Origin of the sequence: Brevibacillus dissolubilis, from assembly GCF_006170445.1 — a bacterium.
In the GTDB taxonomy this organism is placed as follows: domain Bacteria; phylum Bacillota; class Bacilli; order Brevibacillales; family Brevibacillaceae; genus Brevibacillus_B; species Brevibacillus_B dissolubilis.
In genome coordinates, this window is the sequence record NZ_VCNA01000002.1 from 1 (window position 1) to 57,671 (window position 57,671).

General features: G+C 51.3%; 31 protein-coding genes and 1 pseudogene (1 of these 32 running past the window's edge). 3 read left to right on the forward strand and 29 right to left on the reverse strand.

Annotated features, from left to right (window positions below; genetic code table 11):
* Positions 1 to 199: 199 nt before the first annotated feature.
* From FGI41_RS02680 to FGI41_RS02735, 12 genes and pseudogenes are all read right to left on the reverse strand, one after another.
* Positions 200 to 1,480, reverse strand: a complete 1,281-nt coding sequence (locus FGI41_RS02680) for an MFS transporter (protein WP_139488384.1) — start codon at positions 1,478 to 1,480, stop codon at positions 200 to 202.
* Between the two features lie 12 nt (positions 1,481 to 1,492).
* Positions 1,493 to 3,286: a type I polyketide synthase gene (locus FGI41_RS02685; RefSeq protein WP_139488386.1), complete on the reverse strand. Its 1,794-nt coding sequence runs from the start codon at positions 3,284 to 3,286 to the stop codon at positions 1,493 to 1,495.
* 3 nt (positions 3,287 to 3,289) lie between these two features.
* Positions 3,290 to 10,060 (reverse strand): non-ribosomal peptide synthetase, encoded by a 6,771-nt coding sequence (locus tag FGI41_RS02690; RefSeq protein ID WP_368656566.1) that lies wholly within the window; start codon positions 10,058 to 10,060, stop codon positions 3,290 to 3,292.
* A pseudogene (locus FGI41_RS02695) lies at positions 10,037 to 17,923 on the reverse strand (non-ribosomal peptide synthetase); the annotation flags it as partial. The pseudogene FGI41_RS02695 and the gene FGI41_RS02690, both read right to left, overlap by 24 nt.
* A 101-nt stretch (positions 17,924 to 18,024) precedes the next feature.
* Positions 18,025 to 19,014, reverse strand: a complete 990-nt coding sequence (locus tag FGI41_RS02700; protein WP_139488393.1) for a helix-turn-helix transcriptional regulator — start codon at positions 19,012 to 19,014, stop codon at positions 18,025 to 18,027.
* Positions 19,015 to 19,287: 273 nt separating this feature from the next.
* Positions 19,288 to 23,082 carry an AAA family ATPase gene (locus tag FGI41_RS02705; RefSeq protein ID WP_176560093.1) on the reverse strand — a complete coding sequence of 1,265 codons (3,795 nt, stop codon included), beginning with the start codon at positions 23,080 to 23,082 and terminating at the stop codon, positions 19,288 to 19,290.
* 35 nt (positions 23,083 to 23,117) lie between these two features.
* Positions 23,118 to 23,786 carry a DUF1643 domain-containing protein gene (locus FGI41_RS02710; protein WP_255298288.1) on the reverse strand — a complete coding sequence of 223 codons (669 nt, stop codon included), beginning with the start codon at positions 23,784 to 23,786 and terminating at the stop codon, positions 23,118 to 23,120.
* A gap of 175 nt (positions 23,787 to 23,961) precedes the next feature.
* On the reverse strand, positions 23,962 to 25,050 hold the full coding sequence (locus tag FGI41_RS02715; RefSeq protein ID WP_139488397.1) for an NAD(P)/FAD-dependent oxidoreductase: 1,089 nt from the start codon (positions 25,048 to 25,050) through the stop codon (positions 23,962 to 23,964).
* Between the two features lie 3 nt (positions 25,051 to 25,053).
* A complete protein-coding gene (locus FGI41_RS02720; protein WP_139488399.1) occupies positions 25,054 to 27,900 on the reverse strand; it encodes a LodA/GoxA family CTQ-dependent oxidase in 2,847 nt (948 codons plus the stop codon).
* A 137-nt stretch (positions 27,901 to 28,037) separates the two neighbouring features.
* Entirely contained in the window at positions 28,038 to 29,891 is a 1,854-nt protein-coding gene (locus FGI41_RS02725; RefSeq protein ID WP_139488400.1) for a serine hydrolase, read from the reverse strand.
* Between the two features lie 55 nt (positions 29,892 to 29,946).
* Positions 29,947 to 31,212 (reverse strand): copper amine oxidase N-terminal domain-containing protein, encoded by a 1,266-nt coding sequence (locus FGI41_RS02730; RefSeq protein WP_139488402.1) that lies wholly within the window; start codon positions 31,210 to 31,212, stop codon positions 29,947 to 29,949.
* Positions 31,213 to 31,400: 188 nt separating this feature from the next.
* Positions 31,401 to 32,123, reverse strand: coding sequence for a rhamnogalacturonan acetylesterase (locus tag FGI41_RS02735; protein WP_139489019.1), 723 nt, complete (start codon positions 32,121 to 32,123; stop codon positions 31,401 to 31,403).
* A 170-nt stretch (positions 32,124 to 32,293) separates the two neighbouring features.
* Here FGI41_RS02735 and FGI41_RS02740 point away from each other — a divergent pair, with 170 nt between their 5' ends.
* On the forward strand, positions 32,294 to 32,623 hold the full coding sequence (locus FGI41_RS02740) for a DUF3147 family protein (protein ID WP_139488404.1): 330 nt from the start codon (positions 32,294 to 32,296) through the stop codon (positions 32,621 to 32,623).
* 74 nt (positions 32,624 to 32,697) lie between these two features.
* Here FGI41_RS02740 and abnA read toward each other — a convergent pair whose 3' ends face one another.
* The 13 genes from abnA to FGI41_RS02805 form a co-directional block, all read right to left on the reverse strand.
* Positions 32,698 to 33,627 (reverse strand): arabinan endo-1,5-alpha-L-arabinosidase AbnA, encoded by a 930-nt coding sequence (gene abnA, locus FGI41_RS02745; RefSeq protein ID WP_255298338.1) that lies wholly within the window; start codon positions 33,625 to 33,627, stop codon positions 32,698 to 32,700.
* Between the two features lie 110 nt (positions 33,628 to 33,737).
* Complete coding sequence (locus FGI41_RS02750; protein ID WP_139489020.1) at positions 33,738 to 34,376, reverse strand: bifunctional 2-keto-4-hydroxyglutarate aldolase/2-keto-3-deoxy-6-phosphogluconate aldolase; 639 nt, start codon at positions 34,374 to 34,376, stop codon at positions 33,738 to 33,740.
* A gap of 26 nt (positions 34,377 to 34,402) precedes the next feature.
* Positions 34,403 to 35,356, reverse strand: coding sequence for a sugar kinase (locus tag FGI41_RS02755; protein ID WP_139488408.1), 954 nt, complete (start codon positions 35,354 to 35,356; stop codon positions 34,403 to 34,405).
* A gap of 121 nt (positions 35,357 to 35,477) precedes the next feature.
* Positions 35,478 to 36,782, reverse strand: a complete 1,305-nt coding sequence (locus FGI41_RS02760; protein ID WP_139489021.1) for a pectate lyase family protein — start codon at positions 36,780 to 36,782, stop codon at positions 35,478 to 35,480.
* A 15-nt stretch (positions 36,783 to 36,797) separates the two neighbouring features.
* The gene (kduD, locus tag FGI41_RS02765) at positions 36,798 to 37,562 is read right to left on the reverse strand and encodes a 2-dehydro-3-deoxy-D-gluconate 5-dehydrogenase KduD (protein WP_139488410.1); all 765 of its coding nucleotides are present in this window, start codon (positions 37,560 to 37,562) and stop codon (positions 36,798 to 36,800) included.
* A gap of 15 nt (positions 37,563 to 37,577) precedes the next feature.
* A complete protein-coding gene (gene kduI, locus FGI41_RS02770) occupies positions 37,578 to 38,408 on the reverse strand; it encodes a 5-dehydro-4-deoxy-D-glucuronate isomerase (RefSeq protein ID WP_139488412.1) in 831 nt (276 codons plus the stop codon).
* 14 nt (positions 38,409 to 38,422) lie between these two features.
* Positions 38,423 to 38,746, reverse strand: a complete 324-nt coding sequence (locus FGI41_RS02775; protein WP_139488414.1) for a cupin domain-containing protein — start codon at positions 38,744 to 38,746, stop codon at positions 38,423 to 38,425.
* 21 nt (positions 38,747 to 38,767) lie between these two features.
* Entirely contained in the window at positions 38,768 to 39,922 is a 1,155-nt protein-coding gene (locus tag FGI41_RS02780) for an oligogalacturonate lyase family protein (RefSeq protein ID WP_218015215.1), read from the reverse strand.
* Between the two features lie 17 nt (positions 39,923 to 39,939).
* On the reverse strand, positions 39,940 to 41,286 hold the full coding sequence (locus FGI41_RS02785) for an ABC transporter substrate-binding protein (protein ID WP_139488418.1): 1,347 nt from the start codon (positions 41,284 to 41,286) through the stop codon (positions 39,940 to 39,942).
* 51 nt (positions 41,287 to 41,337) lie between these two features.
* The gene (locus tag FGI41_RS02790; RefSeq protein ID WP_139488419.1) at positions 41,338 to 42,171 is read right to left on the reverse strand and encodes a carbohydrate ABC transporter permease; all 834 of its coding nucleotides are present in this window, start codon (positions 42,169 to 42,171) and stop codon (positions 41,338 to 41,340) included.
* The gene (locus FGI41_RS02795; protein WP_139488421.1) at positions 42,168 to 43,127 is read right to left on the reverse strand and encodes a carbohydrate ABC transporter permease; all 960 of its coding nucleotides are present in this window, start codon (positions 43,125 to 43,127) and stop codon (positions 42,168 to 42,170) included. Before FGI41_RS02795 ends, FGI41_RS02790 begins: the two co-directional genes overlap by 4 nt.
* 102 nt (positions 43,128 to 43,229) lie before the next feature.
* Positions 43,230 to 44,843: a response regulator gene (locus FGI41_RS02800; RefSeq protein WP_139488423.1), complete on the reverse strand. Its 1,614-nt coding sequence runs from the start codon at positions 44,841 to 44,843 to the stop codon at positions 43,230 to 43,232.
* A 15-nt stretch (positions 44,844 to 44,858) separates the two neighbouring features.
* Entirely contained in the window at positions 44,859 to 46,625 is a 1,767-nt protein-coding gene (locus FGI41_RS02805; protein WP_139488424.1) for a sensor histidine kinase, read from the reverse strand.
* A gap of 403 nt (positions 46,626 to 47,028) precedes the next feature.
* Here FGI41_RS02805 and FGI41_RS02810 point away from each other — a divergent pair, with 403 nt between their 5' ends.
* Positions 47,029 to 48,891: a patatin-like phospholipase family protein gene (locus tag FGI41_RS02810; protein WP_139488426.1), complete on the forward strand. Its 1,863-nt coding sequence runs from the start codon at positions 47,029 to 47,031 to the stop codon at positions 48,889 to 48,891.
* Between the two features lie 100 nt (positions 48,892 to 48,991).
* Here the strand turns inward: FGI41_RS02810 and FGI41_RS02815 are convergent, their stop codons facing one another.
* Entirely contained in the window at positions 48,992 to 50,926 is a 1,935-nt protein-coding gene (locus FGI41_RS02815; protein WP_139488428.1) for a LysM peptidoglycan-binding domain-containing protein, read from the reverse strand.
* A 13-nt stretch (positions 50,927 to 50,939) separates the two neighbouring features.
* Positions 50,940 to 51,860 (reverse strand): N-acetylmuramoyl-L-alanine amidase, encoded by a 921-nt coding sequence (locus tag FGI41_RS02820; protein WP_176560094.1) that lies wholly within the window; start codon positions 51,858 to 51,860, stop codon positions 50,940 to 50,942.
* A gap of 238 nt (positions 51,861 to 52,098) precedes the next feature.
* Here FGI41_RS02820 and FGI41_RS24725 point away from each other — a divergent pair, with 238 nt between their 5' ends.
* The gene (locus tag FGI41_RS24725) at positions 52,099 to 52,785 is read left to right on the forward strand and encodes a hypothetical protein (protein ID WP_176560095.1); all 687 of its coding nucleotides are present in this window, start codon (positions 52,099 to 52,101) and stop codon (positions 52,783 to 52,785) included.
* 102 nt (positions 52,786 to 52,887) lie between these two features.
* Here FGI41_RS24725 and FGI41_RS02830 read toward each other — a convergent pair whose 3' ends face one another.
* Complete coding sequence (locus FGI41_RS02830; RefSeq protein ID WP_139488433.1) at positions 52,888 to 54,276, reverse strand: MFS transporter; 1,389 nt, start codon at positions 54,274 to 54,276, stop codon at positions 52,888 to 52,890.
* A gap of 35 nt (positions 54,277 to 54,311) precedes the next feature.
* Positions 54,312 to 57,671, reverse strand: the 3' portion of a protein-coding gene (locus FGI41_RS02835; RefSeq protein ID WP_176560096.1) for a non-ribosomal peptide synthase/polyketide synthase. Its footprint extends 18,954 nt past the window's final position; 3,360 of the gene's 22,314 nt are visible here — the last part of the coding sequence; its start codon lies off the right edge, out of view — the gene reads right to left on this strand; the stop codon is at positions 54,312 to 54,314.

A 57,671-nucleotide genomic window follows, 5' to 3' on the forward strand; every position in this document is an offset into this window, starting at 1 on the left:
ATCGACATGCAGCCGTATGGCTTCACGTTTAATCGATTCTGGATAGCTTTGAAACTTCTGTCCTTTTACTGCCATAAAAAATGCACCCCCTAAAGTTCATCGGTTAAACCAGGGGGTTTTTCCAATGTCTACTTTAAGGGGTGCACTTCATTACCGCAAAGTCAGGGGCTTCCCCTATCAACTATGAATAATCACCCTATCAAGATGCTACTGCTTTTTCCCCTTCCTTCACCCCTGCCATCGAAACTCTCAGATAAATACTCAAACTCACAATGACAATCGAAGAGATCAATACAGGAAGATAACTGCTGTGTTTAAACTGGTCAAACAGCACCCCGAAGATCATCTGTCCCAGCGGAGCCGTCGCTGTCGCCAGCGTGACGACGAGTGACATCACGCGGCCAAGCAGCTCACCAGGCGTATTCTGCTGAACCATGGTACCGATCACGATGTTGAACACAGCACCGATTGCAAAAATCGAGAATCCGCACGCAGTGAAGAACCAGAACGGTACGATGCTGCTCGAAAACATGCCAGTGAACAGCGGATTAATCGATGCTGACGCAAGGAACAGGAAAATTCCGCTAAGACCGATGATCGAGAAGAAAATCCGCGCCCGATCCATGTTTTTGGTGAATTTTCCGATGAGGAACGGTGCCATCAGGCTGCCTGCCAAGACCAGACCTTCGCAAAGCCCGTACATTTGGTCAGACACCTGCAGGGTGATTTTGGTGATATACGCAATCCCTACGGTAAAAATCGGCCCAAGGAACAGGTTGACCACGAGCAGGGCCAAGAGGGTTTTCCAGAGAAGCTGGTCATTGCGGACGAAGCGGAAGCCCTGCCCGAGATCGGAAGCAAAGGTCTTGAAGATGTTGCCGGAATGCTGGCGTTTGACAAATTCGATAACAATACACATGCTGAGAATTCCGGCGAGCAGGAAGCTGAGTCCGTTGATTAATAGGATCACGTTCATACCCATCATGCTGTAGATAAGCCCGGCAAGTACAGGGCCGCTCAGGTTGGAGGTGGTCGTGATCAGGGTGTTGAGCGCGTTGGCTTCCATCAGTTGTTCTTTGGGCACCAGAGACGGAACCATGGCACGTACGGTTGGCTGATACACGGTTGTAAAGATAGCCAGCAGCATGACACTTACATAGATGGCTGGCATATTCAGACTGTCATTGGCAGATAAGAGCAGCATCACCCCGACGACGATGGCACTCAGGACATCCAGCACAATCATGATAGTGCGGCGGTTGAAGCGGTCGGCGATCACACCTGCAACTGGGCCAAGCAGGATGCTTGGGATCAGGGACATCGCGAGCACCGAGGCGAAAATCGTACCCGAGCCGGTCAGTCCCAGTACATATAGGGAAAGCGCGAATCGTTGGATCGTGCTGCCTAAGAGTGAGATGATCTGTCCGATCGTCAGAAAGGCAAAACTTCGATTTTGAAACAGTGGCATGTATTTATTCATGGGACTCCCCTTCTATCCGTTCACCGGCTCTGCTTTTTTTGGTTCGACAAAACACTTTTTCCGTTCAAATGGGTAGGTCGGCAGGGCGAGGCGGTGGCGCTGTTCGCCTGCATGCAGCTCTGTACGTTCAACCGGAGTACCAGAGAGCCAGTGTTGTCCCCACTTGATCAGCAGTTCACGTTCGTCTGCTTCTGCACCGTGTTCGTTTTGCAGGCGGGCCAGCAGGTTTTTATCCTCCTCTGCGGATGCAACGGCAGCGGTGTCATAGTTGGCGACTCCTGTAAAGACATGGAGCGGGTCGCGCTCACGCAAGGCTTGGGCCGCCTGTTCATGGGAGTTGCAGATGACGAAGCGGCGGTAACGGAACTGGGCACGTCCTATGAGTAACGTATAGGCGATATCGGCTAATTGGACGTCAGGATGATTGCTCACATATTCGGCAAGCTGATCGGTCGCCGCTTCCAATGCAGATGGGGTCTTCGCGGAGAGGACGAGGAGCTGCCATTCCTTGGAGTCGCCGGATTCTGGGCGCTGTGGTGCTTCCTCGATGATCGCGTGGACATTGGTTCCGCCGATCCCCAGAGAGGTCACACCGGCACGGCGCGGTACCCCCTCTGTTCTTTTCCAATCCGTCAGCTTGGTATTGACATAGAATGGAGAGTTGGCAAAGTCGATCTGCGGATGCGGTTTTTCATAGCCCAGTGTCGGTGGAATCTGTTCGTGTGTCAGAGACAAGACGGTTTTCATCAGGCTGAGGATGCCTGTAGCTGCTGCGGTATGACCAATGCTTGGCTTGATCGAGCCGATCGGGCAAAAGCCGACCTGATCGGTGGTCTCACGGAATGCCTGGGTCAGTGCGGAGATCTCCATGGCGTCTCCTAGCGGTGTACCCATCCCGTGTGTTTCTACATAAGAGATGGTGTCTGCCGGAATATCTGCGAGCGTGATGGCATCAGAGATGACGTCTGCCTGAGCGTCCATGCTGACTACATGGAAGTTCATTTTGCGTGAACCGTCATTGTTGATGGCGGTTGCCTTGACCACGGCATGGATGGTATCGCCATCCGCAATGGCATCTTCGAGTCGCTTCAGCAGGACGACCCCTACTCCGTTGGCTGGCACGGTACCGCCCGCTCTCTCGTCAAACGGGTGGCATTCTCCATCTGGGGAGTAGACCCCCTCTGGATAGTAGTCATAGCCCACTCCATTTTGCACCCCGACCGATACACCGCCAGCGAGAGCCATATCGGTATCGTACGTCAGCAACCCTTGGCATGCGAGGTGGAAAGCGACGAATGAAGCGGAACATGCGGACTGCGTGGTGAAGCTCGGGCCGTTCAGATTGAATTCATAGGAGACGCGGGTTGCCAGAAAGTTGGTTTCATTCGTGACAACGGCTTCCCGGAAGTCTATGAAGGTGAGTTTCGTCGGATCGATATTTTTCATCAAATAGGGCCAATAGTAATTGCCGTTGATTCCGCCATAGACACCTGTGCGCTTGCCAGAGGTCACGATGTCGTATCCCGCGTGTTCAAAAGCCTGCCAGCAGCACTCCATGAAAATGCGCTGCTGCGGGTCGATCAGCTCAGCCAGCTGTGGTGAAAACCCGAAGAACTCGGCGTCAAAATATTCGGGATCAATCATCAGCCCTTTTGCATAGACATGCCCAGGCTTACGCTCCCCTTCGACGGGAGGGAAAGAGGAAATCTGGGAGATTCCCTCTTTCAGATTGGTCCAAAACTCGTCTAAGCTGTTCGCGCCGGGAAAACGTCCGGCCATCCCGATGATTGCAATCTCGTTGCTCATCTATTATCTCCTCCTGTTGTTGCGCAGTCCTTTTTGGTTTTGAATCGCATCTCGTTTTCGTCTGGCCAGCTCTTGGGTCTGTGCCATGTCTTTTACCGTAGGTTTGTTCTGTTGATCGGTCTGCAGATAAGCGGACAGCTCCTCGATGGTCGTATAGCGGAACAGCTCGACCAGCGGGAATTCGCGTTCCAGCTCTTTTTTCACTTGCTGGTGGACGGTCATCAGCGAAAGCGAATTGCCTCCGACATCGAAGAAGCTGTTGGTCACCCCGACCTCGTGCAGACCGAGGACGGATTTCCAGATGGATGCGATCTTGTGCTCCATGTCGTTGCGCGGTGCGATCTGGTTGCCGAGGGCTGCCATCTGATTGCCTTCTGGTGCAGGCAGCTTTTTGCGGTCCACTTTTCCGTTGGAGGTAAGCGGCATCGCGTCGAGCTGCATGAAGTGAGACGGGATCATGTAGGTCGGCAGGTTGATGGACAGGTATTGGCGCAGATCGCTGATGCTGAGTGTGGCAGACGCTGTGAAGTAGGCGCACAGGTAGTCTTGGCCCAGCTCGTTTTTGCGTGCGATGACGATGGTCTCGTGGATCTCTGGATGGCTGAGCAGCTGTGTCTCAATCTCGCCGATTTCGATGCGGAAGCCGCGGATCTTCACCTGATGGTCGATTCGGCCTTGGTACTCCATCTCACCGTTGGGCAGCATCCGTGCGAGGTCACCGGAGCGATAGAGTCGTTCACTTGGGTTGTACGGGTTCACGATGAAGCGTTCGCTGGTTAGCTCTTCCCGGTTGAGGTAGCCTCGTGCCACACCCAGACCGCCGACATACATCTCGCCTACGACACCGAGTGGGACTAATTTTTGCTGTGGGTCAAAAATGTAGGTGGTCAGCGTCGGAATCGGTGTACCGATGTTGGACAGGTTGGTATCCATCTCCTGTGCCGTGATTTCCTTGTACGTCACGTGAACGGTGGTCTCGGTGATGCCGTACATGTTGATCAGCTTAGCCGCCGGGTATTTGGCATGGAACGGCTTGAGCCTGATCGGATGGAGCGCCTCCCCGCCGAAGATGATGCAGCGGATGGACAGGTCTGCCGTCTGGATCTGCTCTTCGATATGAAGCAGCGAATAGAACGCGGTCGGAGTCTGGTTGAGGATCGTGACCCGTTGTTTTCGCAGCAGTTGGGCGAATTCTTCCGGGTTTTGTGCCGTTTCTTTTGGTACGATGACCAGCTTGCCGCCATACAGGAACGCGCCGTACATCTCCCAGACCGAGAAGTCGAAGCAGAAGGAATGGAACATCGTCCATACGTCATTTTCGTTGAAATCAAACAGGCTCTGGTCGTTGATCATCAGGCGGACGACGTTGCGGTGTTCGATCATGACGCCTTTTGGTTTACCCGTCGTGCCGGATGTGTAGATGATGTAGGCCATGTCGTCAGGTGTGTTGACAGACGGCAGGTCGCTGCAATCGCCTGTGTAGATCGAATCGTCGTGAAGCTCGATCACTTCTCCGTCAAAAGGAACCGTGCCGATCCACTTGTCATTGGTTAACAATAGCTTGGCCCCGCTGTCTTCGAGCATGAAGGCTTTGCGGTCTTCCGGGTATTCCGGATCAATCGGCACGTACACCCCGCCTGCCTTGATGATCGCGATGATGCCGACGAGCATATCGAGGGAGCGCTCGATGAGTAAGCCGACGAAATCGTTCGGTAGTATGCCTTTGCTCCGGATGAGTCGGGCGAGTTGGTTTGCTTTTTCGTTCAGTTGGCGGTAAGTCAGGCTCTCTTCGCCGCATACCACTGCCGTGTTGTCAGGATGCAGACGGGCCTGTTCTTCAAAGAGTTGATGGATCGTCACATCGCTTGGATAGCCGGCATCGGTCTGGTTGAAGGTGACGAGCAGCTGATGCTTCTCCGCATCGGTCAGGATATCGACGTCAGCGAGGAGGATGTCCGGATTGCCCGCGACCGCCCGCAGAACCTGTGTGAGATGACCAGCGAAGCGTTGCATGGTTTCCCGTGCGAACAGCTTGGTGGCATAGGTGACATAGAAGCTGAGCTGCTTGTCAGAATCCATCGCGGTGACATGAAGATCGAACTTCGCCGCTCTCTGGTCGATGTCAAACGGCATCACGGTTGCACCGTCGAGCGTGAGCGTGCCATCTACGGCATTTTGCACAGCGAACATGACATCAAAAATCGGGTTGCGAGTCAGATCGCGCTGGAGATTCAATCTGCCGACCAGCTCTTCAAATGGATAGTCCTGATGCTCAAAGGCGTTCAGCGACGTTTCTTTGATCTCTTGCAGGAAGTGGGCAAACGTCTTCTGGCTCTCTGGATAACCGCGCAGGACAAGTGTGTTGACAAACATCCCCACCACTTGCTGCAGCTCTGCATGAGAACGGCCTGCGATCGGACTGCCGACGAGGATATCCTCTTGGCGGCTGTACTTGGAGAGCAACACTTGCAGGGCCGCTAGCAGAACCATGTAGATGGTCGTCCCTGTCTGCGTAGCGAGAGATCGGAGCGCCTGGGTCAGCTCGCTGTCTGCGGCAAAGGTGAGCAAATCACCATCGAAGCTTTGCACAGATGGTCTTGGGTAATCCGTCGGCATCTGCAGCACGGGCAACTCGCCGTCTAGTACCTGCATCCAGAAGGCTTCCTGGCGTTGCATCTGGTCGGTGTGGTACTGAGCTTCTTGCCAGGCGGTGAAATCTTTGTACTGGATGCGAGGTTCTGACCGCTCATCTTTGTTCGCATCTGCCTGTGCTTTTTCATATTGCTCATGGTCGCTGTAGATCGCGGAGAGCTCATCCAGCAGGATCTGCGTGGAAACGCCGTCTGAGATGAGATGGTGCATGTCCAGCATCAAAAGATGGCGGTTCTCTCCATAGATGACCAAGTCGGCGCGCATCAGCGGTGCCTGATCGATGGCAAATGGCTGGACGAACTGCTTGGCGGTCTGTTCAAGCTCATCCTCTGCCGCATGGCTGTATCCGAGTGTGAAAGCCAGAGGTTCATGAATCCGCTGAACCGGCTTGTTATCGATCCATTCAAACGATGTACGCAAGCTTTCATGACGATCCACCAGCGTCTGGAATGCCTGCTCCAGTCTGGCTGGTTCGAGGCTTCCATCGATTTTCCAGAACACAGGCATGTTGTAGTTGGTAGATGCCTCAATCATCTGACCGACGATGAGCAGACGCTTCTGCGCGGAAGAGACGGGGTAGGTGTCTCGCTTCTCTGCCAGCGGGATGCTCTCGTAATATACCGCCGTCGTCGCCGCTGCCTCTGACTCCGCCAGTTCCGCGAGAAGCGGGGCCAGCTCTGCGATGGTCTGGTGTTGGAAAATGGCGCGGATCGACAGCTGCACGTTCCACTGCTGATGGATGCGGGTGACGAGGACGGTGGCTTTGAGCGAATGTCCGCCCAGATCGAAAAAGTTGTCGTAGATGCCTGCACGCCCGATGCCGAGTACGTCTTGCCAGATGGCAGCCAGCACGGCTTCGGTCTCGTTGCGCGGTGCGGTGTACTCCACTCCGGTGTGCAATTGGTTGCTTGGTGCGGGCAGGCGCTTTTTGTCGATCTTGTTGTTGACCGTCAGCGGCATGCGCGCAAGCTGTACCAGATAGCTTGGGATCATGTAGGCGGGCAGCGTCTGTTTGAGATGCTGACGCAGTTCGCTTGCACCAAGTTCGCGTGTGGCTGTCAGATAGGCACACAGTTCGGTTTGACCTGTTGCGTCTGTATAGGGGATGACGATGGTTTCGTGTACCGCTTCGTGGGTCAGGAGCGTTGCCTCGATCTCCCCTGTCTCGATGCGGTGGCCGTGGATTTTCACCTGATCGTCGATACGGCTGATGTATTCCAGATTGCCATCAGGGAGCCACTTGACGATGTCGCCTGTCCGATACATGCGTTCACCTGGAATGAACGGATTCAGGACGAATTTTTCTTCGGTTAATTCGGGCCGGTTGAGATAGCCGAGCGCTAGTCCTGCGCCGCTGATGCACAATTCACCCGGCAGGCCGACTGGTTGCAGTTGGTTGGATGTATTGACCACATACACTTGTACGTTATCAATCGGGCCGCCCATCGGTACGAGCGAATCTTCGCGCTCTTCTGCCACCCAGCCTGTCGCCATGACAGATGCTTCGGTTGGGCCATAGCCGTTGACATAGGTTCGCTTTTTCCACGTATCTACGGTGGACTTGTCTGGTGCGGAGCCGCCTGTGAGCATGAAGCGCATGGATGGAATCCGGTCTGCTTTTACATTGACTAAAAAAACTGGTGACAGGATCGCGGCGGTCAGCTGATGACGGTCGACAAACTCTTCAAAACGGGACGGATCTTGTGCTGTTTCTTTGGTCATCAGATACATGGATGCGCCGTTCAACAGGCAGACGAAGATCTCCATGACCGCTGCGTCAAAGGCGAAGCTGGCAAACTGTGGCATGCGGTCCTGCTCGGTCAGACCATAGGCGGTATGGACAAAATGCTGCAGGTTGACGATGCCGTGGTGTGGGAGCATCACGCCTTTTGGACGGCCTGTCGTGCCCGAGGTGTAGATCACGTAGGCGAGATTGTCTGGCTGGATCGGGATGTTGAGATCGCTTGCGTCTGCGTGATAGACGGCAGTGTCATTGAGATCAAGAATCTCTCCGGCGAATGGCAGGTGGCTGTTGCTGTTGCTTTCGTCGTTCGTCTCAAGCATCACCTCAAGCAGATGGGTCTGTGTCAGCAGGAACTTCGCCTGACTGTCCTCCAGCATGTAGGACTTGCGCTCTTGCGGATACACCGGATCGATTGGCATGTAGGCGGCCCCGGCTTTTAGCACCGCGAGAATCGCGATGATCATCTCCAGTGAACGTTCGGTCATGATGGCAACGATGTCTTGCGGCTGTACCCCTTTTGCCACGAGAGTGCGGGCAAGCTGGTTCGCTTTTTCATTCAGCTCCGGGTACGTCAGCTCCGTTCCCTCGAAGTGAAGAGCCAGATGGTGTGCAGGCAGCATCTGTACGCGTTCTTCAAAGAGTTGTGGCATGGTTTTGCCGCTTGGATATGGGGCGCTGGTCTGATTGTGCTGCGCGAGCTGTTGTTTTTCTTGCGCCGTCACCATGTCGATCTCGGACAAGCCAATCTGCGGGTTGTCCACAATCTGACAAAGGATCTGCTTGAAGTGCCCAGCAAGTCGCTCCATGGTATCGCGACGGAACAGTCCCATACTGTAGGCAAAAGAGCCAGCAATCCCGTGACGGCTCTCCGTCAGCGTCAAGGTCAGGTCGAACTTCGCCACCTTGTAGTCAAACGAGTACGGCTTCGCCACCGCAGTCCCGAATGCAGGCGTCCCATCCTCTGCGTCATGCAGGGCGAACATCACGTCAAACAACGGATTGCGGCTGATATCGCGTCTGACCTCCAGCGTCTCCAGCAGCTGCTCGAATGGATAGTCTTGGTTCTCAAAAGCCTGTAGAGCACGCTCCTTGATCTCGGCCAAAAATCCAGTGAAGTTCTTATCCCATGCCGGATTGCCACGCATGACCACTGTGTTGACAAACATACCCACTACCGTATGCAGGTCAGCGTGTGGACGGCCTGCTGCCGGACTGCCGATCAGGATGTCGTCTTGACCGCTGTATTTGGCTAACAGCACGTGAAGGGAAGCCAGCAGAACCATGTACATCGTAGATCCGGTCTGAGCGGCCAGCTCTCGTAAGCCTTGTGCCAGCCCCTCTTCCATGACAAAAGGAATCCGGTCTCCTTCAAAAGACTGTACAGGCGGTCTCGGGTAATCGGTCGGCAGCTGTAGGACAGGAAGCTCGCCGCCAAGGGTGTGCTGCCAGTATGCTTTTTGCTCCAGCATGTAGTCGGTCTGGATCAGGTCTTCTTGCCATACGGCGTACTCCTTGTACTGGATGCGGAGGGGCGGCAGTTCTTTTCCTTCATATAAGGATGTCAGTTCTTGGAACAGGAGATTAAGCGATACGCCGTCCGTAATGATATGGTGCATATCGAGCATGAGCAGGTGTCGGGTCACTCCGTCTGTGAGGAGTTGAGCGCGGAAAAGTGGAGCTTGGCTCAGGTCGAATAGCTGGATGAAGGCTTGGACGGCTTGGTCGAACAAACCATCGCGTGGCTCCACCTGTCTTATCTCCATCTCAAAATCGACGGTTGCTTCGATGCGTTGCAACGGCTCCCCGTCTTTCCAGACAAAAGAGGTACGCAAGCTTTCATGACGGGTGACAAGTGTATGCAGAGCCTGTTCCAGACGGGTCGGATCAATAGCTCCTTCGATCTCCCACATGATTGGCATGTTGTAGTTGATGCCGTTCTCCTCCATCTGGTGGAGCAGAAGCATGCGTTTTTGTGCTGCAGAGACTGGGTAGAGATCGCGTGGCTCTGTCAGTGGGATTGCTGCATAGTCCGTGGTTCCAGCAGGCTTGGAAGTGGGCAACGCTCCCTCTCCCCCGATTTCCGCCAACATCGCCGCCTGCTCTGCAACAGTCGCATTCTCGAACACCGAACGGATCGACAGCAGAATCCCCAGCTCTTTATGAATCCGCGACACCAGCACCGTTGCTTTGAGTGAGTGCCCGCCTGCCATAAAGAAGTTGTCATGAATACCTACCCGGCTGAGTCCCAGCACCTGCTGCCAGATCTCGGCCAATTTGGCTTCCTGCTCATTGCGCGGTGCGGTGTAGGTCATGCCTGTGTCCATCGTTGGGTCTGGTTTGGGCAGGGCGCGCTTGTCCACTTTTCCATTGGTGGTCATCGGGAGCTGATCGAGCATGACGAAGTAAGACGGGATCATATAATGCGGCAGGTCTTGTGCCAGATGTGCCTTGATGTCTGCGATGCTCACCTGCTCGTCGGCGACGATGTAGGCACACAGAACCTTTTCACCGCTTGCTTCATCGGCGTGGGTAATCACGACGGCATCTTTGATCGTCGGGTACTGATTCAGCTTGGCCTCGACCTCACCCAGCTCGATGCGGAAACCACGGATTTTGACCTGTGAATCCATGCGCTCCAGATATTCGATGTTGCCGTCGGGCAGCCATCTGACCAGGTCGCCGGAGCGGTACATGACTTGTCCCGGACGGAATGGATTGGGGACGAACTTGCCACGGGTCAGCTCTGCTTGGTTCAGATAGCCGCGTGCGACACCATCTCCCCCGATGCACAGCTCTCCGGGAACACCGACAGGCTGGAGACGGTTGAGTGGATCGAGGACATACAGCTCGGTATTCGTGATCGGTTTGCCGATCGGGACGCTTGTCGCATGGGCAAGCAGTTCGTTGATCGAATAGGTCGCGGCAAAAACGGTCGTTTCGGTCGGGCCTTATCCGTTCGCCAATTTGCCAGGGCCGATGCGGTCGAGCGCTTTGCGGATGTGCGGTAGGGAGAGACGTTCGCCACCGACCAGCACTTTTTTGACATGCTGGAGGCAATCCACGTCGTGTTCGACCAGTGCGTTGAACAGAACCACGGTGCTGAAGAAATGATGAATCTCCTCGTCGCGGATGACCTGTGCCAGCTTAGGGATGTCGAGGACGGTTTCTTTTGCGATCAAAACCAGCTTCGCCCCATTGAGCAGTGCCCCGTATGTGTCAAAGGTACAGCCGTCAAAAGCGTAGTTGGACAGCTGCAGGAACGTACTTTCCGGACTGATCTCGATATAATTGGTCTCTTTTACCACCCGGCTGATGTTGGCATGGGTGTTGAGGATGCCTTTTGGCTTGCCGGTGGTACCGGATGTATAGATGATGTAACAGATGTCATCGGATGTGCTCAGGGCACCGAGATTGGTCGTCTCCTGCTCGGCAACCGCTTCATCACGAACGGTGATCACGGGAAGGTGGCCAGCAACAGTACCGATCCACTCAGGCTGTGTCACGAGGAGGACGGCTTGGGAATCTTCGAGCATGTATTCGATCCGATCCGCAGGGAACTCAGGGTCGATCGGCAGATACGCCGCCCCTGCCTTCAGGATGCCGAGGATGGCGATCTGCATCTCGAAGGAACGCTCGACCATCAGCCCAACCACATCCTGCTGCTTCACGCCTTGGCTGATGAGATAGTAGGCCATCTGGTTCGCGCGGGCGTTCAGCTCTCCATAGGTCATCGTCATACCGTCGAAGCTCATCGCGATCCGATCGGGATGATTCTCCACCTGTTCCTCGAAAAGCTGGTGGAGGGTCTTCTCTTTGGGACAGTTGGTTTTACTCTGGTTGAACTCTACGAGCAGTTGGTGCGTTTCAGAATCTGTCAGCATGTTGATGTGACCAAGCAGCATGTCAGGGTGTTCGGTGACGGCTTGTACGATCTGCTGGAAGTGGCCTGTGAGTCGCTCCACGGTTTCCCGTGCGAACAGCTTGGTCGCGTAGTCGATGGTCAGTTGGATGGTGTCAGCCTTTTGCTCGGCGGTCAGGGTCAGGTCGAACTTGGCGACATGATAGCCAGTCTCATACGGCCCAACGACAACTCCGTCCAACTCAGGCAGCTCCCGTCCGGTGTTTTGCATCGTAAACATCACGTCGAACAGTGGATGACGGCTCACGTCACGCGCGATGTTGAGCTTTTCCACCACTTTTTCAAATGGATACTCCTGATGCTCGAACGCAGACAGAGTGGTTTCCTTGATCTCCTCCAAAAACGCGCGGAACGGCTTCTCCGCCGTCGGTTGACCGCGCAGCACCAGCGTGTTGACGAACATTCCGACAATCGGCTCCAGATCGGCATGCGGTCTGCCTGCAATCGGGCTCCCCACCAGAATATCTTCCTGTCCGCTGTAGCGGGAGAGCAGCACTTGGAACACAGCGAGCAGCACCATATAGGCAGAGGTGCCAGTCTGGACGGCCAGTTGCTCCAGCTTGTGAGTCAATTCGTGATCGAGTTCGAGCGAAACGATCTCCCCTTCAAAACTCTGCACAGGTGGTCGTAAGAAGTCTGTCGCAAGCTCCAGCACCGGCAATTCACCTGACAAGGTGTCAAGCCAATAAGCTTCTTGTTTCTCCATCCGCTTGGTCTGGGTGCTGCTGTGCTGCCAGACGGCGAAGTCTTTATATTGAATCCGCAATGCCGGAAGTGCTCCACCCTCTCCGTGATACAGCTCTGTCAGCTCATCGAACAGGATGTGTAGCGAGACGCCATCCGAGATGATATGGTGCATGTCCAGCATGAGGATGTGTCGGTCTGCCCCATATGTGAGCAGCCCGGCGCGGAATAATGGTGCCAGATTCAAGGTAAAAGGTTGGATAAATGCGTTGGTTTTGGCTGTGAGTTCATCTTCACTCACCTGTTCACGCAGAAGGTGGAAGTCAAGAGATGGATGAATGCGTTGCACAGGCTCTCCGTCAATCCAATCGAAGGAAGTACGCAGGCTTTCATGGCGGTTCATCAGTTCTTGCAGGGCAGCTTCGAGCCGTTGGATGTCCAGCTCCCCATCCAGTGTCATCATGAGCGGCATGTTGTAGCTTAGTTCGGCTCCGTTTAGCTGGTGGAGGATCAGTTGACGTTTTTGGGCAAAAGAGACGGGATAGTCGTCTTGCACGGCTGCAGGCTCGATAGTCGTGAAGCCTTCTGTTGCGCTCAATTGCTGAATCTCGTTGGCTAACTGGCGAATGGTCGGCGCTTGGAAAATCGTGCGCAGCGGCATTTCTACATCAAATGTCTTGTGAATCTGGGAGAGGAGTATCATCCCCTTCAATGAATGACCGCCGAGGCCAAAAAAGTTGTCGTTCACCCCGATTGGTGTGTGTGGCAGGCCGAGGATGGATTTCCAGATGGCTTCCAGTTTTTTCTCGGTATAGGTCACGGGTGCGTCGTATTCGGTGTCACGCGTTGTGGTGGTGTCTGGTGTGGGCAATGCTTGTAGGTCGACTTTGCCATTCGCGGTAAGCGGGAACGCCTCTAGGAAAAGGAATGCGCTCGGGATCATGTAGGCTGGCAGATGTTGTTGCAGGAAAGCACGCAGCTCTGCCACGCTTACTGGTTCACGCTCACTCATTCGGTCGGTCGTGACGAGATAAGCGACCAGCTCCAGTTCCAAAGACCCTGCATCATGGGCGATGACGACCGCCTTTTCGACTTGTTCGTGCTGTTGGAGCGCGTGGGCGATCTCAGATGGTTCGACCCGGTATCCGCGGATTTTGACTTGATGGTCTGCGCGGCCGATGTATTCGATGGAGCCATCTTCGGAATAGCGTCCGAGGTCGCCGGTCCGATAGAGACGCTCGGTACGACCCAACCTATCAGCAACGACAAACTTCTCCTCTGTCAGCTCTGGCAGGTTGAGGTATCCGCGGGCAAGCCCTGCTCCGGCGATGTGAATTTCGCCTGCAATGCCTGCTGGTACAGGCTGGCCTTGTTGGTCGAGCAGATAGATTCGGGTGTTGTGTATCGGTCTGCCGATCACCGGGCGCGCTTGGAACGTGGACAGGGTGTCCCAGTCAAGCGGCGTGGCAATACAGCCGATCGTCGCTTCAGTCGGGCCGTAGTGATTCATGAACGTGGTATGCGGGACGTAGGTGTGGTAGGTTGCTACGTCGTGAGCGTTGATTTTTTCGCCGCCAAGTACGATGAGGCGCAAAGCGTTCAGTTTGGCAGTCTGGACAACAGGTTCCCCCGACCCTACCAGCGCATTCACGACCGTCTGGAACAGAGAAGGTGTCATTTTGATATAGGTAACCTGCTGCTCGGTCAGGTACTCAACGTGACGTATAGGGTGCTGATAGATTTCTTTTGCCACGATCACAAGCGTGCCGCCGTTCAATAGAGATGGATACAGACTCGTATACCCCAGGTCAAACCCATACGAGGATACCAGCGCGGCTCGGTCTTGGTTCGTGGTCCCCGCTTGGGCCGTGAACCAGTTGACATAGTTGACCAGTCCGCGGTGCTCTAGGAGAACGCCTTTTGGCTTGCCCGTGGTACCGGATGTGTAGATGACATAGACGAGGTCATCTGGGCTGTTGACTGGATCGGGATTGGAGGAGTCGCCTTGGTAGAGTGATTGGTCGTCGACAAAGAGCACGTCGCTTACCCCAATCTCTTGCGCCACGTCCCTTTGCGTCAAAACCATCTTGCTCTGACTATCCCGGAGCATATACGCGATCCGATCCATCGGGTGTTCCACATCAATCGGCAGGTACGCTCCCCCCGCCTTCATCACCGCAAAGACAGCAATCACCATCTCAACAGAAGGCTGGATCACCAGCGCGACGATATCATTTGGCTGTACGCCTTTTGCACGCAGGTGTCTTGCCAGTTGGTTTGCTTTTTCATTCAGTTGCTGGTAGGTCAGCTCCTGATCCTGACAGATGACCGCCACCTTGTACGGAAAGCGTGCCGCCTGTTCCTCCAGCATCTGATGGGTGGTCGGTGCGCTGTTGTGTTCTTGTGCAGTCTGGTTAAAAGCAAGCAACGCCTCTTTTTCCCCGGCGGTCAGCATATCCAGCTCACGTAAGCGACGGTCTGGGTTGCTTGTAATCGCGCGCAGCATCTCTGTAAAATGCTTCGCCATCCGCTCTATCGTCTGAGCCCGGAACAGCTTGGTACAGTAGGTCCACCGCAGCTGCAAGCCGTCACCCTCTTCCACAGCGGTGAGCGTGATATCCATCTTAGAGACATGGTATTGCGCTTCGTATGGGGTAACCGTCACCCCGTCCAAGCTCGGTATCGTACTGCCCATATTCTGCAAGACGAACATCACATCAAAAATCGGATTGCGGCTCGGGTCACGTGGGATGTTCAGCATCTCAACCAGCTCTTCTAACGGAACATCCTGATTTTCAAAAGCATGCAGCGCATCTGTCTTCACTTCAGCTAAAAATTCTTTGAACGTCTTCGCCGCAGTCGGGTACCCGCGCATCACCAGCGTGTTGACAAACAGCCCGACGATGGACTGCACATCCGCGTGAGCACGCCCTGCGATCGGACTGCCCACGATGACCTCTTCTTGCCCGCTGTATTTGCCAAGCAGCACCTGATAAGCCGCAAGCAGCACCATATAGAGCGTCGTCCCAGTCTGCTGGGCGAGCTGATGGAGCGCACGGCTCAGCTCCTGATCGAGATCGAAGGCCAGGGTCATCCCTGCGAAGCTTTGCACTGATGGTCTGGAAAAGTCAGTCGGCAATTGCAGAGACGGCAATTCGCCAGACAGCTTGTCTAGCCAGTAGATTGCCTGCTGCTCCTGCCCCCGCTCATCTTGCGTGGTCAACTCCGCCTCGGCTTGCCATACCGCAAAGTCCTTATATTGGATCGGTTGTTCCGGCAAGGTCTCACCCGCATAAATCTGAGAAAGCTCGTCAAACAATACCGTCATGGACACACCATCAGAAATGATATGGTGAATGTCGAGCAATAACAGATGACCCAAGCCATCATCTCTATACGTAAGCAGCTCTGCACGCAGTAATGGCGCTTGATCGAGCAAGAAAGGCTGTTGGAATTTTGCGACTGCTTTGTCGATCAACTCTTTTTTATCAGTGAAGGCAGAAGAAGTCTGCTTGCTTACAGCCAGCTGGAACGCAGCTCTCTCTTCCACGCACTGTACAGGCTCACCCTCGATCCACTGAAACGACGTACGCAGGCTCTCGTGTCTGTCGATCAACTGCTGGAATGCATGCTCCAGACGCCCTGCATCGACTTCCCCTTCCAGATCAAAAACCATCGGGATGTGGTAAGCCAAACCCGTCCCTTCCATCTCGTGCAGGATCAGCATGCGCTTCTGTGCCGACGTGACCGGATACGATTGCTGCTCCTCACAGCGCGGGATGGATGGATGTTCCCTTTTTTCCGCTTCCCGAATAAAGTCGGCCTGCTTGGCAATCGTGTCATGGACGAACAGATCACGAACCTTCATTACGATGTGGAATCTTTTCTGGAGCTGGGAGACGAGCACGCCTGCTATCAGCGAGTGACCACCTAAGTCGAAGAAATGGTCATGGATGCCGACAGAGCCAACATGCAGAACCTCCATCCAGACCGCAGCAAGCGCTTCTTCTGTCTCATCCCGTGGGGCGACGTACTCCACACCTGTGCTGGTGAATTCCGGCTTAGGCAAGGCCCGCTTGTCTACTTTTCCATTCGTAGTCATCGGAAGAGCATCCAGTGTGATGATATGCGTCGGGATCATATAAGGCGGTAGCTTTAGGGAAAGCTCTGCTTTGATCTCTGCTGTGTCGATCTCCTGATCCGCCGCGATGTAGGCGCAGAGATAGCGCTGGTTTGGCTCATCTTCGCGGGCGATGACGACGGAGTCTTTGACCTGTGGATGGCTGTTGAGCAGGGTCTCGATCTCGCCAAGCTCGATGCGGTAGCCCCGAATTTTCACTTGTGTGTCAATTCTGTCAATATAAGCCATATTGCCGTCTGGGAGCCATTTGACCAGATCACCGGTGCGGTACATGAACCCCTCTGGCTTGAAAAGATGCGGGATAAACTTCTCTCTGGTCAGTTCCTCCCGATTCAGATACCCCTTCCCTACCCCGTCCCCGGCAATGTAGAGTTCGCCGATCTCACCGGGTGGGACAAGACGCTGCAGCTCGTCCAAGACATAGACCTCTCCGTTGGCAATCGGTTTGCCGATCGGCACACTGGTCTGGTTCTTAGCCCAACCGTCAACCGTATAGGTCACTGCAAAAACGGTTGCTTCCGTGGGTCCATAGACATTGATCACTTTGCCCGGCCCGATGTGTTCATATGCTTTTCTCGCATGGTGGGCAGACATACGTTCACCACCGATGAACACACCCTTGATCCCTGTGAGGCAATCCACATCGTAATCGACCAAGGCATTAAACAACACAACCGTACTGACAAAAGAAGTCACTTTCTGCTCACGGATGACGCGGGCCAACTCCGGCATATCGATCACCGTATCTTTTGGGATCAGCACCAGTCTGGCCCCATGCAGAAGCGACGCGTAGATATCATACACACTGCCGTCAAATGCATAGTTGGAAAGCAGTAAAAAGGTATCGTCCGGCGTGATCTCGATGCAGTCCGAGGCCTTGATAAGATTCACAACATTCGAATGAGCGATCAGGCTCCCTTTGGGTCTCCCTGTCGTCCCTGATGTATAGATGACATAGCAGGCATCATCTGGCGTATTGACAGATTCCAGATTGGACGGGTCCTGTTCGGACAGGATGGGATCATCTACGGTAAGCACCTCTGTCCCACATGGCTCCTCTGCGAACAACCCATCTGCTATCTCTGCTTGGGTAAGTAACAACGGTGCATCCGCATCCGCAAGCATGTAGCGAATCCGCTCTGCCGGCAGATCCACATCAATCGGCATGTACGCCGCTCCTGCTTTGAGCACACCTAGCATGGAAGCGATCATCTCACAGGAACGGTCGGTCAACAGTCCAATGATCTGTCCACGCCCGATTCCTTTTGCACGAAGCAGCCGTGCCAGCTGATTGGCCCAGGCGTTCAGTTGGGCATACGTCCACTCTTCCCCCTCATAGGTCAAAGCAATACGGTCGGGAGACTCCCACACCTGCTCCTCGAAGAGCTGGTGCAGCGTTTTGCCTTTCGGATACGGCTTTTGCGTCTGGTTGAACTCCATGAGCAATTGGTCTTTCTGCTCTTGGGTCAGTACGTATGTTTCATCTTGATGAGGCATCCAGATACTCCTCCCTTTCCAAAAATCTTGTACACAAATAACATATACCAATCATCACAGTGTTGTTTTATTCCAAACAGTCAAAAAGTTATGATAAACATTTATTTTTTAACAAGTTTAGGTGTGACTCCGTATCTTTTTTTAAATGCTAGCGAAAAATTATTCAAATATTCGTACCCGACCTTCTCCGCCACTTCAGTGACCGACAGGCGTCCTTCCTCCAGCATGCATTTTGCTTTTTCCATCCGTTTTTCGTGCAGGTATTGAAAAACCGTCATGCCATACAGCTGCTTAAAACACTTCTGCAGCTTCCCTTGGTTCAGATAGACCATCTGGGACAGCTCCACCATGGATGGGGGCTGCTCCATATTGGAGAGGAGGATCTCGGCGGCCTTGGTTGTCAGCTCTTTATCCTTTCTGTTGAGCAAAGAACTCTCTTGGTAGCGCTTACAATATTTAACATGATCCAAAAAATAAGAAATCACCTCAAGCGACTTGGCTTCTAGATACATCGAACGGATCGCCTGACGGTAGGGACAGTCCAAGATCTGAGACATGGTCGACTGGATCGGTGAAGTCAACTCCTCCGAATACAGGAGGTACTGATTCTCATTCCCCAACAGGATCGTCTGCAGATGCTGTGGCAGTGTCTCCATCAGTCCCTTGTACGTGGTACGGAAAAAATGTCCGGGAACAAACACTTTGACCCATGTGCATCTCTCCTGACCGGGAAAATGGATGGCATTGCGATGCCCCGGATTGTACGAGACATGGCTAGACTGCGGCTCCTGAATGTACTCCATCTGCTGGTCGTAAATATATCGTCTGGCCCGTCCATGGAGCATAAAGCCAAAGGTGACCATCGGACTTTTCGTGCGTAGATCAAGATCTATCTGGTCATAAAACACCACATCTCCCACCATCAACCCGATGCCAGATGGGAAAAAATGCATATCCAACTTTCCTTCCCCGACAGGACGCGGCGATGTAAACGACCACTGGAACCCATCTGTGGACGGACTCATGTTCAGGTCGTGAACCAGCTGGTAGAGGGTATCTTGCCAATCCTTTGCTTCGATATCAATTTTCATAAGACCATGCCTCCCATCAACGCCGACGCGCAACAAATTCTTTTAAAATTAATTTTATTTATATTAAACCAAAATATATTAACGGTTATTAATGTAAAAAAATAAGCCACTCTGGAAGGGTTCCCTCCGAAGTGGCTTGGTCTGTGTTTTGATAACGACTGGATGCTCTATGAAAAAAGAAAACCACTGCGCCGGGATTCGTCCTGGGCGGTGGTTTGTTAAATACTGATTGATCTATAATATTATAAGAGCAAGTGTTCCAAATCGATTGTCTTAGATCTTCCGCGAATCTGTTAACCCTAAAATTGTTTTTTGTACAATCTGATCGATCAGCTGAGAATTAATTCCACCAGATGTATGATCTTCACTAATGATTAAAATTTTATCATCAACTAAAGTAGCTTCTGTGTGTAAAACAAAACCACTATCCTTATATGCTTGAAGTTTCTTCTCCCATTTTTCACGATAATCTGAAAGTGTCATCATACCAAGATGTTCCCAATAAAAGATTTGACCAGTTTCCAAATTTTCAATAATAAAATCAGGTTTTACTGTCCGTCCATCTCTCATCGTCAATCGGCTCTCATAACCGTATGTAATCCAACCTTCTTTCTCATATTTGTATAAACAGTTAGCAATAATGACTTCACTTTTGGAAATCATGAACTCTCCGCGCTCAGAAACATTGATATAACGGCTGTCTACACGTTTTTTACTAACCTCTTTGATATCAGGCAAGAAGAAGAGATCCGTAAAACGACGAGCTGCCTCAGAAAATTCATCTGTAGTATAGCGCAAATAATTATGGAAATCTCCTTGATGCATAATTATTATTTTCTTTTCTTGGCGGGTTAAAGCTGTGTAAAGCAGTTCTCGTGAAAGAAGTTGGGACTCCGGGAGAATAAAAAAGACTGTCTCAAATCCACTGCCTTGTGACTTATGCACACTAATGCAGTAAGCCAATTCCATGGGATAGTTCCCTTCTTCTGATAGTTGATTAGGATAGTAGACATAGCTATAACCAGGTTGTGTAGAATAAGCAATCTCGACTGGAGGCTCTCCCTTATTGGTGTTATTTTTACCCAGAAATTTTCCAGTGACAATTCCAATTTCACCATTTGCTATGTAGCATAATGCAGAATTTTTTTGGGTGTACGGATGGATAGACCCTTTCCATGTGCTATTTCGGAGATTTATTACTTTGTCACCATAAACAATATTGTCAGAACCTTTAGGCTTAGCAATTTTTCGCTTTGTATAATGTTTCGTTTCCGATTGTAAATTATGGGCCAAATCAATAAATGATTGCCGATATGTTGTTTGAATGAATTTATTAATCTCTTTCACGCCAAATCCGTAACCGTTCACTGGAGATAGAACTTGCCATTTCTCTATCTTTTTTTCTGCATTGTTTACATTAAAATATATATATCCATTTGAGTCGGTACCGCCAATTGATATGTTAAAATCATATGACTCATTCCCTGGTGTGAACAATAGTTCTTCCCTCAATACATCTTTTAGCTTCTCGCGTAAATCGGAACTGTCATACCATTTGACAAGTCTCAAGTTACTTTGTTTTGTACCTTGTTGCTCATTCGAATATTTCTCGAGAAATTCCTCGATTACACTCTTGTCCTTCTCGTCTGTAAAGCAACGACTCAATACCACATCTGAGCGTTCAGACTGTTCCTCTCTATTCGATTCTTGACGTAAAATTTGCACCAACTCAGCATAAGCAGGTCCTGTTATTGTTCCGTTTTGTCCAATTTTATTCGGTTTAAATAAGTGAACTAAATCCATAAAAGGTTTACCCGTTCCTATAGGTGGAAGTTGTCGATAGTCCCCAACGAGGATAAGACGCTCATATGCACCCAACGCATCTAGAAGAGCTCCAAGCTGATCTTCCGATAGCATTGAGGCTTCATCTACAATAATAGTACGGGCTCCGGTATATTTTGCTGCATCAGGATTCAGATGATATATTCCTGTCTTGTAATCATAGCGTTTATGCTTTGTAAGGAATTGTGCAACTGTTTGTGCATCAAACCCAAGCTTGACCCTTGCCTTGCCGGTTGGTGCAAGTTTAAGAACCCCCTTTTCTTTAATACCTGGGATATTTTCAAAAATTTTCAATAAAGTTGTTTTTCCCGATCCTGCTGGACCTATTAACAAAGAAAAACGGTAGTTACACAAAATACGGAGTGCTTCTGCTTTCTCCTGACGTGCTAGAATATCCTTTGAAGATGTTTCTTCCTTTTGAATATAGTTATTCACTAAGTAGTTCCAATCATGTTGGATAGAGAATGTACGTTGCTCAATGATCGACTTGTTAATACGTCTAGTAATAACTGCTTTGACATCTACCAATCTTCTTAGTTTAAAAAAAGATATCGGCTGGATCTCATTCTTAGGAATATGCACAACTTCTTGTTGTAAAAAATTATTATCCACATACGCTTGTAATAAGTCAGAGTTCACCCTACAGGGGGGAGCAAGAGTTAATTGCTCAATTCTCTCCATTAATTCTTGTTCAGGTAGCAACGAGTGACCAGAAGTAGCAGCTTCTTCCAAGAGAGAAACAAGTAAGGCTCTGACTCGGCGTTCGTCTAAATCATCTGTTAGGGCAGTTGGCCGAGGCAGTGGAAAAGCGAGACGTACCTTGTCTACAGGGAGAACTGCTTTATCTATTTTCGAAAAGGCTAAAGCATATTCTGTTCGACGGGTTTGTTCAAATAATAAATACGGATTATCAAGGATTTGTTCTATTTTCGGTTCAAACTGTTTTATAACATCGGCGGCTTGTTGATTGTCCAGTTGACAGCGACTGAGCAGTTGTAGAAATTGCTTTTTTGTTTCTTTGGCTGCCATCCATAAACGTTTATTAGATCCATTATAAAGTTTTTGACCAATGCTCCCCAAGATACTACCGGGATTGCTTATTTCTTGGTCTAATATCTCCCATGGATTTTTTTTGAGGAGGTCGCCATAAGTCTCATATATGTGTTTTTCAATTTCCCAAGCTAGTTGTAGCCCATCACAGAAACCAAATGCCGCCAAAACAGCCCCCATTCCAGGATACCCTCCACGCATGTCCCATAACTCAGACACTCTGTCTTCTATCCATTTTAACTCATAGGTGAAATCGATTTCTAATACTTTTGAAGTGTTTTTCAATGCAGTTGCCATAGCAAAAAGTGAATCAATAGCTGTATCATGTTCCACCAACTCGGATGAATAAGAAAACTCCAAAAAATCAGGTGCAACTGCGATTAATTCTCGATAGTTAAGATCCGAGTCTGTCTTCTTTTGATAATCCAAAATTTCATGGTATGGCATCAAGAACCCTTCTGGATTGTTATTAGTGAGAGTGTGTCCAATACAGCGATCCCATACAAAACTACGGTGACCTCTGTACCCTTCTGGATAACGATAAGGTACGATCTTTCCAACTTCTCGTACACAGGCCACGCCGACAATGATCCGTTCACTAGGTTCTGATAAAGGAGTATGTTTAGCATAGAAAAAGATCAACGAACGATGTGGTTGTAATGAATTAAAGAAAGAATCCAGCAAAATTTGCTGATTATCAGGATGTTGGACCCAAACGTTCCCCTCAAAACCCAGTGCTACGCTTTCCTCTTTGCTCGGATCGTAGAGAAGTCCAAACTGCTTTGCTTTAGAGGATTCATGAGTAGATGGATCTTTCATCATCCATAAGAATGGTACAGCGTTAAATGAGTATGGCTTGTGATGAAAAATTCCTGGTTGAAAATCATTAAATAGTTTATTGAACTTTTGCCAGGCGTGAGGTATTAATCTAGTATATTCATGTGGGGAAAGAAATGTCCCCTTTTCAGAAAGACAAGCAAGATCGGACGGATTTTCCCATTCCGAAATTAATACTCCTTCCGACTTCTTTTCGTGATCGGGATCTTTAGTAGAATCAATTTTAGGCAATATTCTGCAAAATGAATTATCCACTACATTACAGCACACTGTACCGTTCCATTTGTTATCATGCCAAGGAACCCTCGCTGAAAGATGTTTTAAAGGTAGAGTACACATAATTAAGCATCCTTTCATTAAAAATACGTAATTATTTAAAAATTTTGTAGTTGTTCAACCATTTTCGGGACCCATCTTACTTTTCTCGTTAAAGGATGATGATAGAATAATTCAGATTCATCGGAAGAGATCCCAATAGTAATATGATTATTAATTAACATTAAACAACGCTCTGCATATTTTTTCGTGTAAGAGTTTGTTCCCCAAGCCAAAATAATTGGAACTTTGCAGTTAATAAGAGCATGATTTCTTTCATCTTTTCTTTGGGATGAAAAGATAGAGTGTAACATACAAAGAGTATCGTGTTCAAATTTTCCAATTTTCTTTCCTAATTCTCTACTATCTTTTTCTCGTATGTCGGATAAATTTATTATTCTTATATGATTCCATCGTTTATTATTCATAATTTGCATAATTTGTGTTTGTGTCTTGTCTGGTACCGCAGTGACCAAAGTTTTTGTTTGAAAGTTGATATTAAAGTTTTCTACGTCTATTATTTCGGGTCGAGAGTCCAAAGGAATAGAAGCCCCAGGATTCATCATAATGGCAATGGCGTCAGGTTTAGTAGTAGATATCTTAGACTTTGATATACGATAATCGTTTCGTACGATTTCAAGTACACTCCTGCATTCTATAAGTTTTTTTCCATCTAAATGTAAATCATAAAAATGACCATAACAAAAAAACTCAGATTGAATAGACATATGTTCACTCCTGTTTCAGATAAGGGAAGAATACAATGTAAATTTTACCATAGTAATCGTCTGATTTCTTCCCTATGATGAACTATAATTACTTAGAAGGTAGCGTATAACGAAGAGAAACGCCCATTACTATCAGGGCGTCTCGGTCTTCTATATATTAATAATCCTCTATCACTCACTGCCGCTTCATCCAATAAAGCGACTCCCCCCATCGACGCTCCATCTGATAGATCCGTCGTCTTGCTTCCGAATAATACTCATATGCTCCCAGTAATTTTTCACTATAAGCAGCCAATGCCGACGTGTCACCGCTCAAATACCCGACAATCGCTTGGGCCGCATCTCTCCCCCCGGCTAGTGCCAAGGTAATCCCGTGTGAGGATACCGGATCATACGCCATCGCCGCATCACCTGTAGCCAGCCAGTTGGCACCGTGGCAGGATTCCAGATGGCTGCTGTCGATCGCCACCGCGTATGGATCGCTGATCAGTTGGTATCCTCCGTACCCGACGCGCTCTCGGGTATAGCGGGTCTGTTCGAGCAATGCCTGCCACTCGTACCGGGCCAACAACGCTTTGGTGTCATGGAGGTCGGGATCGGTCATGAAGACAGTCACCAGCCTTTGGTTCGGCAAGGGTGCGGTATACCACCAGCCTGTCTCGACCGCTTCGATCAGGCTGGTCGAATCCACCGGGGTCAGGTCTGTCGTCTTCTGCAAAAAGGCGATGATCCCGATCTGGCGGTCTTCTACCACTCGCTTCTGGTTTTGTTTACGCGCGAACCAGCCTGGCCTGCCTGTCGCATCGACGGTGAAGCGGGCCGTGATTCCGCGGTCGCCCAAGGTGAGCTGCCACTTTTGATCATCATGCCAGACGGGGCTGACGGTTTCCGCTGTATGCTCGACTACGACGCCAAGGGATGTGGCCCGCTCCTGCATGCGCTGCTCGAACAGTTGGCGGTTGATGTGCCAGGCGTGTCCGTTCGGATCTTGGATAAAATCATGGTAGTGAAGGTCGGGTGATCCCCAGCTTGATTTGTTACCATAACATTTATTATGGTTATCTTTTTTGAATGTCTCCCATAATCCCAATTGCTTCAACAGCGGAACAGAAGAAGGAGAGAGGCTCTCGCCGATCCTCTCCCTTTTTGGCATCTGACGTCCGATGATTCTGGAACGAATGCCCAGCTCAGCCAGCTTGATCGCTGTCGCCAGACCTGCGGGACCGCCGCCTAGGATTAATACATCTGTCTCTATCTTGTTCACGGATTATTCGCTCTCTTCTGTCGGAGAAATTTGGCGTCCAGTCTCCACCCAGATCTTTTGCGGGAACATCGAGGTATGCTCTGGGCCGGGACGGCTGGTGATGATGCCTACTTGGTTCCACTGGCTGATGAATTTTTTGATACCCGTTACGTAGTTCAGGCTTTTCGCCGGGTTGCCTGTCGTGTATTGAATGCCGCGGAGCCATTTTTGACGGGTAGCCGGACTGAATGCTTGGATTTTGTCTGCCTTGGTGTTGGTTCCATCCATGATGATCTGGTAGTTCGCTTCGGTCAGCACGTCATTAGGGACGCGGGCTGGCCAGAATGTCGGCAGATATTCACCACTGAATGCGCGATAGGCAGACAGGCAGCTCGATGTATCGGTCTGCCATGGGACAGCCATCCAGCGGGTAATGTCACCTGCGTAGCTTCCATCGAGCGGGCCGCCTTCCCCTAGAGCGATCGGTGAGGTCAGGGTGCTGCCAAAGTCCAGCTGGCGAGCATTGCGGCGTTTGATGCGGAATGGTTCACTGAACATCATGGAATGACGCATCGGCCAGGTGAATTCGCATCCCGGATGGAACGGCCCGCCCATCGTCTCATCCAATGCTGCGCGGTCCAGACCGTGTGCACGTTCGGCTGGAGTCATCTCGTCCCATGTCTTGACCTTCGGCAGACCGTCTGAGATGAAGTCGCCCATCGCCCATTGCTTGAGCCATTGGTATTGGGATGGCAGGATCGACATCCATTCACGCGGGTCAGTGCTGGTCGGTACCAGTGTCGCACCGTCACCATAGATACCCGGCCACGCATCCGCTTGCTGATAGGATGCATGCGGATTGCGGAATCTCGTAAAAATCGATTGGCGAAGTGCCAGTTTGTCATCGCTTGGGTCATTGAGCTGTGCCACGAAGTCAGAGTTGGTGAAATCAAGCGGGCTTCCCCAGCCGAATTCTTCGGCAAACCCGGCATTCACCCATTGATAGTCACTGAAGCGTTTGAGGATCGGATAAATATGCTGCGAGAAGGTCGGACGCTTCGGCTTCGTGTTCGGATCGAGCTCAAACCCGGCTTCTTGCATGAGATCATAGCCAGTGATAATCGCTTGTACCCCCGGCGTATAGTCAGGCGGGCCGACGAGCACCCATGCACCTTTTGCTTCGAACACCTGCCCATTGAGGACGACCGTAGCATCGACAGGCCCATCGCTGACATCGTCGTGCCACCCGTCATTGTTGGCAAAAGTGGTAGGGTCACCGCCGACCGTTGCGGATTTTCCGTATCCCCCGAGGAAGATCAGGTGCCCGTTCTCATCGGTACGCAGTTCACCCAAGTAGACCTGCTGATCGAAAAATTGGCCTTTGTCAAATGCATATCGGCTTTGTGAACCGTCTGTATTGGTATTTTTGCCGCTGATCGTGATTTTTCCCGGATCGATGATCAATGGTGTACGGGCTTGATTGGCGTTGCGCAGTGTGCTTGCTGTCGCAGGAACTCCCGGTAATTGTCCCATGGCTGCCGGAATATCGAGTGCCAGGTCAAAATCATACCAGGCGGCTTTGACATTGGAGACATGGACAGACCAGGTGATCTCAGCTTGATCGGCGGTGATTTCTTGGACGATTTCGCCTTTGCGGTTACGGCCAAACAGTCGGAAGCGTGCCCCCTGACGCTTGATGCAGCCTGTGCTGTCGCGGTAGTCTTGGGGATCGATCTGGTGCACACCCGGAATCTCCGGCCCGAGGAAGTATTCGCTCTCACTGTTCCCTACACGCGCAATCCCGATCGCTGGATGAATCACCACGTCAACAATCTGATTGTCCTGTACCTGTATCGGTTGTTTCAGGCTGCGTGGTTGGTTCGGTTCGACGATCGGAACGCCATTTTCGTAGCGTCGCACCTCGGCAGAGGCTTTGTACACGACTTTACGCGCTTCGCTGATGCTGCCGATTGGGGTATGCTCCGGCAGGACACGCCATGTGTTAAACGAAAGATTTTCGCCGTATTCCTGCTGTCCCTGTGCATCAATGTCTTGCTTATGCAGGACGAGTGTCGCCACATGGATCGGCTCGGATTCGCTCTCGTCCCAAGCGACGGTGGCTTGGTCGAGTGGCATCGTCCCATCATTGGTGCGGAGCTGGATGTGAAAATGGAGGGCGACCTCTTCGGTGAGCAGGCGTTTTTTCAGCTCATCGTGCAGGTAGTTGGGATTGGTCGTATCGACGGTTACCTCTGTCGGAACAGCCGGAGTAATCTTATATTTCACGTACTGATTCGGGCCAAAGGCAAACGGCAGGATGCTCCAGTAGGAGGCGTTGAGCACGCTTTTTTCCAGCTTGTTCATCTCGTTGACGATCTGTTCGGTTCTGGGATGGGCGGCGTAGTAGCTGTCGAGTTCACCGTTTTGGCCTGCGTATGTAAACTCGTACATGTCCTTTACCGTATCGACGAAGAACACGTTATTGTTTTGCAAGAGAAAATCGTGGGTGGTGGCATTCTCGTCCCCCTCCAGGATTTTGCGGCCCAGTACGCCGAACAGCTTAATCGCCATGCCGAGCGGTTTACGGATGTCGGCACCTGTCGGGGCTACTTCGTCACTGGAAAAACGCACCCATGCCGGAAACTCCTCATATCCAAATACGCCTACACGCAGCTCCTGCGGCAAATCTGGACAAATCTTGAAGGTTCCGGCTGCACATCCGTGTGTCTTGCGAAATACGGGACGTTGCACAGGGCATTGTCCTTGGGCGATCGCTCTGCCCATCGGCCCATCTACGAACATTTTTTTCAAGCCAGCAATCGGGTCTTCCGTCCCAGATTGGCCGGCCTTGGTTGGATTTTGGTCGCTCATATTACTCCACCTGCTCTCTGAGTATTTATATGGATACTATAGCTTTCAGAGTAGTCATATGACCATTGACCCGAGTCACTTCTTGGGTCATGCCGGTCACTGACTTGGCAGATGGGTGGGGTTGGCGCTGTGCCTCTTTATCCGGGCACTCCCGCAGGCCAATCGGTGATACGGTTAATGATCGTCCACATCAGTGCATCGATATCGGCGCGCATCTGATCCAGTTGTGCATCGTTGCGGGAATTGGCCAGAATTGCCCAGACATACTGATTGTTGGTGCGGACAAGGATCGAAGCCGTACCCGGAAGGTCTCCCAGATGCCAGTAGTTGCCCAGAGCGTTAATAGCCCAGCCCTTCGCGTAATTGGCGGGCGTCATATCAGGTCTGGGTGCAGTCGTCGGCGTGATCATGGTGCCGAGTGTGGCAGGTCTTAGGATGTCTGGGACGGTAGCGAATCCGTCTACACGGAGGGCGAACTTGACGAGGTCTTTGGCAGATGCGATCCAGCCTCCGTGTGCGTCCATACGGGAGACTCGGATCGCGTACGGATTCCACGCCGCGGTCTGCGAATAATAGACGACCTCGTTGGGACGACGCTGTGCCAGAGTGTCACCGGCGATATGCATATCGGTAATGCCACTGGGCGCAAGAACATTCTGTCTGACATAATCCGCATATGTTTGGCCGGAGACTTGTTCAATCACCCGCCCGAGCACCAAATATCCGAAGTTGAGGTATTCAAAACGTGTTCCCGGCGTATGGGTCAAGGGGCGGTTATTCGCCGGATCGAGCATCCACGTGATCAACTCGTCTTGATTGAGGTTAAACATGGTAAACATCGGGTCCTGAGATGTGGCCCAGCCGCTCGTATGCTCCAACAGATGCTGCACGGTGATCTGATTGATGGGAGAATTTGCGGGCAGTGTGCCATAGGTGTTGCCGAGGATGCTGTTGGGGCCGAATACTCTGTCACCCAGATTCAGACGCCCGGCTTCGATCAGTCGAAATACCGCAACCGAGGTGATCGGCTTCGAGACGCTGGCAATCCGGAAGAGATGATTGGTCGTCACCCGTTCATTGGTAGCGGTGTTGGCTAGCCCGAATGCTTGGGACAATACCAATCTCCCCCGATGAGCCAGAGCCAGAGACAATCCCGGTACCCTGTGATTATTCATGAAAGTGGTCACCGTCTGGTCGATGAACGCCTGTTCCGCGTCGGACAGAGACGGTTTGTGCCAGATGGCCGCGTGACGGGCCGTTCCGCGCAATGGATAGCCGCTTACTTTAACCAGACGGAAGCCACGGGCGACCATGGCGTTAAAATCCGCTTGATATTCCGCATCGGTCAAACCATGGCGGCTGAACCAAGTAAGTGCCGGTCCTTGAATCCAGATCGCTGTATAAAAATTCTGACCGCCCACCTCATATCCGCTGACACGCAACAGGATGTAGCCTTCGTTGGCCCACTGGTTAAACTGAGCCTGATACTCGGACGGACTCAGACCGTGACGCGCGACCCAACCGGCGATCGGCGACTTTTCCCAAATCGCGGCAAAACGAGGCTGACCGCCGACAGAGTACCCGCTCACGTCAACAGGATGATACCCTTGTGGAGTCAAGGCGTCGTATTCGGCTTGAAGCTCAGCAGCCGTCAAGCCATGGCGGGCACGAAACGGTGGGCCGTCGGTTTTATGCCAAATCGAGGCATAGCGGGCCTGACCGCCCACCTCATAACCGCTCACCCGAACAGGACGATACCCCTGCCTGGTGAGATCATTAAACAAGGCCTGATGCTCCGCAGCCGACAGCCCATGCCGCGCCTGCCATGCAGGGCCTGGTGATTGTTCCCAGACAGCATCATAGCGGTCAACTCCTCCGACACCATACCCACTCACATCGATCAGCCGATACCCCTGGGAAACCAGTGAGTTAAAGGTGGCTTGATACTGTGCAGCAGTAAGTCCATGACGTGCCTGCCATGCATACGCCATACAAACACCCCTCATAACGTAGTGGTCGCGGGATGAGTCAGGGTTGCAGGATCTGTTAGTTGGATCTGGTAGGTCTTACAGATGTGGTGATCGTCACCGTCTGACTGGAAGCATCCCAATGGACTTGGGCCCCCAACCCTTCGCTTACAAAGCGCAATGGAACCATGGCATAGCCGTTGACCATTTGCGCTGCAATCGGTAAGGTTACGCTCTTGTTGCCAACCTGTGCTTGCTGCTTGTTCATCTGCAGGGAGATTTTCGTCTCTCCCTTCACAGCTGTCACTGTAAGATTGCTGGCATTCCAATCGACCTGTGCACCCAGCTTCTCAAAAATGGCACGCAGCGGAACCAAGGTGTTCCCTCTCTGCACAACAGGAGACTGCTCAAAGATCTGTACTTCGCCATTGATCACGACCCGGATATAGCCCAGCTGAAGCGGGGGAAAGGAGATACCGCTGCCAAAATATGCTTTCCGCTTGTTGGAGATGGCATTGAGACTGTCTTTTCTCTGCTTCAAAATGGCCGCGATGGTCTGATCCTTGCGGGTATTGATTTTGATCAGGGTCTCTTTGCGTTTTTGCGCGATCTTCGCTTGGTAATTCTGTTTCAACGACTCCAGCTTTGAGGTGTACTCCTTGCGTTTTTGCTCGATTCTCTTTTCGGCTTCTCTTTTGGTGATGCTGCCTGATTCGTATAGATCCATGGTGTAGCCAGAGTAGTAAGAGTCCGATTCTTTTTGCAACAGATCCATCGTATATCCGGTGTAGTACGGGTCGACCTCTTTCTGATACAGGTCCATGGTGTAGCCTGTATAGTAAGGATCAATCTCCTTTTCATACAGATCCATGGTATAGCCTGTGTAGTAGGGATCGATGTCTTTTTCATACAGATCCATTGCATATCCTTCGTAGTACGGGTCTATGGTCTTCTCATACAAGTCCATAGCAAATCCGGTATAGTAAGCATCGATATATTTATGGTATTCATTCAACTTTTGGGTATTTCCAACTTTCTTAACCAGTTGATCATAATCTTTTTTCAACAGCTTGCTCAGGGCATTGAGGTCGGATTCGGTCAGTGACTCGATCCGGTTGAACTCGTTCGTCGTTGATTTTCTCAGCATGTCGTAGTCTTTTTTGGTCTTCTCCAGATATTGCTTATAATCTGCTGCTTCCGCCTCTTTGTAGGCCGCAAATTCCTCCTTGACCTCATCCAAAAAATCCCGATCCACATCAGCTGCATGGACAACCGAATGTTGTGAAAAGATGAGCGTGCAAGCCATGCTTACCGCAAGAAAAGAAGGGAGTATTGCTCTTGTCATTTCCAAAACTCCATTTCGTCAGATGATTTCCTACACACTATATACATATACTGGATTCCAAGTGGATGATCTACCTGTTTTGGTGAAAATAGAGCTTCCTGACCAAAAGGAACATGACAAACATACCCTATTTCTTTCTTACGTCTTATTAAAAAGAGTACAGTACAGATTTAAAAGTCCTAGCCTAGTCATTCCTTTTTAGCCACATGGTTGCGCAAGGGAAGCTTGTTTTCCTCAATGCCCTCCACGACCAATCGGGCAATCTGTCTGGCTCCCGCTTCTTGAAAATGGGTGTTGTCCTGTACGCCGTTTGGATAATTCGGATGGACACCGGCATCCAGCCACAAAAAGATAGACTTGGTCTCCTCTGGCCCCAGCTGGTTGTACAATGCCTTGCTTTTGGCGGTCAGGTCGATCAGTGGTACTTGTTCGGCCAGTGCCAGCTCTTTCATCGCGGCCGGATACAGCCCGTGTGAATCTTGGGCAGCTCCGTCAGCGGCAAAGCGTCTTCGCTCCACTGGTGTGACGAGGACGGGGATGGCTCCCTTTTCACGGGCGCCGTCGATATATTGCTTCAGGTAACTTTTGTAGGTGGTGGAAGGCTCGGTGTATCTGGTCGGGTCCTCTTTTTTCTCGTCGTTGTGACCGAATTGGATGAAGAGATAGTCCCCTTTTTCGATCTTGTCCAATATTGTAGTCAGACGCCCTTCGTCGATGAAGCTTTTGGAGCTTCGGCCTGACTCGGCATGGTTTTTCACGATGATTTTGTCATCGAACAGCTTGCCGAATACCTGTCCCCAGCCTGCGCGGGGAGCCAGCTCGGATGAGTAGGTAGAGACGGTCGAATCTCCTGCGAGGTAGACGGAGATGGTATTTTTCCCGTGCTGGCCGTTGTTGTCAGTTCTTGTCATATCGCTGGACGCGGTGGCATGGCCTCCTGTGAAGATCAGGCTGGCGGCTTCTGCTGCCAAAAAGCCTGACAGATCCGTCCAGCCTACTATGGAGATTGTTTGTGATTTTTATGAGTTTTGATGGTATACTTATACGATCAAATATTTCGTCAGAAAGAAGTGCCTACACCATGATCTTCGAATATGTATCCAAGTTTATCCTCGGGGGCTGTATTCTCGCGCTCGCCACTTACTTGAGCAAATCGAATAATGTGTTCCTCTCCGGTGTGATTACAACTCTGCCCATTATGACTCTCGCGAATATGTCCTTGCAGATGAAGTATATGGACGATCAAAAATTTCATCTGGCACAGAAAAGCGGTATTTTCGGTGCGCTCGGCCTGGTTTTATTCGTCGGCTGTGTGTTCTTGTTGACCAATTGGACAAGACCACTGTATGCCGTGCTGATCTCGTTGGTCATTTTTGTGATATACATGGCGCTGTATAAATACCTTTCCTGATCGGCTTGGCATCCGGAGCAACCGATCATAGAAAAAGGAGGAGCATTACTATCATGCTCCTCCTTTTCTTTTCATTAATAAGTCGGCCAACCGCTGGCATCCCAATAGAGATCATTGATCAAAAGCTTCGGCTTGCCCCCGTCGTTGGCATCATAAGCATGTCTCACAATCATGTTGTTGTTATATACATCTTGATGCCCTGGGCCCCTCCATTGCACATTACCGGAGTCAAGGATCGTCCCCCCGTTGTTCATCATACTGACCCCGTTTTTATCCACGTATGGGCCTGTGATGCTGGTAGAACGTCCGTAGACCATCTTGTAGGTACTGTCCACTCCCTTGCAGCAATAGTCAATAGAGGCGAACAGATAGTAGTAACCGTTCCGGTATGTAATCGTCGGGGCCTCAATCGCTCCACCGTTCACCGTTCTTTTGGCGATCGAATAGATCGTTCCTGTAGGCTTCATCGTATTCGGATCAAGCTTCACGACCTTCAAGCCACTGCCAAAAGAGCCGAATGACAACCACGGCTGTCCGTTCGCATCAATCGTCAGATTCGGGTCGATGGCATTGTAATCATTGCCTTCTTGTGTCGTACGGATCACTAATCCGTCATCCCGCCATTGACCAGCACCGATGCTGTGCGTAGAGGTCAGGCCGATCAGCGAGGTGCGGGAGCCAAAGGTAGAGATGGAATAGTAGAGCCAGTATCTGCCGTTGAAATAATGGATATCAGGTGCCCACACATCGTTGTTGGTGTGATTCGGTACGTAGTTTTTCCACCAGGACAGTGGCTGCAGGAAGATTTGCGGGGTTCTGTACCAATTCGTCCCGTTATCGGATCGGAGGACTTGCAGCCCTGTCCCCGTCGAGAAGGTGTACCAAGCGGTTCCTTCCTTGATGATAGATGGGTCGTGTACATTGGTATCCCCTGTCAGATTCCAAAAGGATGCGTAAGCGGGTACGGCGCAGCTGAGAACCGCTGTGAAAAGGGCAAGACCCATGCTTTTTTTGCTGAACATTTTTACCATGATCGGTACCTCGATTCGATTGAAATTTGTGGATGAACCATTTGATGGACGATAGGTCGGAAGCACCAAAAGAACACGGTCTGCTATGCCTGCACATTTGCTTTATACGCTCTCGCTTTTTCCGTGATCAAATCGTAATTGCCTGTCTTCACCGCTTCTTTGGTCAGGTCACTGCCGATACCGACTGCGACAGCACCGGCTGCGAGCCATTCATGGATATTCTCCAGATGGACGCCACCGGTCGGCATGATGTTCGCCTGTGGGATCGGCCCTTTGATCGCGGAGATCATACGGGGCCCGCTGATTTCGCCGGGGAATAGCTTGATGATATCTGCGCCATTTTCCAAGCCCTCTACGACATCCTTGATCGTCATCGCGCCGGGAATTACAGGGATCTGATAACGGTTGCAGTTGCGGATCACTTCTGGATTGAGATACGGAGTCACGATGAACTGCGCCCCAGCCAAAATCGCGATCCGAGCCGTCTCCGTATCGAGTACCGTACCCGCCCCAATGATCACATCGTCACGCCCTGCATAGTGGGAGGTCAGATTCTCCAGACACTTGACGACAGATGGGACGGTAAATGTCACCTCAATCGCATTAAGACCGCCCTCGATACACTTGTGGGCAAAAAGCTCCACCTGCTCCGCTGAATCTCCCCGCAGTACGCCCACGATCTTTTGCTCGACGATGCTGTTGATGATCTGCCATTTTTTCATGGTCATGAATGGTCTCCCCCTCTCTCCTATCGCTCTGCCACGGCATGGCCCGTTCCCATAAAACGCTCCAGCTCCTCGGTAGTAGGCAATCCTTCGATATCCCCGTGAAACGTCACACAGCGCGCTCCGACTGCATTGGCGATCGTGGCTGCTTCACGCAGGCTGCGCCCACGGATGATAGAGGTCAGGAATCCCGCCGCGAAGCCATCTCCCGCTCCGACCGTATCCACCACCGTATCCACCAAAAAGCCTGGAATGTGCGTGTATTCCCCCTTTTCCAACAGCAGACATCCTTGATCGCCCAGCTTGATCAAGGTGACAGGCACGCCAAGCTCCAGCAGGCGTTTTTTCCAGATCTCCCGGTCATCTGTCTGCAGGAGGAGCGTCAGTTCATTCTCCCCCGGCAAAAAGTAATCACAGAGCGACGCGACATCCAAGAGAACTTCGCGCGCTTCTTCGGCTGTCCACAGCTTGAGCCGGATATTGGGGTCAAAACTGACTTTGGTTCCATTGCGTCTGGCGATCTCAATCGCACGGTACATCATCTTCCGGCAGCTGTCACTGAGCGCAGGGACGATTCCCGTGAGGTGCAGGATGGAAGCTTGGGCGATATAAGCCTCATCCAGCTCGGACGCTTGAAACTGACTGAACGCCGAGCCTCTTCTGTAAAAGTAGACATTCGGATTGCCCGCTGCTTTCAGCTCCTTGAACATCACGCCCGTCGGATAGGCACTGTCAAAGACAACGCGTGATGTGTCGACACCTTCTCCGCGGATTTTTTTAAGCAGATACGTGCCGAAGGGGTCCTTGCCCAAGCGGCTGAACCACCCGACGGAAGCCCCAAGTCTGGCCGCTCCAATCGCTACATTGGACTCTGCACCGCCGATGGAGCGCAGGTAGGTCACTGCGTCTTCGAGTGAGCCGATCTGTGTGGGTGTGAGGAGAACCATGCTTTCTCCGTAGGTTACGATATCTGGCATATCTATCACTTCCTTTTCTGTCTGTGGGCTGTTGGTGTCCGATTCTTCATGAAAATGATCGGGTCGTTACAGGAAACCCTGTAACAGCAGCCACGGCTATTACAGGGTTGTTTGGACTTGTTTACAGGAGTTTACCGGCTCCCGCATTCGCTTTTACCACTGTTGGAACATTCGATGTCGGGTCGATCGTATTGTACAGGGTTGGTGTCCAGCCGACATCGGTGCTAAGCGGTGTTGACGCGGTCGAGTTGTAGGCTTGCACGAAGCTTTTCGAGGTGCCATTGAGCATCGTGCCGGATTCGTAGATTGCGGTTCCTTTTAACACAGAGATCAGCTTAGCTGCGTCAAAACCTGAGTTCATATCGAAGTAGTTGTTCTGTGCATAGATTTTGGACTGATAGCCTACCCCGATCGAGTAGATGTAGTGTGTGTTGCCCACGTTGTTGTAGTAGTTGTTGTACAGATGAATCTGACCGTAGCGTACGCGCGGGGCACGTTCTACCACGTTTTGATAGTAATTGTGGTGGAAGGTGATGCGCAGCTTGCCAGCGTCAGCGGTGGTGCTGTCGGAGGAGCCGATCAGATTGGTTTTGCCGTGGTTGCTGAAGTGGTTGTAGGAGACGGTGATCAGGTCGGCTTGGTTTTTCGCGTCGAGCAGACCGTCGTGGTGCTGGAATTCACGGCCATAGTAGGTGCCATTCATGCTGTCTGGACGGCTGCCGTCGTTGAAGGAGCAGTGGTCGATCCAGATGTTAGTTGCACCATCGAGGGTGATGTTATCGTATTGAGAGTTCCAGTTGCCGGTTGAGCCGTCTGTCGGGTCCCATTGTGGGAAATAATCATAGGAATCCTGGAAGGTAATATTGCGGATGATCACATTGGTTGATTTTTTGAGCATCAGATTGCCGCCGACGATCTTCGCATCGGTACCAAGACCGATCAGGGTGATGTTGGAACCGACATTGATCACGACGCGAGCTGCTTGGTTTTTCTGTGAGCGCAGACGGGCATCTTCAAGTGTGCCTGTTGGTACGGCTTTGCCCCATGTAGCTGGATCGTATTGTTTCACATAGGCTTCAATGGTGTAGGCCGGGTCTCTGTATTGCTCGTATCCCAGTGGATTGTTGTTATCATCCACACTGAGGTTGATCGTACCTTTGACATAGATGATTTTGGGAGTGGTGATAGAGCCGTTGGTCGTGTTATTGCCGCCGAGTGCATTGACCAGCTCTTTGCGGTTGGTAACGGTATAGACTTGGGCTGTGGCAGAGGTGGAGCCACCTGTGGTACCTGTGTAGGAAGCCCAGCCGTCTTTGGCTGCGAGTACTTGACGGCCATAGTCTGCAGCGCTTACCTCGGTTGGCAGTGATACGAACGGTGCGGTCATAAAGGTTGCTGCGAGAAGCATGCTTACATGTTTTTTCATCATTCTTTTCTCCTCCTATCGGCTCATCCAGCCGCCATCTACTGTCAAAATGTGGCCATTCACATAATCAGATGCACGTGAAGCGAGGAAAATCGCGGAACCGACCAGATCATTGGACTCTCCCCATTTGCCTGCCGGGATACGGCCCAGGATCGAGGTGCTTCGGTCAGGGTCTTGGCGCAGCGCTTCCGTATTATTCGTCGAGATATAGCCTGGTGCGATTGCATTTACTTGAACATTCTGACCGGCCCACTCATTGGCGAACGCCTTGGTCAGCCCTGCTACCGCATGCTTGCTCGCAGTATAAGCGGGTACGAGAATCCCGCCTTGAAAAGAGAGCAAGGACGCGATATGGATGATCTTTCCTTCTTTGCGCGCAAGCATCGGGCCTGCGACCAGCTGTGTCAGGAGGAACAGCGAGGTCAGGTTAGTATTGATCACCTGATCCCAATTCTCTCTGGAGTATTGCTGGGCTGGCTCACGGCGGATGATGCCCGCGTTGTTGACCAGAATATCAATCTGGGTACGCTCTACGAGAGGTGCGACCACCGATTCTACCTGATCGGGATCAGACAGGTCGGCGAGCACGGTCTGGTAGCTGCGTCCGGCGCGGCTGACCAGCTCCTCTGTCTCTTGCATGTTATCCTGGTGACCGAGCAGGATGACATCGGCCCCCGCCTCTGCCAAGCCTACTGCAATCGCCTGCCCGATCCCGGTTCTGGCTCCCGTGACGAGAGCTGTTTTGCCTTCCAGTGAAAAGAGCTGTTGAATCAAATCCATCTGATCGTCTCCTTCCTACCGCAGATCGTCCATCGCGACAGCGTCCATGTCTGTGAACGTATAGTTCTCACCCGCCATCGCCCAGATGAAGGTGTAGTTGCTTGTGCCGACACCGGAGTGAATCGACCAGCTTGGGGAGATGACGGACTGCTCGTTTTTCACGACGAGGTGACGGGTCTCATGCGGCTGTCCCATGAAGTGCATCACTCTGTCATTCTCCGCCAGATCAAAATACAGATAGACTTCCATCCGGCGGTCGTGGATATGCGCTGGCATGGTGTTCCACATGTTGTTCGGCTCAAGCACGGTAATCCCAAGCATCAGCTGGCAGCTCTTGATGCCGTCTGCATGGATGTATTTGTAGATGGTGCGGCGGTTGGACTTGTCGTCAGAGCCGAGTCGGTTCGGTTCTGCTTGGTCAATCCCCTGCAGCTGGGTCGGATATTCCTTGTGTGCCGGGCAGGAGACGAAGTAGAAGCGGGTCGGATTGGACGGGTCTTGGCTGTGGAACTTGACGTCTTGTTTGCCGAGCCCGATGTAGAGGCAATCCATCTTGTTCAGGTGGAACGCTTCCCCGTCTACAGTCACGTATCCGGCAGGGCCGATATTGACGACACCGATCTCTCTGCGCTCGAGGAAAAAGCCTGTTTTGAGTGTGTCGGCGGCTTCTAGAGCCAAGCCTTCTTCAGTCGGAACCGCACCGCCGATCACCATACGGTCATAGTGGCTGTACACCATGCTGACTTGATTGGTTTGGAACAGGTCTTCGATGAGAAAGTCGCGGCGCAGGCGATCGGTTGTATATTGTTTGGCATCTTCTGGATGTGCTGCATGTCTGATTTGCATGAATGAAGTACCTCCTAGTATTTGAAATCTTCCCGCTGTGGGGTAAAGATATCGACAATGATGGAATCCTCAAGCGCTACTACACCGTGCACGGCATTGGACGGAATATAGACGCTGTCCCCTTGTTTGATGACGGTGATGGTGCCGTCCAGTTGGAATTCAAAGCTGCCTTTGGCGATATAGCTGATCTGTTCATGCGGATGAGAATGGAGATTCCCTACGGCATCCTTTTCAAAGGTGACTTCGGTCATCATCAGACCGCCTTGGTGTGCCATTAATTTACGTGTAACGCCAGGCTCCGCTGGTGTTACTTCTGCTTCATGACCCAGTACGAACATGGAATGGATCTCTCCTTTTTTCTATGGATTCATATCGATGAGATAGAGGTTGATCTTGCCGTCGCGGTCGGATGCGTACAGAATCTTGCTGTTATCCCAACTAAATGTTGGGTGACAATGCGTCTGTTGGGTGTACCAGGAAGTCTGGTGCGTACACAACGTTTCGATAGTAGGTTTATCACCACCGAGATGGATCAGCACAAGGTCTTCTACTTCATCGCCAACGAGCAGGGTGTTGTCGTTGTTGGCGTGATAGTGATTGCAATAGTACGGCAGGTCGATGATGGACAGCACTTCCCCGTTCTTGTCGGCGAATCCGATATACGGGATCTGGTCAGACTCGACGTGTGTGACGATTGCTTGTGTTTTGTCAGAGGTGATCGTGCCGTCATGACCTTTGCGGCGGTTGTCGAAGAAGACATTGCCGTCACTCGTCCAGAACTCGTGGCCGACACAGTCGTCTTCCTCTTGGCGGAAGCAAGGCTTCACCTTACCCGTGGTGATATCAAGCAGCCAGATGCGCTGGTGTACGAGATTCCATGGGCCTTCGTGGCAGAACATCGCGAGGTTGCTGTCATCTGGGGCGAATTGGAAGTGGCCGAGCCAGTGGGTATCTTCGAACACGTCGAACACTCTGCCGTCTTCGAGGTCGATCAGCGTGATCCAGCCTTTTTTGATGGCGTACATCGTTTCTTTGAACCCGGAGTAGTTCGCGCCGCGTTTGATCGGTACGTTTTCGTTGCGGGCCAGACCGATATACTTTTTGTTTGGGGACAGGAAAGGATGGCCGAGATGGACATCGCCTTTTTCCTCGTAGACGACGGTGGTCTCATTGGTTCTGGTGTTGTGCAGCTTGATCTGCTTGCCTGTCACATAGACGACCAGCTCACTGTCTGGTGATTTGGTATGAGAGGTCGGGATGATCCCTTCTGCTTCGTCTGTTACCTGTGTGATGATCCCGGTGTTGAGATCCATCTTGAACATGTTGTAGATCTCAGGGGTATCTGACGCTCGGTCTGACAGGAAGTAGATTTCCTGATCCCCTGTGGTAAAAGAGTTATCCGTAAAATACAGATGATAGTTGTTGGAATCGCCCGAAGTCAGCTGGATCACGGTTCGTCCTGTTTTTTCATCTGCATATCGTTTCAGTTCGGACGGATATTGTTTTCCGATCAATGGTTCCACCTCACTCATTATTTCTTGTTGATATGTTGCTCGTATTGCTTCTTGGATTTCTCCATCGCGGCTGCCCATTCATTCAGGAATTCTTCGACCGTGTTCTTGCCGCTCATCACCGCTTGCAGACCCGGGTCTACGACTTGGTCGAGGATCGAGCGGTAGTCTGGTGTATATACGGATGGATAGTAGTAGAGGGTGTTCGGGTCATTGAGCACCTTGACCGCCTCTTGGATGTGCTGGGCATTCTTGAACCAATCTTCATTGATCGCATCCTCATGGGTAGGCAGCTGGCCGATCTGCTTGTTCCAGTAGCTTTGGCTTGGTGCAGAGGCGAGGAAGCTGATGAATTTCCATGCTTCATCCGGATGCTTGGTCGTTTTGAAAATGCTGTAGCCATTGGTATTGAAACCTTCTACCACGTAGTTGCCGTTGAGCGATTTCGGGAAGGCCAGGGCGGCGTACTGCTCAGGCTTTAGGGATTTGCTGTGTTCGCCGTACGAGCCGATGTTATGCTGGATCATCGCGACGGCACCGGTATCGAAGCCTGCGACCATTTCCTTGTAGCCGTTGGTGATATCACTCTCAGGCGTATACGTTTTGTAGAGGCCGAGATATTTTTTCATGAACTCTACATGCTTCGGATCGTTGATCGTCGATTTGCCGCTGGCGTCGAAATAGTCGGTGATCCCGGAGTACGCATACATCAGGCGTTGCAGCTGGAAGGAGCCGCCTTTGCCGCCGCGGATGCTGAAGCCGTAACGGTTTTTGCTCTTGTCTGTCATTTTTTCAATGCCAGCGAAGAAATCATCCCATGTCACAGGTGGTGTCACCCCTGCTTCTTTGTACCAGTCGGCACGGTACCAGAGGTTATCGAGGTTGGTCGTATTTGGGATTTGGTAGAGCTTTTTGTCCTGGACAACATCACGGTTGGACTGAATCGCTTGCTTGTTGAGTTTGTCCTTCTCGCTCCATTGGTCAAAATACGGGTCCATCGGCAACAGCGCACCACGGATCGTGAAATCAGCCAGCCACGTGGTCTGTACGCCCCCTACGTCTGGGAGGTCTTCGGCTGCGATGGCTGCGTCGTATTTTTGCTTGGCTGATTTGTTGGGCATCCCCACGTACTCGACGTCAATCGTTAGGTTCGCCTCTTCGAACTGTTTGATCAGCTCTTCATAAAAAGGTGTGCGCTGTGGGCCAGCATTCTCATCCCAGAAGACGATGGTGACCTTCTCTCCTGGCTTGGTCTGGCTGCCCGCTCCGTCCGTGATCACGGTCTGATCGGTGGTGTTGCCGCAGCCAGCGAGCATTAAGGATGTAGCGATGGTAGAAGTTAAGATGATATGGACTTTTTTGGACATGGTGTCAGTACCCCCTTTTTGATAGGCAAAATGATGATGTGTCGGTGACTCTTATCCTTTTACAGCTCCACCCAGACCGTTGACCAGATAGCGCTGGGCATAGGCGAACATCAGGATGGCTGGTACTAAGGCGATCACAGAGCCTGCCGCCAGTGCGCCGTAGTTGACATTGAACTCACCCATCATGTAGCTCAGCCCGATAGGAAGTGTGAAGTTCTCTTCTTGGTTGGTCAGCATGAAGGCGAACAGGAACTCGTTCCAGACGTGGATGAAGGTGAATACCCCTGTCGCTACGAGACCAGGCAGCACAGCTGGAATGACGATATAGAAGATCACCTGTAAGCGGTTACAACCATCCACCATCGCAGCCTCCTCCAGCTGCTTTGGTACACCGGAGATAAAGCCATTCATCAAGACGGAGTTAAACGGCAACTGAAATGTTGTATACGTGATAATCAATGAGAGCGGATTACTGATTAGGCCCAGACTCTTAAAGATGATAAACAACGGTATAATCAGCATGGCAGCCGGTACGAACTGTGTACACAGAAGCAACAGAAGAAACGCGGACTTGCCTTTAAACTGATAACGGCTCAGCGCATACCCGACCAATGTCGCGAAGATGACGACGAAGAATACGGTACAGGCGGCAATCATCAAGCTGTTGACAAAATAATTGGAGAACCCGACGTTGTTCCATGCGACCCAGAAGTTATCAAAGGTAATGGAGCTTGGGATATACTCGGTCGGGGTTTTGACGATGTCCCCTTCGTGCTTCAGTGCGGTATTGATCGTCCAATAGAACGGAAACAAGGTGAATACCATCGTTAGCAGCAGTGGCAGATACAGGACAAAAAATCTGTCCAGCTTTCGGTTCCAACTCATTCTTCTCCCTCCCTTTCAAAACGGCTCACTTTCAGATAGACCACGGCAAAGGCAAGCAGGATTCCGAAGGCGACTACTGTCAAGGCAGAACCGTAGCCGAAGTTATTGGCATGGATCGCTTGCTCTGCGACGTACATGGTCATCGTTGTCGTCGAGTGAGCAGGTCCGCCGCCCGTCAGGTTGAAGATCAGCTCGACGTTGTTAAACTCCCAGACGGTACGTAGCAGGGTGGTCAGTACGATCGTATTTTTCAGGTGTGGCAGTGTGATGTAGAGGAAGGTCTTGAAGCGGCTTGCTCCATCCACTTTGGATGCCTCATACAACTCTTCCGGAATCGCTTGCAGGGCAGCCAGGATCGTGATCGCAAAAAACGGAATCCCTCTCCACAGCTCTGCGACGATGACCGACGCGAAAACGGTTTCAATATTGGCCAGCCAAGCGATCTTCTGATCAATCAAGCCAAAGCGGAGCAGCAGGTCATTGATGACACCCATGTGCTCGTTGTACATCAGGGACCACATCACCGATGTCAATACACCTGAGATCGCCCAAGGCGTGAAAGCCGCCGCCCGAAAAAACGTCCGGAAGCGGAAGGTTTGATTCAAAAGAAGTGCAATCAACGTCCCGGCCACCAGCTGCATGGACACCTGTGAGATGACCCACTTCGCCGATACCCACAGACTGGCGAAGAATTGCGGGTCTTGTGTGAAGATTCGCACGAAGTTGTCCAGACCGGCGAATCCGTTGTAGTAAGGTTGACTTGCATCATAGTTTTGCAGGCTGTAATAGAATACATTGCCTAGTGGATAAAACAAAAACGCGACAATCAACACAATGGCTGGAGATATGAACAGGTAGGGGATCCACTTATCATAGTCTGTTCTTCCTTTTCCACTTCTTGGAGTAGAGTGAACATTCAGGTTGGATTCTTCCTGTAATGGCAGATCATTTGGCATTCGATCACCCTTTCTGCTTGATGTACCTTTATTGTAAGGATTGGCAGGGGTGAACTGAATGTAATATCTTTATGGAAACGTTTTATATTTTTAACTGTTTCTTTATTGTTTCTTAAAATCTGCCGGAGAAATTCCCGTATATTTCTTAAAGCAGACGCTGAAATACTGTGGGTTGCTGTAACCTACCTGCTCGGCGACCTCATAGGTTTTGAGCGGCTGGGTGCGGAGCAGCTCCATCGCTTTTTTCATGCGGATCTCTAAGAGGTAGTCAGAGAAATTGATCTTCTGCTCCTGCTTGAACAGGATGCTCAGATAAGTCGGTGTGATATGTACGGCCTTGGCTACTTCTTGTAGGGACAGCCCGTCTTTGGCATAGTGGGTCTCGATATAGCGGACGGCAGTCTCGACAATCCCGTTTTTTTGGCTTTCGCGCTGTGCATTGACGAAGTAAGCGATATCGACAGAAACCTGCTTCACCTTCTCTACGATCTCATCAATCGTCTGGAGACGGTGAATCTCGTCATAATGGGTGTGCAGCTCATCCCGGTGATTCTGCTCGACTTCACGGAACAACAGAAAGATCATCTGGATCGCCAGCACCTGCACCTGATAGAGCGAGATATACTCCTGCTGGATCAGAGTCGCGCGAAAATTATCCAGCAGCGTGATCACGTCTTGGGTGAGTCCGAGCTTCACCTTTTGGATGAGGTCATTCTCGATCTCGTTCACTTTGGTCTCAGCTTGGGTCGGTGACTCTTTTGACGGCAGTGCGGTGGTGTCTTCGGTCGTATAGACCTTGTCCTTGCCCATGATGTGGCGGTATTCGATGGCTGAGCAGGCTTCTTGATAGGAAGCGGCGATCCCAGTGTGATCCTGATAGATGCCGCCGCGCGCGATGCTGACAGTAGTCTGGAGGAACTGCCGGACATTGGCACGGATCTCCTCGATGGTCTCCTGCATGTGCTGGGCAATATTTTCTTGGTCAGAATAGATGATCAGAATCTCGTCACCTTGATTATCAAACGTAACGCCCCGCCCATCCCGCTGGATCGTTTCTTGGCAGATGTTGAGGATACAGTATTTTAAGACGTCTTTGTCCAAGTCTTGGCCTTGTTCGTTGTCCTGCTCTTTGTCCCTGTCCTTGTCCGTGGATGACATCTGGTAGTAGTCATCCACCTTGACGATCAGGACGGCATAGTGCGAGTGATCCAGCGTAAGACCCAGGAACTCTTTTTCCCGCTCAAAATCCTCTGCCTTCACCTGATTGTGGATCAGATCGGTCAGGAAGCGGTGTCTGAGATACGGCAGGCCGGCCCGCAGATTCTGCTCTACCTTGCGCTCATTGGTCCACTCGGCGGATGCCTGCTTGACCTTTTCCAGCAAAATGGCTTTATCGACCGGCTTGAGCAGATAGTCGAACGCCTTGATCTTGATCGCTTCCTTGGCATAGTGAAAATCCTCGTAGCCAGTCAGCAGAATCACCTTGGTGTCAGGAGACGTCTCCTTGACCGCCCCCGCCATCTGAAGCCCGTCCATGAACGGCATTTTGATATCAGAGATGACGATATGTGGCTTGTGCTCCTCAATCACACGAAGACCATGCTCCCCGTCACTGGCCTCGCCTACGATCTCAAAACCGTGTGTGTTCCACGGTATGCTGTTGGAAATCCCCCGGCGGATAATCCGGTCGTCGTCTACAATCACAATTTTATACATATCTACACCATCCCCCTATGTAATTGGAATGACTATTGTCACGGTTGTGCCTTGTTCTGACTCACTCTCGATCTGTAATCCATACTCCGTGCCATAGTGCAATTGAATCCGCTCATGTACACTGCGCATCCCAAAGCCGATCACGGTGCCGGTGCCGTTCTGACGGTTGGCGAAGTCCTGTCTGATGCTGGCGAGCCGCTCAGGGCTGATCCCATTGCCGTTGTCTTGTATGATGAAGCGGATCTGATTCTCTTCCCGGTATCCTCTGACCTGCAGCAGGCCCCTCCCCCGCTTCTGCTTGACGCCGTGGTAGATGGCGTTCTCGATGATCGGCTGGAGGGTCAGCTTGATGATCTGACACGTAATGATCTCAGGGTCGACCTCTACCTCATACGAAAAATCGTCGCCATACCTCATCTCCTGGATAAACAGATAGTTCTCGATATGCTCGATCTCTTCGCGGATGGTGATGATCTCTTTTCCCCTGCTGATCCCGATCCGGAAAAAATGAGAGAGGGCGGTCACCATCGCGCTGGCATCTTCATTGAGCCCCATATCACAAAGCCCCTTGATCGAATAGAGAGTATTATAGAGAAAATGTGGGTTGATCTGGGCCTGCATGATCGCCAGCTCCAGCTGCCGCTTGGTCTCCTGTTCGTACTGGATCTGTTCGAGCAGTTGATTCACCTGTCCGCTCAGATCAGCAAAGCCGTGATAGAGCATGTTGATCTCGCTCGGCGCCTTCTGCTGGAGCATCTGTTCCAGCTCGGTTTTGGAAAGCGTTTTTGGAACCGTTTTCAGATTCTCGACGAGCAAGGTAATCGGCTTCGTTGCATGTCTGGCCAGTATATTTGCCAGAAACAGGGCAATGATGATCAGCACGCTGACCACGAACAGGATCGTGAATTTGAAGTTGTTGCTGTTCTGGAAGACCTGCTCCTCTGGAAATACAGCGGCTACCTTCCATTTATTGATGCGGAGCGTATCATAGATCACGATCATCTTTTTGCCATGCGGCTTCCAGAACTCGAACTTGCCTTGTTCCTGCTCCAGATCCTGAAGATGCGAGATCACTTCATCATTGGGCCGGTATTCCTCACGCACGTCTTTGAATGAAATCATTCCTTCCGGGTTGACGAGCATCAGATAGCCGTTCTCCCCCATGACCGGATGATCGAGAATCTTGCGGAAAAAATCCTGACGCAGATGAAACAGAATGATGCTGTTCTTGTCGGAGTTCTCTTTCCCGGTCATTTTATAGAAGCTGATCACTTTGTTTTGGTCCCATGGGTTACTGAAAATCGTATCATTATGCAGCGTACGCCAATAAAAATCATGCTGATTCCCACCGAGCCGCTGCCAGTATTCGTTATAAGGAAACTCCTTCTGTTTGATCGAACCCTCGCTCTTGGCCAGCACGAAGGAACCGTTATGGAGGTTGACCAGAATCGAATCAATGATCGGAGAATAAAAGGAATAAATCCGGTTGAGGTGACTGTTGATCCGCACATAATCATCCGGCTCGACCTGAGACGGCTGCTTGGCGAGGATGGACAGCATATCCGAATGATTCGTCAGCGTGACCAATTGTTCAAAAATATCAGATAGATGCGTGTCCATGTAGATCCTTGATTGGACGAGGCTTTCTCCGATATTCTCGTATGTATTTTCCTCAAGGTGACTCGAGGACAGCTGGTAGGAGATGATGCCTGTGATCACGATGAAAAAGATGATAATCGGCAGATAGATCCGCAAGATCGAGGATTGATAGGAAAAAGGCATATACGTTTTGGTGTTCCCAGGTATGATTTTGTTCAATCGTGCAGGAATAGTGGCTCTCCCCTTCCTTATCGTAGAAAAATGGCTCTGGTTGGTGTCCGGGTGTATAACTCACCAGTTATGCAATCACTGAAAAGTAATCGCTTACATATAGAAGGTAAAAACTATCATAATTTGGATAGGTTACCCAGGACAATGTAATTTTTTATGAAAAAGGTTTGTTATTTTATGGTTTTATGTAGGTTTTTGTAAAACACCTTACTTTGATTCGGCGTGGGAGATTATTTTCCTCTATATGGATGTCGATTGAACCATCCAGTAAAGATACCTGTTCCTATTCGTTTTGGGATAATGAAACAAAAGTCACAGATACTAACGGTAACCATGTATGTGGAGGTAATCAACCATGATGTGTGGCACCACAGAAGCGATCCCATCCCCCCCAAAACGTCTGGGACTGGCCTTGTCTGGCGGTGGATTCCGCGCTTCTTTTTTCCATATTGGCACGTTAGCCCGAATGGCCGAATTAAGACTGCTCAAGCATCTTGAAGTGATCTCGACCGTATCCGGCGGCTCGATCATTGGAGCACTGTATTATATCCACGTGAAAAAACGATTGGAACAAAAGTCGGATCAGGAGTTGACCGATGCGGATTATGTAGAGATCGTCAAAGAGATCGAGGAGCAGTTCCTCTCTGCTGTGCAGAAGAATATCTACATGCACACGTTCGTCAATCCGCTGAAAAATATCAAGATGTGTCTGCCTTGGTACTCTCGGAGTGACTATATTGGAGAACTATATGACCGCTATCTGTACCGCCCTGTTCTTGCTCCCGGCAGTGACGAGATCATTCAGATGCGCAACCTAAAAATTCAACCCAAAGGGGAACCCCCGAATTTTAACCCGCTGAAAGGAAACCCGAACCGTACGCATAAAGTCCCAATCCTGCTCCTCAATTCGACTACCCTTAACACCGGGCATAACTGGCGTTTTGAAGCATCGACGATGGGGCTTCCGCCCAGATGGAGTCAGTACGAACGGGAGATGGATAAAAACAACCGCTACGTCCGTCCAGCCAGCTATGACCTGCTTACGGAAAAGCTGAAAAACATCGGACTGGGTCACGCTGTAGCCGCCTCTGCCTGTGTACCGGGGATTTTTCCACCGATGTCGATTAGCAATATGTATGTCAACGGAATCCGGGTCCAGCTTGTCGATGGCGGCGTACATGATAATCAAGGCATTCAGGGGCTCTTAGACCCGCGTCATGAATGCACCCATATCATCGTCAGTGATGCCTCCATACAGATGGAGGATGTCAATAATCCGCCGACCAACCTGCTGGCCGTGCTGTCCCGTACCAGCAGCTCCTTGATGGACCGGGTGCGCGAGGAAGAGATCTCCCGCTTGACGACGATCAAGAAGCATGTCGCCTTCCTACACCTGCGCAAAGGGTTGCCGGTCAAGCGCATCCCTTATCTCGATCCAGAGGGCATTCCTTCTTTTGAAACGGAAGAACGCCCCATTGTGATCAAAGATAATGAACCCCCGTCAGAGAACTTCCATGTCCACCATGAAGTGCAAAGCGTCCTCTCCAACATACGTACCCATCTGGATTCCTTTACCGATCAAGAAGCCTATTCCCTCATGCTGGATGGCTACCTGATGGGCAGGGAGGAGATCGCTCCTGTTGCCCATGATCTGGCTCCACAGAATCCTCCATTCCCAGCGCAGCCGTGGCGGTTCCGTATCATGGAAGACTTGGTCCAACAGCCAACCCAGGAATACCTGCAAAAACTGCGAGTGAGCAGCAGGTTTTTTCTTAAGAGCTACCATGTCAGCGGGTGGGCCAAACTGATCACGCTGCTGGTTCCCGTCCTGCTGTATTTGATTATCTATGAATTGCTGTCCCGATTTCTGCATATCACCTTCTTCATCACCATGACAATCGGGCAGTTGTTTCTCGTGGTCATGGGAACGCTCCTCGTCATCGGGCTGTTCTCGGCGCTGCTCCATTGGCTGAAGCAAAAAATACCGCCACTGCATTGGATTACGCAGGGAGTGTTGAATGTGGTGAATTTTTTCGCAGCTGTTCCCGTGAGTCTGTTGATGGCGGTATTGGTGCAGGTAGATTTGCTGATCTATGACCCGATCTTTTTGCGAAAAGGACGGGTTAGACGTGCAGAGAAACCGCATCATGATGTGACGACCTATGCTAGTGGGAAAGCTCCACTCTCCCCATTCAGGCGAAAAGCCAGAGGAAAGTAAAAGCAAAAGCTGGTTGCCCTAACCGTTGGGGAAACCAGCTTTTTTACATGTCTCTGCTCTATTGTTCTCTATTGGGAGGTCATTTCCGTGTTCCTACGGATTAGCGCCCTGCGCCGGTACCTGACCGTGCCGAGCTTTTCAGCATCGCGAGCGCATCGTTCTTCTCCTGATACGCTAAGCGCTTATAGACACCCACTTGAACGTCAGACGAGTTACGGTAGAAGCGCTTCATCACTTTGCCCGAAAGACCCAGTCGGACAGCCTCACGACCAACCATTTTATTAACGGTTTCGCCCCGCTTCCGCTTAATCGAATACGCAGGAACCACACGAGAGCGTTCTTGATAAACCGCATTAATAATTTGTTCCTCAGAGCCCCATAGATTAACCATACTAAAGATTTCCACTGCCCCTGTGTCGTTATGCTGAACGGCAGTTGACCAGAGAACATTTTGGAGGGCCAGGCTTTTCTTGTTGATATCAAATCCTTTTTTCTCCTTGAGCTTCTGAGCTGCCGCATCATAGTAGCGATGCTTGGTATAATCGTGCTGGAGTTTGAGAAAAAGCTGTGGGTTACTGCTCCCGATTGCCTTCCATTTCGTGTCAAAGTTCCTGCCGTACCAGCCTCCGTCTGCCTTCTTTGCACTTATGAGCTGCGAGTAGAACGATGGATGATGATGGGACAGCCACTGAAGGAATTCGTCCAAGCTGCGCATCTTAGAGGAAAATTGATAGGCCCCATAGGATTTGCCACCTCGGTCTCCGCGAAGCGTTCCGACGGTGCCTGGGTTTCCATTGGATTCGTACTTAGCCGAAAGCGACCCCAGCTTCATACCATAATTGTTTTGCACAGGTGATGTTCCCGGATTGTTGACAACAGGAGCAGAACCCTGTTGGAGTGGGATGCGCAGAACATGTCCGCTCCGCAACGCTCTCGGGTTTTTGATCTCTGGATTCATTTTGAGCAGAGTCGCCAGCGGGACCCCGTAGCGGCGGGCAATGCCGTACATAGTCTCCCCCGGCTTGATTGTATGCTTGCTGTAATTTGCCTGCCCCGTTCTGTTCGTTGAAGGGTCAGCCGTCTTTTTATGCGGAATGCGAAGTTTTAGACCGGGGCGAATCATTTTCGGGTTCTTGACTTGCGGATTGGCAATGAGCAGGTCTGAGAGCGGAATCCCCTGACGCCGGGCGATGCCATACATGCTCTCCCCTGGTTGGACGGTATGATCACTGAAGCTGACGGCTGCGATGGTTGCAGAAGCTTTGCCGGGACTTGCATTGGTCTTAGGTCGTGGTGGAACAGCTGTGTTAGTCATGGTTGCATTCTCCTTCTTAACGGTTTTGCGGTCTTTGCGATCTTTCCGATCTACAATCACCACGCCATGGACGGGGATGACCTCTTTGTCCACCGCTTTTTTATCGGCGCGGACGGCACCCACCGCCTTGAGGAGTGCCAGATACTCCCCCTGGTAGACAGTCAGACAGCCGATCGACGTAGGCTTGTTCGGATGGTCGCGGTTGAACCCTATGTTAATATTGATCCCTGTGGCGACACCCTGCTGCTTGGCTTGTCCATAGGTAGCGGGAACCGGGGCGCCATCTCTGACACGCAGGGTGGCATACCGGTCGGCATAGAGACCCCCGACGAAGTCGTACACACCTTCTCTTATGGTGGCGACATCTGCCTTTTTCTCGTTGTCGGGCAGTGTGCTGGCATGGACGCTGAGAAAACGGATGCTTCCGCCCTTGATAACAATCGTCATCGCTCCATATCGTCCTTCTGGATGGCTTGGTTGCTTTTTGTCGTAAGAGCCGTCACCTTCGAAGAAAAAGACGAGTGGAGCGTTTTTGTCCAGTTTCAGCTTTTGGGTCACAGCCGGGTGAGTAGCGTATTCATTGACTCGGCTGATGGCCTTTTTCTGTGGTTCGGTCAGCTTGACGCGAGTCGTTTTCAGGAAAGCATCAATCTGTTGCTGATCGATCAGGGTGGAGGAATTGGTTTTACGAGAAGCGAGTGAAAATAAGTTGAACACCATACATTATCCTCTCTCATTGCATCGGAATTCGCAGGGTCAGTCTCTTGGGAACCAACTGATGGTTGGCGATCTCGGGATTTAGTCTGATCAGCTCAGCCATGTCCACACGATATCGCTTAGAGATCCCAGCGAGGGTTTCGCCTGGCTGCATCTGGATCGTGTAGACAGTGGGGTCTTTGAGTAGCTCCAGCTTTTTCCATGTATTCGGACCTACGACACCGTCTGTTTTCAGACCATTGAGCTGCTGCAGGTTGCGTACAGCCGCTTCGGTGCGTGGGCCATAATAGCCATCCATGGGTCCACAATCGAAGCCCCCTGCTTGCAGCATCTGTTGCAAATCACGAACTTTGTGCCCGTAGCATCCAGCTTCGAGTCTCGCTTGTTCTGGTGGCTGTTCCTGCTGTTGGGACTGTGCTTGTGTTGGCGGCTGTTCTTGCTGTTGCTCTGGTTTCATCCTGTCATCGGCCTGTATTTGCTGGATGAATGAATCCCACTTCGCAAGCAACCGGCGGGGACAGTTTTTTCCGTCCCAATGCTTGTGTGGCACGACATTGGTAATCGGGATGTCAAATTGCTTCATTAAATCACGAACCAGTTCAACGGTATTCGCCACGGCCTTCTCGAAATTACAGTCTTCATGCTCACAAATCTCAATGCCGATCGATTGTTGATCCCCTGTGCTGCTCCCTGTATGCCAACCTACTTCATTGGTAAGGAGGCTCTGCACGGCTTCTTTGTCATCCACGGTGAAGTGCCAGGAGATGTTTCGCTGGACGGCTTCCTGTCCCTTCAGATATTCAGCATGACTGCGGGCATTCGCTCCCCTGCGTGTGTTCTCCGTATTATGGATCGTGATATACGTAGGGTGTAAGGGAGTGCCCGGTCGGTTATTAGCCCCCTGTGGAATCAGGTCTGGTATGAATTCGACTCCCACGAAAAAGCCCCCTTTTCTATAAAATCGAGGAATGGGCACCTGTCTATACACATTTTATAGTTCCAAGCCTTGCAAGAAACATCCAGCAAAAAAATGGTATTATTCCTTTTTTATTGGAATTGCATATCCAGACATTTTTGGGAACATCATACCTAGCGAGGTACAAAACAGACGTACAAAGCGATGGAACGTACAGACGGTCATGGCTTTTCTACATAAGACATCAGGAGGTTATCATATGGACCTTTCTCTCGATCAAAACGAACAGATTATCTTGGGCAACGCAGTACGGATTCTCCATCCACAAGCAGAGGAAGATCAGATTATGGATGCAGTGACCCAGGCGATTACCCTCGTGCAAAAAGTGGCACACGAAATGGGAATCACCATTCAGGGCACGGATAGCTATCCATTCCATGATCAGGCCGATTTTGGCTTTTATGATGATCAAAATGCAGGCTCTACTCACGATCAACAGCTTCAGGGAATGCAGGATGACCAAAGCATGCAGGGTTATCAAGGGATGCAAGGGACGCAAGGGATGCAAGACAATCAGGGCATGCAGGGGTATCAAGGCATGCAAAGCTATGGAATGCAGGATGATCAATACCCAGACGACCAGATGGGCATGGCAGGCGGATCTATGGCAAGCGATCTGTTGACACACGATAATTGTCACAAGGTGGTCAGCCTCATGTTCGACAGTGTGATTCCGGCGATCTGTGACAAGCTCCCTCCGCTGCTCCAGACTTCTGTCCAATTCACCTCTAGTATGCTCCGTCATTCGACCACGGATTTCGTTGATCAGCTCTGCTGTGATATTGACCAGAATCAAATGGATGAGTACGGCTACGAAGATGAGTCACAGAATACCAAGCAAGAGTCCTCGAACTGGCTGCAGCTTTTTATGTCGAAAAACCAATAGGCATCAAAAAAAGCGTGTAGAGCAAAGCACCATGGTTCGGTACTTTGTCTACACGCTCAGCTGAGTCAACGCTCATTCAAAACGTATGTAGAGCACATGCAGTTAAGCAGAGGCAGACGGGGTTGACTCCCCTTCTTCGGCTTTTCGTTCTTTGGCCTGATAACCTGACATGGAGATGCGTACATAAACAGCCAGCAGGATTGTGACAGCGGCTGCGATCAGGAGCGGGATTTGGCTGTTGTCCGCGTAACGGTCGAACAGGACACCAAACATCATCTGCCCCAGTGGTGTAGCCGCCATGACCAAGGACGTAATCAAGGACATGACACGGCCGAGCATTTCGCCAGGGGTGTCGTTTTGTACCATCGTGATGCCGACGATGTTAAACGTCGTGATTACCGCTACGATCCCGAAGCCTGACGCAGTGAACAGCCAGAACGGAACGGTTGCGGTGCCAAACTGGCTGGCGAAGGCTGGCCAGATGACCGCGCCTGCTGTGGTCAGGAAGAGACCAGACAGCATGATCGCGTAGAAGAATGTGTTTTTGACATCCAGCTTCTTGGTGAATAGACCGACGATGATTGGAGCCATCAGACTGCCTGCCATGATGATCCCTTCACTTAAGCCATACATCTGGTCGGATACTTTGAGCGTCATTTTGGTTACATAGGCGACGCCTACAGTGAAGATGGGCGCGATAAATACGTTGGCTACGAGTGTGGCTGTCAGGAGCTTGTGGAGGTATTTATCACTGCGCAAATAGTTGTACCCTTGCGAAAAGTCGTTGGTGAAGTCCTTGAGGATGCTTCCTGATTGTTCGAGCTTGGCTTGCGGGATGACCATGAACATTTCGAGAAAAGCAACCGCCAGGAAGCTGATCGCATTGATCAGAAGAATCGCTTCCAGTCCCATCGAGGCATAGAGCACGCCTGCAATCACAGGGCCGATCAGGTTGCTCAGGGTCATGATGATGCTGTTGAGAGAGTTGGCTTGTAAAAGCTGGTCCTCTCCCCCTTTGACTAAGGCTGGAATAGAGGCTTGGACGGTTGGCTCATAAAACGCGGTAAACACCGAGAGCAACAACGCACATGCGTAGATCGCGGTCATCGACAGCCCTCCGTCCATAGCCAGGAAGATCATTCCCCCGACGACGATGGCGCTGAGGATATCGAGGATGACCATGATGTTACGTTTGTTATAGCGGTCTGCGATGACTCCCGCGACAGGACCCAAGAGAATCGTTGGGATCAGGGATATCGCGAGAACCGAAGCGAACATGGTGCCCGATCCGGTGGTCGCCAGTACATAGAGGGACAGGGCAAAACGCTGGACGATGCTCCCAAGCAAAGAGATGATTTGCCCGATGATAAGCAGCGTAAAGCTTTTATTGGAAAAAATCGAATTGGTTGTCTGTTCCATTCTGCTCTCCTTTTTCGTGGATTGGGAGCATGGCACATCGGTCGCTGTGTTGCTTGTGACCTTTTGTGCCATGCAAATCCTATGTCATGGTGCGCATCCTACAGTTCCTACAGTTCTACAGGAATCGTGCGGAAAAGAATCTGACGGATCAGCTCGGCATGAGGTTTGGCTGCCTCGGCGCTGACCATGTCTTGATGGGTGGCATGACCTGCATACTCGCTGTAGTGACTTTGTGTAGATTGCTTCCACTTGAGGTGATCTTCGCGTTCGGCGGCGTCTGTAGCGAGGATCAGATGGATATCAGCTTGGATCACACCTTCATTGGCAAAGCTGTTGAGATAGGTAGAATAGCTTTGGATGGAGGCGGCGACACGCTTACGGATGCTTGGTACGCGGAGGATTTCATTCGTTTCCGCCGCTTTGTCGATGAGTTCCACGCTTTCCCGAATCTGCTCTTCGCTCATGCTGTTCATCTCGACCTGACGAACGGAGTCGAGCAGGATAATCGACTCAACCTTGTGACCCTTCGCCTCCATTGCTTTGGCCATTTCAAAGGCGACGTTGCCCCCTGCGGAATACCCCATCAGCATGTAGGAGCCAGTTGGCTGGATCGTCAGGATGTGCTTGATATATTCATCGACGAGGTTTTCGTGATGGATATAATCGAACGCATAGATCGAGGTACCCGTAAGCTCATCAGCGAGCTCTTTGAACGCGGCCCCCAGACCTGCGATTGGCGGGAAGGCGAAGATGATCGGGTTGCCTGCTTCATTGAGCAGGGTGACCGGTGCTTCTTGATCGACTTGTACCCATTGCAGCTCGTCCAGCTTTTGGGCGAGGTTGCGGATGGTACGGTAGCGGAACACGAATTGCAGCGGCATATCCAGATTCATCTCTTTGCTGACGGCAGAGACAAGCTCTACCGCTCTGAGCGAGTGACCACCCAGCTCGAAGAAATCTGCCTCGACACTGACTCGGCCCATACCTAAGAGCTGTGCCCAGATGGCTGCGAGTTTTTCTTCCATCTCGTTGGCCGGAGCTTCGTACTCTGTCCCTGTATCCATATTTCCTTCTGGGGCAGGCAGGGCTTTTTTGTCAATCTTGTTGTTGACGGTAAGCGGCATGCTCTCCACCTGGACGAAGTAAGAAGGAATCATGTAGGACGGCAGCGTCTGTGCCAGATGATCGCGCAGTTCAGCCACGCTCATCGGACGCTTGGCCTCGATGTAGGCGCACAGCTGATCCTGCCCGGTTGGATCTGGATGGACGATGACCACGGTCTCGGTGATCTCGTCGTGGCTTAAGATGTGGCTCTCTACTTCACTGAGCTCAATCCGGTAGCCGCGTACTTTTACCTGATCGTCGAGGCGTCCGAGGAACTCGATGTTGCCGTCTGGCAGCCATCTTGCCAAGTCACCTGTCTTGTAGATCTTCTCGTCTGCTGCAAACGGGTTGGTGACGAACTTCTCTTCCGTCAAGTCAGGACGGTTGAGGTAGCCGCGGGCCAAACCGACACCACCGATGCACAGTTCACCCGGCACGCCGAGCGGCTGGAGCTGGTTATGGCGGCTGACGATATAGATCTGGGTGTTCGGGATTGGACGTCCGATTGGCAAGAGTCGGTCTTCTCTCTCTACCACGGTCCATTCGGTCGATTGAACCGTTGTCTCGGTCGGACCATAGGAGTTGACGAAGTGGACGTGATCTTTCCAGATTTTTGCTACCGCAGGGGTCAGAGCTGAGCCACCCGTAGACACAAACCGCAGGGATGGCATCTTCTCCGGCTTCAGCGCAGCAGCGAAGACGACTGGAATATCCATGGCGGTAATCTGATGCTCCACCACAAAATCCTGATACATGACCGGGTCTTGTCTGACCTCATTGGTCGGTACATAGAGGGTGGCACCACTGAGCAATGTGACGAAAATCTCCATGATCGACGGGTCGAACGATTGGCTCGCGTATTGCGTGATGCGGTCATGATCTGTGAAGCCGTATGTGGTTTGGAGATGCACGATCAGGTTGACGACACCACGGTTTTCGAGCATAACGCCTTTTGGCTTGCCGGTTGTACCAGACGTGTAGATGATGTATGCCAGCTGATCGGCGGTCGTCTGTACATCCAGATTGCTTGTCTCGCCTACGAACAGATGAGCTTCGTTGAGATCGAGCACTTGACCGTGGTCTTGTACCTGTCCCAGCAGATGAGTCTGGGTCAAGAGTACCTTGGCTTGGCTGTCTTCGAGAATGAACTGGATGCGCTCTGCCGGATAGACCGGATCGACTGGGACGTAGACGCCACCTGCTTTGAGCACAGCGAGGATCGCTACATACATCTCAAGAGAACGGTCGGTCATGATCGCGACGGTATCCTCTGTGCCGACTCCTTTGGCGATGAGGACGCGGGCCAGCTGGTTCGCTCTCTCGTTCATTTCCCGATAGGTCAGAGCTTGACCTTCAAAATAGATCGCGTGCTTGTCCGGTCGCAGCGCCACTTGCGCTTCGAAGAGCTGGATCAGGCTTGCCTCTGCCGGGAATTCGCCGCGGGTATCATTGAACTCCACCAGCAATTGATGCTTCTCGGCCTCTGTGACCATGTCGATCTCAGCCAAGCGTACCTGATGGTTGTTCACGATCTGACGCAGTACTTGCTTGTAATGAGCGGCGAAGCGTTGCATGGTCTCGCGCTTGAACAGCTTGGTGGCGTAGTTCAGCTCAAAGCCGATCCCTTCGCCAAGCTCGCGCGCTGTGACAGTGATATCAAAGGTCGCGATCTGGTATGGCAATTCATACGGGGCGGCTTTTGCCTCACCCAGCGCCCACTGTTCATCGCGCTCACCCATGTTTTGCAAGGTGAACAGGACGTCGAAGAGTTGGTTGCGGCTCATGTCTCGCTTCAGTGCCAGCTTCTCAACGAGTTCTTCGAATGGATAATCCTGATTTTCAAAAGCATGCAGAGCGGTTTCTCTCATCTCCGCCAGGAAGTCTGCAAAGCTCTTCTCTGCCGCCGGATAGCCGCGCATAACGAGCGTATTGATGAACATACCGACGATGGACTGCAGATCAGCATGCGGACGGCCTGCTACCGGACTGCCGACGAGGATCTCTTCCTGACCGCTGTATTTGGAGAGCGTGACTTGGAGAGCGGCGATTAGCACCATGTACATGGTCGTTCCTGTCGCCTGTGCCAGCTGGTTCAAGGATTGGGCCAGGTCTTGGTCAACCATGAAGGAAAGGCTGTCCCCGTCATAGCTGTATACGGCCGGGCGCGGATAGTCGGTTGGCATTTGCAACGCAGGGATGTCTCCTGCGAGTGCTTCGAGCCAGTATGCTTCTTGTTTTTGCAGGACAGTGCTTTGTGCCTGCTCTTGCTGCCATACGGCAAAATCTTTGTACTGGATGGACAATTCAGGCAGGTCCTTGCCTAAATAGACCGCGCTCAATTCGCCAAGCAGGATATTCATCGA

What these genes read in the sequence shown, in the direction of transcription:
- FGI41_RS02680 (WP_139488384.1), bottom strand. Translation starts at nt 1,480, where the DNA reads ATGAATAAATACATGCCACTGTTTCAAAATCGAAGTTTTGCCTTTCTG.
- FGI41_RS02800 (WP_139488423.1), bottom strand. Translation starts at nt 44,843, where the DNA reads ATGTATAAAATTGTGATTGTAGACGACGACCGGATTATCCGCCGGGGG.
- FGI41_RS02710 (WP_255298288.1), bottom strand. Translation starts at nt 23,786, where the DNA reads ATGTCTATTCAATCTGAGTTTTTTTGTTATGGTCATTTTTATGATTTA.
- FGI41_RS02760 (WP_139489021.1), bottom strand. Translation starts at nt 36,782, where the DNA reads ATGAAAAAACATGTAAGCATGCTTCTCGCAGCAACCTTTATGACCGCA.
- FGI41_RS24725 (WP_176560095.1), top strand. Translation starts at nt 52,099, where the DNA reads ATGGACCTTTCTCTCGATCAAAACGAACAGATTATCTTGGGCAACGCA.
- FGI41_RS02700 (WP_139488393.1), bottom strand. Translation starts at nt 19,014, where the DNA reads ATGAAAATTGATATCGAAGCAAAGGATTGGCAAGATACCCTCTACCAG.
- FGI41_RS02725 (WP_139488400.1), bottom strand. Translation starts at nt 29,891, where the DNA reads ATGGCGTATGCATGGCAGGCACGTCATGGACTTACTGCTGCACAGTAT.
- FGI41_RS02830 (WP_139488433.1), bottom strand. Translation starts at nt 54,276, where the DNA reads ATGGCACAAAAGGTCACAAGCAACACAGCGACCGATGTGCCATGCTCC.
- abnA (WP_255298338.1), bottom strand. Translation starts at nt 33,627, where the DNA reads ATGGGTCTTGCCCTTTTCACAGCGGTTCTCAGCTGCGCCGTACCCGCT.
- FGI41_RS02685 (WP_139488386.1), bottom strand. Translation starts at nt 3,286, where the DNA reads ATGAGCAACGAGATTGCAATCATCGGGATGGCCGGACGTTTTCCCGGC.
- FGI41_RS02730 (WP_139488402.1), bottom strand. Translation starts at nt 31,212, where the DNA reads ATGACAAGAGCAATACTCCCTTCTTTTCTTGCGGTAAGCATGGCTTGC.
- FGI41_RS02790 (WP_139488419.1), bottom strand. Translation starts at nt 42,171, where the DNA reads ATGAGTTGGAACCGAAAGCTGGACAGATTTTTTGTCCTGTATCTGCCA.
- kduI (WP_139488412.1), bottom strand. Translation starts at nt 38,408, where the DNA reads ATGCAAATCAGACATGCAGCACATCCAGAAGATGCCAAACAATATACA.
- FGI41_RS02795 (WP_139488421.1), bottom strand. Translation starts at nt 43,127, where the DNA reads ATGCCAAATGATCTGCCATTACAGGAAGAATCCAACCTGAATGTTCAC.
- FGI41_RS02785 (WP_139488418.1), bottom strand. Translation starts at nt 41,286, where the DNA reads ATGTCCAAAAAAGTCCATATCATCTTAACTTCTACCATCGCTACATCC.
- FGI41_RS02735 (WP_139489019.1), bottom strand. Translation starts at nt 32,123, where the DNA reads ATGACAAGAACTGACAACAACGGCCAGCACGGGAAAAATACCATCTCC.
- FGI41_RS02815 (WP_139488428.1), bottom strand. Translation starts at nt 50,926, where the DNA reads ATGGTGTTCAACTTATTTTCACTCGCTTCTCGTAAAACCAATTCCTCC.
- FGI41_RS02705 (WP_176560093.1), bottom strand. Translation starts at nt 23,082, where the DNA reads ATGTGTACTCTACCTTTAAAACATCTTTCAGCGAGGGTTCCTTGGCAT.
- FGI41_RS02750 (WP_139489020.1), bottom strand. Translation starts at nt 34,376, where the DNA reads ATGAAAAAATGGCAGATCATCAACAGCATCGTCGAGCAAAAGATCGTG.
- FGI41_RS02755 (WP_139488408.1), bottom strand. Translation starts at nt 35,356, where the DNA reads ATGCCAGATATCGTAACCTACGGAGAAAGCATGGTTCTCCTCACACCC.
- FGI41_RS02810 (WP_139488426.1), top strand. Translation starts at nt 47,029, where the DNA reads ATGATGTGTGGCACCACAGAAGCGATCCCATCCCCCCCAAAACGTCTG.
- FGI41_RS02690 (WP_368656566.1), bottom strand. Translation starts at nt 10,060, where the DNA reads ATGACCACCAATGGAAAAGTGGACAAGCGCGCCCTGCCCAAACCAGAC.
- FGI41_RS02805 (WP_139488424.1), bottom strand. Translation starts at nt 46,625, where the DNA reads ATGCCTTTTTCCTATCAATCCTCGATCTTGCGGATCTATCTGCCGATT.
- FGI41_RS02720 (WP_139488399.1), bottom strand. Translation starts at nt 27,900, where the DNA reads ATGAGCGACCAAAATCCAACCAAGGCCGGCCAATCTGGGACGGAAGAC.
- kduD (WP_139488410.1), bottom strand. Translation starts at nt 37,562, where the DNA reads ATGGATTTGATTCAACAGCTCTTTTCACTGGAAGGCAAAACAGCTCTC.
- FGI41_RS02775 (WP_139488414.1), bottom strand. Translation starts at nt 38,746, where the DNA reads ATGTTCGTACTGGGTCATGAAGCAGAAGTAACACCAGCGGAGCCTGGC.
- FGI41_RS02740 (WP_139488404.1), top strand. Translation starts at nt 32,294, where the DNA reads ATGATCTTCGAATATGTATCCAAGTTTATCCTCGGGGGCTGTATTCTC.